Origin of the sequence: Citrobacter sp. Cb031, from assembly GCF_030336725.1 — a bacterium.
Lineage (GTDB): Bacteria > Pseudomonadota > Gammaproteobacteria > Enterobacterales > Enterobacteriaceae > Citrobacter > Citrobacter braakii.
Genome location: NZ_JAOWDA010000027.1, coordinates 1 through 57,671, shown reverse-complemented (window position 1 = coordinate 57,671; position 57,671 = coordinate 1). Strand labels below are relative to the sequence as shown.

The window sequence follows — 57,671 nt, the reverse complement described above, 5'->3', positions numbered from 1 at the left end:
ACTATATCCCGCTGCATGATTGCCCGGCTGGCGATAAATTCGGCATGTTTGCCGGTGTTGATCGTTACACCACCAAAGAGAGCGAACGCCTGCTGCGTTTACCGCTGTTCTACAATCTGTCGCCGGTGAACCAGCGAACAGTCATTACGACCTTACTCAACTACTTCGCCTGATATGTCGCTTGCAAAAGCGTCCTTATGGACGGCGGCCAGTACGCTGGTAAAAATTGGTGCAGGTTTGCTGGTTGTGAAGTTGCTGGCGGTGTCGTTTGGACCGGCAGGCGTGGGGCAGGCGGGTAACTTCCGCCAGATGGTCACTGTGCTTGGCGTGTTGGCGGGGGCCGGCATTTTCAATGGCGTCACGAAATACGTTGCGCAGCATCATGACGATCCGGCCCGGCTCCGTAAGGTGGTCGGTACATCTTCCGCGATGGTGCTGGGATTCTCTACGCTGATGGCGGTGATTTTTTTGCTGGCGGCCGCACCTATCAGTCAGGGATTATTTGGTCATACTCATTATCAGGGGCTGGTTCGACTGGTTGCGCTGGTGCAGATGGGCATAGCCTGGGCGAACCTGCTGCTGGCGCTGATGAAGGGCTTCCGCGATGCGGCGGGTAACGCGCTGTCGTTGATTGTGGGGAGCCTGGTGGGCGTAGCGGCTTATTATGGCTGTTATCGCTTGGGAGGGTATGAAGGCGCCTTGCTGGGCCTGGCGCTGGTACCTGCGCTGGTCGTTATCCCTGCCGCTATAATACTGATTAAGCGTGGGACTATCCCCCTGCATTACCTGAAACCCTCGTGGGATAACGGTCTGGCAGGGCAGTTAAGCAAGTTTACGCTGATGGCGCTGATTACCTCCGTAACGCTGCCAGTGGCATACGTGATGATGCGAAACCTGTTGGCGGCGCAGTACAGCTGGGATGATGTGGGGATCTGGCAGGGGGTGAGCAGTATCTCCGATGCTTATCTGCAATTCATCACCGCCTCATTCAGCGTTTACTTGCTGCCGACGTTGTCGCGTTTGACTGAAAAGCGCGACATTACACGCGAAGTGATCAAGTCGTTGAAATTCGTGCTGCCGGCGGTTGCTGCCGCAAGCTTTACCGTCTGGCTACTGCGCGATTTTGCTATCTGGCTGCTTTTCTCCGCTAAATTCACCGCCATGCGCGACCTGTTCGCCTGGCAACTGGTCGGTGATGTGCTGAAAGTCGGCGCCTATGTTTTCGGTTATCTGGTGATCGCGAAAGCGTCGCTGCGGTTTTATATCTTGGCAGAAATTAGCCAGTTCATGTTATTGACGGCGTTTGCACATTGGCTGATCCCTGCACATGGTGCGCTGGGCGCGGCACAGGCTTACATGGCAACGTACATTGTCTATTTCTCTCTTTGTTGTGGCGTGTTTTTACTCTGGCGTAGGCGGGTATGACTGTACTGATTCACGTTCTGGGATCGGATATCCCTCACCATAACCAAACCGTGCTGCGGTTTTTCAACGACTCGCTGGCCGCGACGAGCGAGCACGCGCGCACGTTTATGGTTGCAGGTCAGGATGCCGGATTCAGTGAGAACTGCCCGGCGTTATCGCTAAGCTTCTATGGTGGGAAAAAGGCGCTGGCTGAAGCGGTTATCGCGAAAGCAAAAGCGGATCGCCAACAGCGTTTTTTCTTCCACGGTCAGTTCAACACCAGCCTGTGGTTAGCGCTGCTGAGCGGGGGAATTAAACCGGAGCAGTTTTACTGGCATATCTGGGGCGCGGATTTATATGAAGTCTCCAGCGGACTGAAATTTCGCCTGTTTTACCCCATTCGCCGTATGGCGCAGAACCGCGTGGGCTGCGTATTTGCCACGCGGGGTGATTTGAGCTATTTCGCCGAACAGCATCCGCGCGTGCGTGGCGAGTTGCTCTATTTCCCAACGCGGATGGATCCCTCGCTCAATAATATGAGCAACGCGTGTCAGCGCAGCGGCAAGATGACGGTGCTGGTTGGCAACTCTGGCGATCGCAGCAATGAGCATATTGCCGCGCTACGCGCCGTCCATCAGCAGTTCGGCGACACGGTGAATGTGATTGTACCGATGGGGTACCCCGCCAATAATGTGGCTTATATCGACGAGGTTCGTCAGGCCGGCCTGGCATTGTTTAGCGCTGAGAATCTGCAAATTTTAAGTGAAAAGCTGGAATTTGATGCCTATCTGACATTATTACGTCAGTGTGATTTGGGTTACTTTATTTTTGCCCGTCAGCAGGGGATCGGTACCCTGTGTTTACTGATTCAGGCCGGTATCCCGTGCGTGCTCAACCGTGAAAATCCCTTCTGGCAGGATATGGTGGAACAGAATCTCCCGGTGTTATTTACCACTGATGAGCTCAATGAAGGCGTCGTACGCGAAGCGCAGCGCCAGTTGGCATCGGTAGATAAAAATTCAATCACCTTCTTTAGCCCGAATTATCTGCAGCCGTGGCACAACGCGCTGCGCATTGCTTCAGGAGAAACCATATGAGCCTGATGCAATTTAGCGGTTTGCTGGTGGTATGGCTGCTCTCCACCTTGTTTATCGCCACGCTGACCTGGTTTGAATTCCGCCGCGTGCGTTTTAACTTCAATGTTTTCTTCTCACTGCTGTTTTTGCTGACGTTCTTCTTCGGGTTCCCGTTGACCAGCATACTGGTGTTCCGTTTTGATGTGGCAGTTGCTCCGCCGGAGATCCTGCTGCAGGCCTTGCTGTCAGCCGCCTGTTTCTATGCCGTCTACTACGTGACGTATAAAACACGCCTTCGCAAGCGAGTCGAGGATAAGCCACGCAGGCCGCTATTTACCATCAATCGCGTTGAAGCGCATTTGACCTGGGTTATCCTGATGGCGATTGCATTGGTGAGCGTGGGCGTCTTCTTTATGCACAACGGATTCCTGCTGTTCAGACTGCAATCCTACAGCCAAATTTTTTCCAGCGAAGTCTCTGGCGTCGCTCTGAAGCGTTTCTTCTACTTCTTCATTCCGGCAATGTTGGTGGTCTATTTCCTGCGTCAGGACAGCAAAGCGTGGTTGTTCTTCCTGGTGAGTACCGTCGCGTTTGGTTTGCTGACCTATATGATTGTTGGCGGGACGCGCGCCAATATCATCATTGCGTTTGCCATCTTCTTGTTTATCGGCATCATTCGCGGCTGGATTTCGCTGTGGATGTTGGCCGCCGCGGGCGTGCTGGGTATCGTCGGGATGTTCTGGCTGGCGCTGAAGCGTTATGGGATGAACGTTAGCGGCGACGAGGCGTTCTATACCTTCCTGTACCTCACGCGGGATACCTTCTCGCCGTGGGAGAATCTGGCGCTGTTGCTGCAAAATTACCACAATATTGAGTTTCAGGGGCTGGCGCCGATTGTCCGTGACTTCTACGTCTTTATCCCCTCCTGGCTGTGGCCTGGGCGGCCGAGTATTGTCCTCAACTCAGCGAACTACTTTACCTGGGAAGTGTTGAACAACCACTCAGGTCTGGCGATTTCGCCGACGTTAATTGGTTCACTGGTGGTGATGGGCGGGGCGCTGTTTATCCCGTTAGGCGCGATTGTCGTTGGACTCATCATCAAGTGGTTTGACTGGCTGTATGAGTTAGGCAACCGCGAAACCAATCGCTACAAGGCGGCGATTCTGCACAGTTTCTGTTTTGGCGCTATTTTCAATATGATCGTGTTGGCACGTGAAGGGCTGGATTCGTTTGTCTCGCGAGTGGTCTTTTTCCTCGTGATTTTCGGCGTTTGTCTGCTGGTGGCAAAACTGCTGTTTTGGCTATTCGATAGTGCGGGACTCATCCATAAACGAATCAAATCGCTGCCCCGGACACAGATTGAAGGATCGTAATGACAGATAACACAACTGCGCCACTCTACTCGCTGCGCGGGCTACAATTGATTGGCTGGCGCGATATGCAGCATGCGCTAAATTACCTGTTTGCCGAGGGACATCTCAGGTCAGGAACGCTGGTGGCAATCAACGCTGAGAAGATGCTGACGGCAGAAGATAACCCTGAAGTGCGGGATCTGATCAACGCCGCTGAGTTCAAATATGCGGATGGGATTAGCGTGGTGCGCTCAGTGCGCAAAAAATTTCCGCAGGCGCAGGTTTCACGCGTGGCAGGGGCTGATCTTTGGGAAGCGCTTATGGCGCGAGCCGGGCAGGAAGGAACGCCTGTCTTCCTGATTGGTGGCAAGCCTGAAGTTCTGGCGCAAACGGAAGCCAAACTGCGTGCCCAGTGGCGCGTGAACATTGTAGGCAGTCAGGACGGTTATTTTACCCCGGACCAGCGGCAGGCGTTGTTTGAACGTATCCACGCCAGCGGTGCGCAGATTGTGACGGTGGCGATGGGCTCGCCGAAACAAGAGATCTTTATGCGTGACTGCCGGAAGATTCACCCTGAAGCGCTGTATATGGGCGTCGGTGGTACCTACGACGTCTTTACCGGTCACGTTAAGCGTGCGCCGCGAATCTGGCAGACTCTGGGGCTGGAGTGGCTGTATCGCTTATTGTCGCAGCCAAGCCGTATCACTCGTCAACTTCGCTTATTACGCTATCTCCGCTGGCACTATACCGGCAACCTCTGACGCCCTCCCTCCTTTGATAAGTAGCGTGATCTGCTAATTACGCTACTTATTCACAACATAATCGCTGCTTTCTCGCACAATCTATTTATTTTTTGAATGCTTTAATTGCCATTTAAGCGATTTTAGGAAACCATTCGCAACAATCATTGCAGTGCCGTGGTGTTTTTGACGCCAACCGTTAAGCGGTCGGTGCCGTATGGCCTGTTATGGCATAACAAGATGTACCCATAACGAGAACCGGTAATACCGGACAGTATGCAAACACAACAAGAGGATTTATGGCCGAGAACAAACCTGAGCTACAGCGTGGGCTGGAGGCTCGTCACATCGAATTAATTGCCCTTGGGGGGACAATTGGCGTCGGGCTATTTATGGGGGCCGCCAGTACCCTGAAATGGGCGGGACCTTCGGTTCTGCTGGCATACATTGTCGCCGGGCTGTTCGTCTTTTTCATTATGCGTTCTATGGGGGAGATGTTATTCCTCGAGCCGGTTGCCGGTTCATTTGCTGTTTACGCCCATCGTTATATGAGCCCCTTCTTTGGTTATCTCACCGCCTGGTCATACTGGTTTATGTGGATGGCGGTGGGGATATCAGAGATTACCGCCATCGGGGTGTACGTCCAGTTCTGGTTCCCGGAAATGGCACAATGGATACCCGCACTGATAGCTGTCGGACTGGTTGCGTTGGCAAATCTCGCCGCGGTTCGCCTGTATGGTGAAATTGAGTTCTGGTTTGCCATGATTAAAGTGACCACCATCATTGTGATGATCGTCATTGGATTAGGGGTGATTTTCTTCGGTTTTGGCAATGGCGGTCAGGCGATCGGCTTTGGCAACCTGACTGAGCATGGCGGCTTCTTTGCTGGTGGTTGGAAGGGCTTCCTGACGGCATTGTGTATTGTCGTGGCTTCTTACCAGGGTGTGGAGCTGATCGGCATTACTGCGGGTGAAGCGAAGAATCCGCAGGTCACGCTGCGTAGTGCAGTAGGGAAAGTGCTGTGGCGTATTCTGATTTTCTACGTCGGTGCGATTTTTGTTATCGTCACTATTTTCCCGTGGAATGAGATTGGCAGTAACGGTAGCCCGTTTGTTTTGACCTTTGCCAAGATTGGTATTACCGCCGCGGCAGGGATTATTAACTTTGTGGTCCTGACGGCGGCGCTGTCGGGCTGTAACAGTGGGATGTACAGCTGTGGGCGTATGCTTTACACGCTGGCAAAGAATCGCCAGTTACCTGCCGCCGTTGGAAAAGTTTCGCGCCAGGGCGTGCCGGTTGCCGGCGTGGCTATTTCTATCGCGATCCTGCTGGTTGGTTCGTGCCTGAACTACATCATTCCCAACCCGCAGCGTGTGTTCGTTTATGTCTATAGCGCCAGCGTGCTGCCGGGGATGGTACCGTGGTTTGTGATCCTGATAAGCCAGATACGTTTCCGTCAGGCGCATAAAGCGGCGATCGCCAGTCATCCTTTCCGCTCGATTCTTTTCCCGTGGGCGAACTATTTGACGATGGCGTTCCTGATTTGCGTATTAATCGGCATGTACTTTAATGAAGATACCCGAATGTCGCTGTTTGTTGGCATTATCTTCTTACTGGCCGTGACGCTCATTTATAAGGTTTTTGGCCTGAATCGTCATGGCACAGCCCAAAAATTGCAGGAATAAGCGACAAAACGCACAAACCATGACCAAACGATAATTTATTTTAAAAAAGCACTAGACAGCAGACCGAGACCTCCGTAATATCCAGCCCCGCAACGGCGCTAAGCGCCCGTAGCTCAGCTGGATAGAGCGCTGCCCTCCGGAGGCAGAGGTCTCAGGTTCGAATCCTGTCGGGCGCACCATTTAGTAAGGTGCCGGAGCTGCGGTGGTTTTAATACCGCGTAAAAGATTTGCAGTGGTGGCTATAGCTCAGTTGGTAGAGCCCTGGATTGTGATTCCAGTTGTCGTGGGTTCGAATCCCATTAGCCACCCCATTAATTTAAAGTTGTGAAATGCGAAGGTGGCGGAATTGGTAGACGCGCTAGCTTCAGGTGTTAGTGTCCTTAGGATGTGGGGGTTCGAGTCCCCCCCCTCGCACCACGACTTAAAGAATTGAACTAAAAATTCAAAAAGCAGTAAAACGGCGAGTAGCGCAGCTTGGTAGCGCAACTGGTTTGGGACCAGTGGGTCGGAGGTTCGAATCCTCTCTCGCCGACCAATTTTGAACCCCGCTTCGGCGGGGTTTTTTGTTTTCTGATTTTCCCTTCTCAGCCTTTATTTCCCCGAATTTCCTGATGTCTTAAAAAGTCCGGTTCCATTGTTTTTGCAGTGCAATCGTGGCATGCCTTGTGCAATAATATACGGGTAGATGCTCATTCCATCTCTTATGTTCGCCATCTGGCCTCATAAACTCAGGAATGATGCAGAGCCGTTTACGGTGCTTATCGTCCACAGACAGATGTCGCTCTGGCCTCATCAAACACCATGGACATAACGTTGAGTGAAGCACCCATTTATGTTGTCATACAGACCTGTTTAGCGCCTGCTCCAAAAGAGCGGGCGTTTTTTTATGCATATACACCTCATCCTTCAAGTCGCCTCGAAGCATCTCGAATGATTTGGTGTATATGAAATAACGGTAGGCCCGGTAAGCGAAGCGTCACCGGGCAAGAGGGAATTACTGCGGGGGATTGTTGTTCTGCAGCGTCAACATCAGGCCATCACGACGCATGGTGGCGGCTTCTTCCGGCTGATGCAGTCTGTCCAGCGCGTCAGCAAGCCAGGCGTAGTCATAGGCATCTGGACGCTGTTTGAGAGCGGCACGGAAGGCGAACGTGGCTTCCTGCCATTCGCCGTGCTTCATTAGCGACTGGCCCAGCGTGCTCCACAGTAATGGGCGATCGCCGACGGCTTTAATCTGCTGGCGCAACACTTTTTCTATCTGTTCCGGGTTGTTGGTTTTCAGACGCGGGATCGGCAGCACCAGGCGGTCGTCATACTGGCGTTTAAGACCATCAATGATGACCTGCTGTGCCGTATCGTGATCGTCACACTCAATCAGATGTTCAGCCATTGCCACCTGCAGGGCAACCTGGTGACGGGTTTTACGGTTCTGGTTTTTCCACCATGCACGTAGCCCCTCGCTGCCCTGATCGGCGCGAACCTGATCCATCAGACCAACCCATGCCTGCTGTTCCAGCATCGCGCGGTGCTCGTCATCACCCACGTGCGCTTTTGCCATGGATGGAATGATATCCAGTAACGAACTCCATGCACCGGTACGAATGTAGGCCTGTTCAGCCAGACGCAGCACTTCCGGATGACGTGGCGTCACTTCCAGCAGTTTATCTACGCTGTGGCGTGCGGCGTGATTTTCATTACGTGCCAGCTGCAGGCGAACGCGAGTGATTTCTACCGGGATCGTATCATTTCCGGCCAGTTCGGCAGCACGCTCAAGGTGTTGGTTGGCACGAGCTTCGTCACCGCGCTGTTGAGCAGCTTCTGCCGCCAGCAGGTAATTCACTACCGGCTGTTCTGCATGATCGGCGTTTTTCGACATCAGCTTTTCAACCTGCTGATAATCGCCTTCTGCCAGCTTGAGCAGCGCCTGCTCGGTCTGCTTACGGGCGCGACGACGCTTCCGACCGACAAACCATCCGCGGGTATGCGCGCCAGTGCGGAAAATTCGGCGCAGCAGCCATTCAATCGCAAACAAGACGACCATTGCGACGATCAGAATGATCACCAGACCCGTCACGCTGGTTTCGATATTGTAATTATCCGTCTGGATCAGCACGTAGCCCTGATGACCGGCAATCATTGGACCGACAACGATCCCGGCGATCAATAGCACAAAGAGCAATAATACTTTTAGCATCATTATTCTCCTTGCGGCGCAGTTGCCGGAGTTTCAGCTGAAGGCGCAGGAGCTGCTGCAACCGGCGCTGTGGCAGGCTGTGCCAGTAAATTACGTACGCGGGTCTGCATGAGCTTGTCGAGAAGCGCCTGGCTCTGCAGCGTTTCCGGTACGTCCATGCTGATGCTTTGTTGGCTCAGTTGGTCTACCTCTTCAAGGAAAGCTTTGGTGGCTGCATCGTCGGTGTCGTAGTAGGCGCGCACCCAGGTCGAGACGTTTTCCAGCGCCTGGCGATATGTTTCCTCCTGATGACGCGGCACGGCCTGGGCGGCCACTAACAGGCGAGAACGGATATTTTCACGTAAGTAAACGTCCTGGTTCGGTGCCAGCAGCGGGACGGCGGTTTCATCACGACGGCGAACGGTGATAAAGCTGTCCATAAAGTTCTGCCAGCTTTTTTGCAGATTGACGCGCCATTCGCTGATCGAGCTGGAAAGCTCGCTGCTGTCGGAATCCATCGGCGAATCGTCGGTATCGTTGTCGGCCAGACGCAGGTTATCAATCTGGTTAGAGAGTTGATTCACTTTCAGGATAATGCCGTCATAGTCGACCTGAGTCACCGCAGAGAGGCTCGCGATATCGTCGGTAATCGCGCGACGGGCGGTAATCAGGCTTGGGTCATTCATATCCGCCAGGCTGGCGTCAGCGCTTTTCAGCAGCGCCGCGGCGGTAGTAACGTCCTGATCGCTCCATAATTTGCGACCGGCCAGTTTCACCAGAAAATCAGCCTGCGCCAGCAGCCATGTCCCGGCATCGCTGCCGGAGATAGTGGCGACTTTTTGCTGGACTTCGTCAAGCTGTTTGACCAGCGCGGCCTGCTGGCGAGCGGCTTCATCCAGCTGCGTTGCCTGCTGCTTAATAATGCCTTCCAGCTCAGCTTTTTGGCTTTCTTGCGCTTTTTGCAACGCCGTAAGCTGGTTCGCCAGCGCATCGCTGGTAGCTGTCTGCGTTGTTGCCTGCTGTTTCCCCCAACCGTACAGCCCAACGCCTGCAGCCAGCGCAATAGCAATCGCCACAGCGCTCAGAATCAGCGCCGTGCTGTTCTTACTCTTTTTTTCAGTATTGACTGGCTGTGACGTGGTTTCCACGGCCTCCCTGGTCTCTTCAACCACGGCGGAGGATTTTTCTTGTTCCGTCATTATGGCATCCCATTATGAGAGTTATTGTAATGCGCGTAGTAGCGCATCGTTGTCGGCGTTATCAGCGACCTTAATATCTTGCCAGCCCAGTTCCCGGGCGAGGTGCGCCAGACGCTCACTGACGACCAGCAGCCGACAGCGTAGTAACCAGTGCTCACGATACCACTGCGGAATGAGCGACCAGAGCTGTTGTAGCATCTCTCCGCTGGTGACAACCACCGTGGTCACACCACGAGATTGCCAGCGCATCGCTTCTTCTGCACCATCGTAATATTTTGCACTGCGTTGATAACATTCACAAAAATTGACATCAGCTCCGCGTGCTGTCAGGGTTTCACCTATCAGCTCACGGCCACCATTGCCGCGTAATATTAGCGCGCGTTTTCCCGCAATATTTTGTAATTCAGGTAATTGTAGCAAGACTTCGCTAATTTCCCGATCCAGAGGGTAGTGAATATTGAAACCGCTAACGGTATGCAGCGCCAGCGCCGTTGTGCGACCAATGGCAAAATAACGCGGAAGGGAGGGCCAGCTTTTCCCCTGTTGCTGAAGCTCGGCATCTGCAAAGGTGACGGCGTGCTGCGAGAGGGCGAAGACCAGATCGTTTTCCGTTAGCGCCGACAGCCGGGAAGCAAGCGTTGCCAGTTCCCGACCGGGCGAAAACTCGATGAGCGGAAAGCTCCAGGCCACCCGCCCCAGTGTGCGCAGACGGCTCACTAACTCTTCCCCTGCGGGAGACGGGCGGGTGACCAGAATACTCATGCGGGGGCTTCTCCGTTGTAAACTTCAGCCAGAATGGTGCGCGCACCGTTCTCCAGCAGCTCTTCAGCCAGAGAGATGCCCATCTGTTCAGCTTCCTGCGCGGCGCCGCGACGTTCTCCGCATACCATCTGCGAACCGTCAGGCGCGCCGACCAGCGCCCGCAGCCAAATCTCACCGTTAATGAGTTCTGCATAACTGCCGATAGGGACCTGACATCCCCCTTCCAGGCGAGTATTCATGGCGCGTTCGGCTTTGACGCGCAGCGCAGTCTCTTCATGGTTGAGCGGCGCTAACAGCGCCTGAGTGCGCATATCATCCAGTCGACATTCTATGCCAACTGCGCCTTGCCCGACAGCGGGCAGGGAGACTTCCGGCGGCAGAGCGGTGCGGACTCGCGACTCAAGACCTAAACGTTTTAATCCGGCGACCGCCAGAATAATGGCGTCATAATCGCCGTTATCCAGTTTGCTCAGACGCGTACCTACGTTGCCGCGCAGCGAACGGATGACGAGATCCGGACGACGCTTTGCCAACTGGCACTGGCGACGCAAACTGGATGTCCCGACGATACTGCCTGCCGGGAGTTCATCCAGCGTGTTGTACTTATTTGAGACGAAAGCATCACGCGGATCCTCTCGCTCGCAAATGGTGACCAGTCCAAGACCGTCAGGGAACTCAACCGGCACATCCTTCATGGAATGCACGGCGATATCGGCGCGTTTTTCCAGCAGCGCGACTTCCAGCTCTTTAACAAACAACCCTTTCCCCCCGACTTTCGCCAGCGGGGTATCAAGGATCACATCGCCACGGGTTACCATCGGAACCAGTTCCACGATCAGACCGGGGTGGTTTGCCATTAAGGCGTCTTTGACATAATGTGCCTGCCAGAGCGCAAGGGGGCTTTGGCGTGTGGCAATTCTCAAAACATTGTCTAACATGCTTGTTACCGTCATTATCAATCATTGACCATCCTAACATCCTTATCAAAGGGATGTCAGCGTTACGCTCAAACGTGAGTGAGAGGAAAAGGCGCTGCATCATCACTGGCAGTGAATAATGACGAGAAACCTCCCGACCGTATGAAGGAATTTACACGTAACGAACGGTGCTACACTTGTATGTAGCGCATCTTTCTTTACGGTCAATGAGCAAGGTGTTAAATTGATCACGTTTTAGACCATTTTTTCGGCTGTACAGCATAAAAAAATATGGGCGAAAAAACAGGTAACGGTTATTTTTGACATACGGTTTATCCGAATTGATGACGATTATTGTGAGCGCTTGTGCCGCAGCAATCGACAACATGACGGATAGCAACATCAGGCGATACGTCTTGTACCTCTATATTGAGACTCTGAAACAGAGACTGGATGCCATAAATCAACTGCGTGTGGATCGCGCGCTTGCTGCCATGGGACCTGCCTTCCAGCAGGTATACAGTCTGCTGCCGACATTATTGCACTACCACCATCCGCTGATGCCGGGTTACCTTGATGGTAACGTTCCCAAAGGCATATGCCTTTACACGCCTGATGAAACCCAACGCCACTACCTGAACGAACTGGAACTGTACCGCGGTATGTCACCGCAGGATCCTCCCAAGGGCGAACTGCCTATCACCGGCGTTTACTCAATGGGCAGCACCTCTTCGGTAGGGCAAAGCTGTTCCTCTGACCTTGATATTTGGGTCTGCCATCAATCCTGGCTGGATAGCGAAGAGCGCCAGCTGCTGCAGCGTAAATGTAGCCTGCTGGAAAGCTGGGCCGCCTCGCTGGGCGTGGAAGTCAGCTTCTTCCTGATTGATGAAAACCGTTTCCGCCACAATGAAAGCGGCAGTTTGGGTGGTGAAGACTGTGGCTCGACGCAGCATATCCTGTTGCTTGATGAATTCTATCGCACCGCTGTGCGTCTCGCGGGTAAACGTATTCTGTGGAATATGGTGCCGGGCGACGAAGAAGAGCATTACGACGATTACGTCATGACGCTTTACGCACAGGGGGTGTTAACGCCAAACGAATGGCTGGATCTCGGCGGACTCAGTTCGCTCTCCGCCGAAGAGTACTTTGGCGCCAGCCTCTGGCAGCTGTACAAGAGTATCGACTCCCCGTACAAAGCGGTATTGAAAACGCTGCTGCTGGAAGCTTATTCCTGGGAATACCCCAATCCACGCCTGTTGGCGAAAGATATTAAACAGCGCCTGCACGATGGCGAGATCGTCTCTTTTGGTCTCGACCCTTACTGCATGATGCTGGAGCGCGTTACCGAGTACCTCACGGCGATCGAAGACCCGACTCGTCTGGATTTAGTGCGTCGATGTTTCTACTTAAAAGTGTGTGAGAAACTGAGCCGCGAGCGCGCCTGCGTGGGCTGGCGTCGTGAAGTATTAAGTCAGTTAGTGAAAGAGTGGGGCTGGGATGACGCCCGTCTGACCATGCTGGATAACCGCGCTAACTGGAAGATTGACCAGGTACGCGAAGCGCATAATGAACTGCTCGATGCGATGATGCAGAGCTATCGTAATCTGATCCGTTTTGCCCGCCGAAATAACCTCAGCGTGAGCGCCAGCCCGCAGGATATCGGCGTGCTGACCCGTAAGCTGTATGCCGCGTTTGAAGCATTACCAGGTAAAGTAACGCTGGTGAACCCGCAGATATCTCCGGATCTCTCGGAACCGAATCTGACCTTTATCCATGTGCCGCCGGGCCGTGCCAACCGTTCGGGTTGGTATCTCTATAACCGCGCGCCTAACATGGACTCGATCATCAGCCATCAGCCGCTGGAATATAACCGCTACCTCAATAAACTGGTGGCGTGGGCCTGGTTCAACGGCCTGCTGACCTCGCGTACGCATTTATTTATTAAGGGCAACGGCATTGTTGATTTGCCGAAGCTGCAAGAAATGGTCGCCGACGTGTCGCATCACTTCCCGCTGCGACTGCCAGCGCCAACGCCGAAAGCGCTCTATAGCCCGTGCGAGATTCGCCACCTGGCGATTATCGTTAACCTTGAATATGACCCGACGGCAGCATTTCGCAATCAGGTGGTACATTTTGATTTCCGTAAGCTGGACGTCTTCAGCTTTGGTGAAGAACAAAATTGCCTGGTGGGTAGCGTCGACCTGCTGTACCGCAACTCGTGGAATGAAGTGCGTACGCTGCACTTCAACGGTGAGCAGGCGATGATTGAAGCGTTAAAAACGATTCTCGGCAAAATGCACCAGGATGCCGCGCCGCCGGATAGCGTCGAGGTCTTCTGCTATAGCCAGCATCTGCGCGGTTTAATTCGCACCCGCGTGCAGCAACTGGTGTCTGAGTGCATCGAGTTGCGCCTCTCCAGCACCCGTCAGGAAACCGGACGCTTCAAAGCGCTGCGCGTTTCCGGTCAGACTTGGGGTCTGTTCTTCGAGCGCCTGAATGTCTCGGTACAGAAGCTGGAAAACGCGATTGAATTTTATGGCGCGATTTCACATAACAAACTGCACGGGCTTTCCGTTCAGGTTGAGACCAATCATGTGAAACTCCCGTCAGTGGTTGACGGTTTTGCCAGCGAAGGGATCATTCAGTTCTTTTTCGAAGAAACGGGTGATGAGCAGGGCTTTAATATCTACATTCTGGATGAGAGTAATCGGGCTGAGGTGTATCACCACTGCGAAGGTAGCAAAGAGGAGCTGGTACGCGATGTCAGCCGTTTCTACTCGTCGTCGCACGATCGCTTTACCTACGGCTCCAGCTTCATCAACTTTAACCTGCCGCAGTTCTATCAGATTGTGAAAACCGACGGGCGCGCGCAGGTGATCCCGTTCCGTACCCAGCCGATTAGCGCCGTGCCGCCCGTCAGTCAGGAAAACGACACTCCGCTGTTGCAGCAGTATTTCTCGTGAGCATGATGCCGGATAAGCGAAGCGTATCCGGCAATAAAACTTAACGGAAGCTCACCTCTTCACCCGCCTGCTGTGTCGCCGCCTGTTCTAGCAGATCCCAGAACGTTTCGCCGCTACGATCGCAGATCCACTCGTCGTCTTTCAGGTCAAAGTGGTAGCCGCCCTGTTTGGTCGCCAGCCACACCTGATGCAGCGGCTCCTGACGGTTAATAATAATTTTGCTGCCGTTTTCGAAGCTGATGGTCAGCACGCCGCCGTTGATCTCACAATCGATATCGCTGTCGCCGTCCCAGTCGTCCAGACGCTCTTCAATGGTCATCCACAGGGTGTCAGCAAGGCGATGAAATTCACTGTCGTTCATTTTCTTATCCTGTTTTTCGTGATGACGGCAGTATAACCTGAAACAAAACGCGTTGCAGATTACAGGCTAACTCTTGCTTTTACGCCTTCTCCTGCGATGATAGAAAACAGAAAGCATGAACTTTACAGGCAATCGATAATGAAAAACGTGTTAAAGCCACTCGCTGTCATTTTTACTCTGTTCAGCCTGACGGGCTGTGGGCTAAAAGGCCCGCTCTATTTCCCGCCAGCAGATAAAACCGCGCCGCCTCCGACCAAGAGCGTTCAGCCGCAATCACAATCCACCACGCCAGAGAAAAACGATCGTGGGATTAGTGACGGGCCTTCTCAGGTGAATTACTGACGGCAGGAATAGATGTATATTTCTGTACCCGCGTGAACGGAGTGAATGATGCAATTCTCTAAAATGCATGGCCTTGGCAACGATTTTATGGTCGTCGACGCGGTAACGCAGAATGTCTTTTTCTCACCAGAGCTGATCCGCCGCTTGTCCGACAGGCATCTCGGCGTTGGATTTGATCAACTGCTGGTGGTTGAACCTCCGTATGATCCGGAGCTGGATTTCCACTACCGTATTTTTAATGCTGACGGTAGTGAAGTGTCACAGTGTGGCAATGGCGCCCGCTGTTTTGCCCGCTTTGTTCGCCTGAAAGGGCTGACCAATAAGCGTGATATTCGCGTCAGTACCGCTAATGGTCGTATGGTATTAACCGTAACCGACGACGAGCTGGTACGGGTGAATATGGGTGAACCCAATTTTGAACCCGCGCAGGTTCCGTTTCGCGCCAACAAAGCAGAGAAGACCTATATTATGCGCGTGGCTGAACAGACAGTATTGTGCGGCGTGGTTTCAATGGGGAACCCGCACTGCGTAATTCAGGTTGATGATGTTGATACGGCCACGGTAGAAACGTTGGGGCCGGTTCTGGAAAGTCACGAACGCTTTCCTGAACGCGCCAATATCGGATTTATGCAGGTGGTAAAGCGCGAGCATATCCGGCTGCGCGTCTATGAGCGCGGCGCGGGTGAAACGCAGGCCTGCGGCAGCGGTGCGTGCGCCGCTGTTGCGGTTGGTATCCAGCAGGGCCTGCTGGCAGAAGAAGTGAGGGTGGAATTACCGGGCGGTCGACTTGATATCGCCTGGAAAGGTCCGGGTCATCCGCTGTATATGACTGGCCCGGCGGCACATGTCTACGACGGATTTATTCACTTATGAAGCAACCAGGGGAAGAACTACAGGAAACGCTCATGGAGCTGGACGACCGGGCGGTCGTCGATTACCTGCAACGTAATCCTGAGTTTTTTATCCGTAATGCCCAGGCAGTTGAAGCGATGCGTGTTCCGCACCCGGTGCGGGGCACGGTTTCTTTAGTGGAATGGCATATGGCGCGGGCACGTAATCATATTAACGTGCTGGAAGAGAATATGGCGTTGTTGATGGAACAAGCCAACGCCAATGAAAGCCTGTTCTATCGTCTGTTAAATCTGCAAGCCCGGCTGGTATCGGCCAGCAGTCTTGACGACATGCTGATGCGATTTCATCGCTGGGCGCGTGAGTTAGGGCTGGCTGGGGCGACGGTTCGTCTGTTCCCGGATCGCTGGCGACTTGGTGCGCCATCAAAATTCACTCATCTGGCATTAAGCCGTCAGGCTTTTGAACCGCTGCGTATTCAGCGTCTGGGCCAGTCACTACACTATCTTGGACCGCTCAATGGCCCGGAACTTCTGGTCATGATGCCCGAGGCGAAAGCGATAGGCTCGGTGGCGATGTCGATGTTGGGGCAAGATGGATCCCTGGGCGTGATGCTGTTCAGCAGTCGCGACGTTAATCATTACCAGCAGGGGCAAGGTACGCAATTACTGCAGGAAATCTCGCTGATGTTGCCGGAGCTGCTGGAGCGCTGGATTGAACGCGTATGACCGATTCACCCCTTTCTCAGGATGTGGCGCGCTTTTTACGCTATCTGGGCGTTGAGCGCCAGCTTAGCCCGATCACATTGCTGAATTATCAGCGTCAGCTTGATGCCATCATTGCGTTAGCCGGAGAGACCGGTCTGCAAAGCTGGCAACAATGTGACGCTTCGATGGTACGCAGTTTTGCCGTGCGCAGCCGTCGTAAAGGGCTAGGGCCGGCGAGCCTGGCGCTGCGTCTCTCCGCATTGCGCAGTTTCTTTGACTGGCTGGTTAATCAGGGCGAGCTGAAAGCCAATCCCGCAAAAAGTGTTTCCGCGCCGAAAGCACCGCGTCATCTACCTAAAAATATCGATGTCGACGACGTTAATCGTCTGCTGGATATCGACCTCAACGATCCCCTCGCCGTGCGCGATCGGGCAATGTTAGAAGTGATGTACGGCGCAGGGCTGCGTTTGTCTGAACTGGTTGGGCTGGATATTAAACATCTCGATCTCGACACCGGCGAAGTATGGGTGATGGGGAAGGGCAGTAAAGAACGTCGCCTGCCAATTGGCCGCAATGCAGTGGCGTGGATTGAGCACTGGCTGGACCTGCGGGGGCTATTTGGCTGCGATGACGATGCGTTATTCCTGTCAAAACTGGGCAAACGCATTTCTGCGCGTAATGTACAAAAACGCTTTGCGGAATGGGGGATCAAACAGGGGCTGAACAGCCACGTACATCCCCACAAATTGCGCCACTCTTTTGCGACGCATATGCTGGAGTCGAGCGGCGATCTGCGCGGGGTACAGGAGTTATTGGGTCATGCTAATCTCTCCACTACCCAAATCTATACCCATCTTGATTTTCAACACTTGGCTTCAGTGTACGATGCGGCGCATCCGCGCGCCAAACGGGGGAAATAATGCGTTTTTACCGGCCTTTGGGGCGCATTTCTGCGCTCACCTTTGACCTTGATGACACCCTTTACGATAACCGTCCCGTTATCACACGCACCGAGCAGGAAGCGCTCGCGTTTGTACAGAATTACCATCCGGCTCTGAATTCGCTGCAAAATAGCGACCTACAGCGCTTACGTCAGGCCGTTCGCGACGCCGAGCCGGAAATCTACCACGACGTTACCCAATGGCGTCACCGCGCCGTAGAGCGCGCTATGCTGGAGGCGGGATTGTCAGAAGCAGAAGCCAGAATGGGGGCAAATGCGGCGATGATGAATTTCGCCAAATGGCGTAGCCGCATTGACGTCCCGCAGGCGACGCATGACACGCTGAAGGCGCTGGCCCGCAAATGGCCGCTGGTGGCGATCACCAACGGTAACGCACAGCCAGAACTGTTCGGCCTGGGCGATTACTTTGAGTTTGTGCTGCGCGCCGGTCCCGACGGGCGATCAAAACCGTTCAGCGACATGTACGCGCTGGCGGCAGATAAACTGAAAATGCCTGTGGCTGAGATTCTGCATGTGGGCGATGACCTGACGACAGACGTGGCGGGGGCCATCCGTTGCGGTATGCAGGCCTGCTGGATCAAACCGGAAAATGCCGACCTGATGCAAACCGCAGACAGCCGTTTGCTGCCGCATATCGAAATTTCACAGTTGGCATCTCTGACCTCGCTGATATAATCACCAGCAGAACTCTGTATATATACCCAGCTTTTTGGCGGATGGCGCTACGCTTATCCGCCTTACCTACTTTTACGCGGCGGTGCCAATGGACGTTTCTTACCTGCTCGACAGCCTTAATGATAAACAGCGTGAAGCGGTGGCCGCGCCACGCAGCAACATGCTGGTTTTGGCCGGCGCGGGGAGTGGTAAAACTCGCGTGCTGGTGCACCGTATCGCCTGGTTACTGACGGTAGAGAACAACTCGCCATACTCCATTATGGCGGTGACCTTTACCAACAAAGCAGCGGCGGAAATGCGCCACCGTATTGGCCAGATCATGGGAACCAGCCAGGGCGGTATGTGGGTGGGTACATTCCACGGTCTGGCGCACCGTCTGCTGCGCGCGCACCATATGGATGCGAACCTGCCGCAGGATTTCCAGATCCTCGACAGCGAAGACCAATTGCGTTTGCTCAAGCGTTTGATCAAGGCGATGAATCTTGATGAGAAGCAGTGGCCGCCGCGTCAGGCGATGTGGTTTATCAATAGCCAGAAAGACGAAGGACTGCGCCCGCACCATCTGCAGAGCTATGGCAACCCGGTTGAGCAAACCTGGCAAAAGGTGTATCAGGCCTATCAGGAAGCGTGTGACCGCGCGGGGCTGGTGGATTTTGCCGAGCTGTTGCTGCGCGCCCATGAACTGTGGCTCAACAAGCCGCATATCCTGCAGCACTACCGCGAACGCTTTACCAATATCCTGGTGGACGAATTCCAGGATACCAACAACATTCAGTACGCCTGGATCCGCCTGCTGGCGGGCGATACCGGCAAAGTGATGATCGTTGGCGATGATGACCAGTCGATCTACGGCTGGCGCGGGGCGCAGGTGGAAAACATCCAGCGTTTCCTCACGGATTTCCCGGGCGCAGAAACTATTCGCCTGGAGCAGAACTACCGCTCGACCAACAACATCCTCAGTGCGGCCAACGCCCTGATTGAAAACAACAACGGGCGTTTGGGTAAAAAGCTGTGGACCGATGGCATCGACGGCGAACCAATTTCACTGTACTGCGCGTTCAACGAACTCGATGAAGCGCGTTTTGTGGTCAATCGTATCAAAACCTGGCAGGACAATGGCGGTGCGCTGGAACAGTGCGCCATTCTGTATCGCAGCAACGCCCAGTCGCGCGTGCTGGAAGAGGCGTTGTTACAAGCCAGCATGCCGTACCGTATCTATGGTGGGATGCGCTTCTTCGAACGCCAGGAAATCAAAGATGCGCTCTCCTACCTGCGCCTGATCGCTAACCGCAATGACGACGCTGCATTCGAACGTGTGGTGAATACGCCAACCCGCGGGATTGGCGATCGTACATTAGATGTCGTGCGTCAGACCTCCCGTGACCGCCAGCTTACGTTGTGGCAGGCCTGTCGTGAGCTGTTGCAGGAAAAAGCCCTCGCGGGTCGCGCCGCCAGCGCCTTACAGCGTTTTATGGAGCTGATCGATGCGCTGGCGCAGGAGACCGCCGATATGCCGCTGCACGTGCAGACTGACCGGGTGATTAAAGACTCCGGCCTGCGCATGATGTACGAGCAGGAAAAAGGCGAGAAGGGTCAGACGCGTATCGAAAACTTAGACGAACTGGTGACGGCAACGCGCCAGTTCAGCTACAACGAAGAAGACGAAGACTTAATGCCGCTACAGGCGTTCCTGTCTCACGCCGCGCTGGAAGCAGGCGAAGGGCAGGCGGATACATGGCAGGATGCGGTACAACTGATGACGCTGCACTCGGCGAAAGGTCTGGAGTTCCCCCAGGTATTTATCGTGGGTATGGAAGAAGGCATGTTCCCCAGCCAGATGTCGCTGGACGAAGGTGGGCGCCTCGAAGAAGAGCGCCGCCTGGCTTACGTAGGCGTGACCCGCGCGATGCAAAAGCTGACGCTGACCTACGCCGAAACGCGTCGTCTGTACGGCAAAGAGGTTTACCACCGTCCGTCGCGCTTTATCGGCGAACTGCCGGAAGCGTGCGTTGAAGAGGTTCGCCTGCGCGCCACGGTTAGCCGCCCGGTGAGCCATCAGCGAATGGGCACGCCAATGGCGGAAAATGATACCGGCTACAAGCTCGGCCAGCGCGTGCGCCACGCTAAGTTTGGTGAGGGCACCATCGTTAATCTGGAAGGAAGCGGTGAGCACAGTCGTTTGCAGGTCGCGTTCCAGGGGCAAGGGATCAAATGGCTGGTGGCAGCCTACGCCAGACTGGAAACGGTTTGATCGGTTTGGCTTTGCCGGATGGCGACGCTGGCGCGTCTTATCCGGCCTACAGACCGGGTAACATTTTGATTTCCAGGCCGGACAAGGCGAAGCCGCCATCCCGCTATCTGTCGGTTAATATTCTGAAATCATAGATAAATAATTCCCCTCTGCTAACCTTTTTGTATAAGGGGAAATTATTACTTTTTCGCCATCTGTTGCGTGTTGACGTCAAAATTTTGCTGGCGTAACATGCGCGCACGATTACGCTAAGAGGACATTCGCCTTGGACACACCCAGTAGATACTGGCTCATTATCCTGTCATCCAGGATCAACTCCTAAGGCTATCCCTTTTTGCTGATAGCCTTCGCGGTTGTCAGCGACCTTCTGTTTTTTCCCGTCGCGCTGAGTCAGGCTGTTTAATGGTCTGAAACCCAATTTGTTTCTGTGTGCCCTCCGAACTGTCCGATAATTTTTTGCATTGGGAGTCCCGGTCATGCTGAGCGCATTTCAACTGGAAAACAATCGTTTAACTCGCCTTGAGGCAGACGAAATCGAGCACCTGGCCAGTTCGGTTTGGGTCGATTTAGTCGAGCCGGATGACGAAGAACGAAACCGTGTGCAAAAGGACTTGGGCCAGAATCTGGCTACGCGCCCTGAACTGGAAGACATCGAAGCATCTGCGCGTTTTTTTGAAGACGAAGACGGTCTGCACATTCACTCCTTCTTCTTCTATGAAGATGCCGACGATCACGCGGGTAACTCAACCGTCGCATTTACCATTCGCGAAGGTCGCCTGTTTACTCTGCGCGAGCGCGAGCTGCCGGCATTTCGCCTGTACCGCATGCGTGCGCGTAATCAGGCGATGGTGGATGGCAACGCTTACGAGCTGCTGCTCGACCTGTTCGAAACTAAAATTGAACAGTTGGCGGATGAGATCGAAAATATCTACAGCGACCTGGAAAAACTCAGCCGTGTGATCATGGAAGGGCGTCAGGGTGATGAATATGACGAAGCGCTTTCGACGCTGGCGGAACTGGAAGATATTGGCTGGAAGGTCCGCCTGTGTCTGATGGATACCCAGCGCGCACTGAACTTCCTGGTGCGTAAAGCGCGTTTGCCGGGGAGTCAGCTGGAACAGGCGCGCGAGATTCTGCGCGATATCGAATCCCTGCTGCCGCACAACGAATCACTGTTCCAGAAAGTTAACTTCCTGATGCAGGCGGCGATGGGCTTTATCAATATCGAGCAAAACCGCATCATCAAGATCTTCTCGGTGGTCTCTGTGGTGTTCCTGCCGCCGACGCTGGTGGCTTCCAGCTACGGGATGAACTTTGAGTTCATGCCGGAACTGCACTGGAGCTTCGGTTACCCAGGGGCGATTGTCTTTATGATGCTCGCGGGTCTGGCACCGTATCTGTACTTTAAGCGCAAGAACTGGCTGTAATGGCTGTGCCGGATGGCGGTTACGCCTTATCCGGCACTTCTTCAGCTCCGACGTACCCGTCGTTGCGTATAAATCGCATCCATCACGAAAACTGCCAGCGCCACCCAGATAAACGCAAACGTGACCATTTTATCCGCTCCCGGAACTTCACCGTAGAAAGTGACGGCCAGCAGGAACATTAGCGTGGGTCCGATATACTGGAAGAAACCCAGCGTGGACAGACGCAGGCGGGTCGCTGCGCCGGTAAAGCACAGCAGCGGAATGGTGGTCACGACACCTGCAGCAATCAGCAGCAGATTGAGCGACATGGGGTTTTGCCCCATATGGCTGGTTGGGCTGTCCGCGATGCCAAACAGATAGATAGCCGCAACAGGTAAAAGCCACAGGGTTTCGATCAGCATGCCGGTTTGTGCTTCGACGGCAATCTTCTTGCGTACCAGACCATAGAAAGCAAAGCTGAACGCCAGGCCCAACGCGATGATTGGCAGCGATCCGAAGGTCCACAGCTGTACCAGTACGCCGCAGGCGGCTAACAGTACCGCCAGCCACTGCATGCGACGAAAGCGCTCGCCGAGGAAAAGCATTCCCAGCACAATATTCACCAGTGGGTTAATAAAATAGCCCAGGCTGGCTTCCAGCATATGATGATTATTGACCGCCCAAATGAACAGCAGCCAGTTTCCACCGATGAGCACTGCAGAGAGCGCCAGCAGGAAGATCTTCTTTGGCGTTTGTAGCAGCGTTTTGATGCCCGACCACTGGCGGCTGATGCTCATCAGTACCACCATAAAGAAAAATGACCAGATGACGCGATGCGTCAGGATCTCATCCGCCGGGACATAGTAAATCAGCTTGAAGTAGGCAGGAGCGATACCCCAAATAAAATAAGCAGCAAGAGCGAGTAACACGCCCTGCCGCGTTTGTTTAGCATCCATCGGGAAAACTCATTTCAGAAATGTAACAGCAGTTTACCTTTTTTTGAGCACTTACCCCACCATATAAGTGGCGGTTGCGCTGGCAATATAAAGCTGTTCTTCGTTATGCAGTTCCACGCGCGCAACGGCGACTTTATTCCCCGCCCGCAGCAGGCTACTGGTGGCGGTAAAGCGATTTCCTCTCCCCGGGCGCAGGTAATCAACGCGCAAATCGATTGTCCCCATACGTGACATTCGCTGACGCAGTTCGTCCTCGCTGATCGTCTCATGGCGGGTCAGCGTACTGCCAACGCACACCAGCCCGGCGGCAACGTCCAGCGCCGACGCGATCACGCCGCCATGCAGAATGCTTTGCGCCCAGTTGCCGACCATCATCGGTTGATTATTAAAGGCTAATTGAGCAAATTCTTTCTCATAGCGTTCAAGCTCCAGACCCAGCGCCCGGTTAAAGGGCATATGATAGACAAACATTTCACCCACTAACTTCAGCGCTTCCTCAGCAGTAAGTACGGCAGACATACGATCCCTACATCTCAATGGTTAATGAAATGTTGATATTATGCTTATTATTTGTTGTTTTCTACTTTAGGACGGGATAACTAACGAGGAGCTCGCTAAGTATGTAGAATACTTGCCAGATAATTATACAATTCATCAATATTTTGGTTCAGGAGAACATTACCGATGCGGGCGATTCTGGGATGGTTACTACCAGCAGTCATGCTGCCGTTGACCGCGTATGCGCAGGAAGCGACAGTGAAAGAGATTCATGATGCACCGGCGGTTCGCGGCAGTATTATCGCCAACATGCTGCAGGAGCATGACAACCCTTTCACGCTTTATCCTTATGAGACCAACTATCTCATCTACACCAATACCAGCGACATGAATAAAGAGGCGATCAGCAGCTATAGCTGGTCCGAAAATGCGCGCAAAGATGAGGTTAAGTTTCAGCTAAGCCTGGCGTTTCCGCTCTGGCGAGGAATATTAGGCCCGAACTCGGTACTCGGCGGTTCCTATACCCAGAAGTCCTGGTGGCAGCTTTCGAACAGTGAAGAGTCTGCACCGTTTCGCGAAACCAACTATGAACCGCAATTGTTCCTCGGTTTCGCCACCGACTATCGCTTTGCCGGTTGGACGCTCCGCGATGTCGAAATGGGCTATAACCATGACTCCAATGGTCGATCCGACCCCACCTCACGTAGCTGGAACCGCCTTTACACCCGGCTGATGGCTGAAAACGGTAACTGGCTGGTGGAAGTTAAGCCGTGGTACGTTATCGGCAGCACTGACGATAACCCTGATATCACCAAATATATGGGCTACTATCAGTTGAAAATGGGTTATCACCTGGGTGACGCGGTGATCAGTGTGAAAGGCCAGTACAACTGGAATACCGGCTACGGCGGCGCAGAGCTGGGGGCTAGTTATCCCATTACGAAGCATGTGCGTCTTTATACCCAGGTCTACAGCGGCTACGGCGAATCACTGATTGACTACAACTTCAATCAGACCCGTGTTGGCGTGGGTGTAATGCTTAACGATATCTTCTGACAGGTATTGAGAGTATTTTAATCATTGCAGTTTCTCTCTCAGGCGCTGAAAATAGCGCCTGTTTTTATTTCAGGCTAATGGGGTTAATGTGGCGCAGGCGGAAGTGTTGAATCTGGAAATGGGCGCTAAACAGGTTTTGCAGGAAACCTTTGGCTACCAACAGTTTCGCCCTGGTCAGGAAGAAATCATTGATACCGTGATCGCTGGTCGCGACTGCCTGGTCGTTATGCCGACCGGTGGCGGAAAATCCCTGTGCTATCAAATTCCCGCATTATTGCTTAACGGCCTCACCGTTGTTGTTTCTCCGCTGATTTCTCTGATGAAAGATCAGGTCGATCAACTGCTTGCCAACGGCGTGGCGGCCGCGTGTCTGAACTCCACCCAAAGTCGTGAGCAGCAGCTTGAGGTGATGGCAGGCTGTCGTAGCGGGCAGATTCGCTTACTGTACATTGCGCCCGAACGCCTGATGCTGGATAACTTCCTTGAAAATCTGGCGCACTGGAACCCGGTGCTGCTGGCGGTTGATGAAGCGCACTGTATTTCGCAGTGGGGGCATGATTTCCGCCCGGAATACGCCGCGCTGGGGCAGTTGCGTCAGCGTTTCCCAACTCTGCCGTTTGTCGCGCTGACCGCGACCGCGGACGAGACAACCCGGCTGGATATTGTGCGTCTGCTGGGGCTCAACGACCCGTTAATTCAGATCAGCAGCTTTGATCGCCCGAATATTCGCTACATGTTGATGGAGAAGTTTAAGCCGCTCGATCAACTGATGCGCTACGTGCAAGAGCAGCGCGGTAAGTCCGGTATTATCTACTGTAACAGTCGCGCTAAAGTAGAAGATACCGCCGCGCGTCTGCAAAGCCGAGGCATTAGCGCCGGGGCTTATCATGCCGGGCTGGAAAACGCTGTACGTGCAGAAGTGCAGGAGAAATTCCAGCGTGATGACCTGCAAATCGTCGTAGCGACCGTGGCGTTTGGCATGGGAATCAACAAACCCAACGTACGCTTCGTGGTGCATTTCGATATTCCGCGCAACATCGAGTCCTATTATCAGGAAACCGGCCGCGCCGGGCGTGACGGCCTGCCTGCGGAAGCAATGCTGTTTTACGATCCGGCTGATATGGCATGGCTGCGCCGTTGCCTCGAAGAGAAACCCGCCGGGCAACTGCTGGATATCGAACGGCATAAGCTCAATGCGATGGGGGCGTTTGCCGAGGCGCAAACCTGTCGTCGTCTGGTGCTGTTGAACTATTTTGGCGAGGGGCGTCAGGAGCCGTGTGGTAACTGCGACATCTGTCTCGACCCGCCAAAACAGTACGACGGACTCATGGATGCGCGCAAAGCGCTGTCGACTATCTACCGTGTTAATCAACGCTTTGGTATGGGTTATGTCGTGGAGGTTTTGCGCGGAGCGAATAACCAGCGAATTCGCGAGCTGGCCCATGACAAGCTGCCTGTCTATGGCATTGGTCGTGAGCAAAGCCACGAACATTGGGTAAGCGTTATCCGCCAGCTTATTCATCTTGGGCTGGTGACGCAGAATATTGCTCATCACTCCGCGTTACAGCTAACCGAAGCCGCGCGTCCGGTACTGCGTGGTGATGTTGCGCTACAGCTTGCGGTACCGCGTATTGTGGCGCTGAAACCGCGAGCGATGCAGAAATCCTTCGGTGGCAATTACGATCGCAAACTGTTCGCCAAATTGCGGAAGCTGCGTAAAGCCATTGCTGATGAAGAAAATATCCCGCCGTATGTGGTGTTCAACGACGCCACGCTGATTGAAATGGCTGAGCAGATGCCAGTTTCACCGAGCGAAATGCTGAGCGTTAATGGCGTGGGGATGCGTAAACTTGAGCGTTTTGGCAAAGAGTTTATGGCGCTTATTCGCGCGCACGTTGATGGTGACGACGAAGAGTAGTCAGCCAGGCAAAAAAGTGCCAGGATGGTGACTCACTGAACTATTTCCCCCGCGAGTCATTTTTATGTTAACGCTATTTTTCACCGTTGCGTTGGTGCATATCGTTGCGCTGATGAGCCCTGGTCCCGACTTTTTCTTTGTTTCTCAAACAGCGGTTAGCCGTTCGCGCAAAGAAGCTATGATGGGCGTGCTGGGTATTACCTGTGGCGTCATGGTCTGGGCTGGCGTAGCGCTGCTCGGCCTACATCTGATTATCGAAAAAATGGCCTGGCTGCACACCATTATTATGGTGGGCGGGGGGCTGTATCTGTGCTGGATGGGTTATCAGATGCTACGCGGCGCGTTTAAAAAACAGGATGTTGCGACTCCCACTCCGCAAGTTGAGCTGGCGCAGAGCGGACGCAGCTTTTTGAAGGGGCTGCTGACCAACCTGGCGAACCCTAAAGCCATTATCTATTTTGGCTCCGTGTTCTCATTGTTCGTTGGCGATAACGTGGGAACGGGCGCACGCTGGGGGATCTTTGCCCTGATCATCGTGGAAACGTTGGCGTGGTTTACCGTAGTCGCCAGCCTGTTTGCACTGCCGAAAATGCGTCGTGGCTATCAGCGTCTGGCGAAGTGGATTGATGGTTTTGCCGGTGCGCTGTTTGCGGGCTTCGGTATCCACCTGATTATTTCGCGTTAAGTTCCTTCCGGGCCGGATAAGCGCAAGCGCCTCCGGCGCCTTCATCAGGCATGCCGTGCCGAGGCTAACAAGGCGCCTATCAGCATAAACAGCGAGCCAAACACTTTGTTTAACGCTTTCATTTGCTTTGGCCCTTTAATCCAGCCAGCAATGCGCGTGGCCAGCGTCGCGTAACCGATCATCACAATGATATCGACCACGATGGTCGTGACGCCAAGCACCACATACTGCATTAACTGCGGTTCCTGCGGCAGGATAAACTGCGGGAACAGGGCGGCAAGGAAAACAATGCTCTTGGGGTTGGTCAGATTAACAAAGACAGCGCGTTTAAACAGGCGGCTGCGCGATTGCGTATTCGCCATGGTGTTCAGATCGATAGCACCCGCCGCCCGCCATTGCTGAATACCCAGCCAAATCAGATAGGCCGCCCCCGCCCATTTCAGCACCTCAAATGCGATAACCGAACGTGAAAATAGCGTTCCCAGTCCTACGCCAACCAGAACGATATGAATGCCAAGTCCTGTCTGCAAACCAGCAATCGACGCGCTGGCGCCGCGATAACCGTGACTGATGGCGGTGGTCATGGTGTTGATTGCGCCAGAGCCTGGAGACAAGCTCAAAATAATAGAGGTCAACAGGTAGGCGAACCACCATTCAAAGGTCATGAGAAACTCCCGGATTGTCTATTTTTATGCCACAATACGCTACTGCCGTTAGGTTGTGTCAGCGACGGCGAAAAAAACGATTTTACTTGGTCAGCGAGGCTGGATACCCGATGTTTCAGCAGCAAAAAGACTGGGAAACAAGAGAAAACGCGTTTGCTGCTTTTTCCATGGGGCCACTGACAGATTTCTGGCGTCAGCGGGAAGAAGCGGAATTTACGGGCGTGGATGATATCCCCGTCCATTTTGTGCGTTTTCACGCAGAAAAAAACGATCGCGTCATCGTCGTCTGTCCTGGACGCATTGAAAGCTACGTGAAATACGCTGAACTGGCGTATGACCTGTTTCATTCTGGTTTTGACGTCCTCATTATCGATCACCGTGGACAGGGGCGTTCCGGGCGTATGCTTTCGGACCCGCATCGCGGTCATGTCGATAACTTTAATGACTATGTCGACGATTTAACCGCCTTCTGGCAGCAGGAAGTGCTACCCGGTCCGTGGAGAAAGCGCTATATACTGGCGCATTCAATGGGCGGTGCGATAGCCACGTTATTCTTGCAGCGCCACCCGAATCAGTGTGATGCCATCGCGCTTTGCGCGCCGATGTTTGGTATTGTGATGCGCTTTCCCGACTGGATGGTACGCCACATTCTGGACTGGGCTGAAGGGCATCCGCGGATCCGCGAAGGTTATGCGATGGGGACCGGGCGCTGGCGGGCGCTGCCATTCGGTATGAATGCGTTAACCCATAGTCGACAGCGCTATCGGCGCAATCTACGCTTCTATGCGGATGAGCCACGGCTGCGCGTTGGCGGCCCCACCTACCACTGGGTACGTGAAGGTATTCTGGCAGGCGAACAGGTTCTGGCTGGAGCAGGAGACGACGCGACGCCGACGCTGCTGATTCAGGCCGAAGAAGAGCGTGTGGTAGATAACCGCATGCACGATCGTTTTTGTGAACTCCGCGCCGCAGCGGGCCATCCCGTAGAAGGGGGGCAGCCGCTGGTCATCAAAGGCGCGTACCATGAGATCCTTTTTGAAAAGGACGCAATGCGCTCAGTCGCGCTTAACGCTATTGTCGAATTTTTCGACAAGCATAACTCATCCAGCGGAACCCGCTTTGCCTAGAGGTTGAATTTTCTTATGTATCAGGTTGTTGCGTCTGATTTAGACGGTACGCTGCTTTCTCCCGACCATACTCTGTCCCCTTATGCCAAAGAGACGCTGAAGTTATTGACCGCTCGTGGCGTTAACTTCGTGTTTGCGACTGGCCGTCATCATGTTGATGTGGGGCAAATTCGCGATAACCTCGGCATTAAAACCTACATGATCACGTCCAACGGTGCGCGGGTGCATGATTCTGACGGAAATCTGGTGTTTTCGCATAACCTGGATCGCGACATTGCCAGCGACCTGTTTGGCGTAGTGAATGCAAACCCGGACATCGTGACCAACGTTTATCGTGATGATGAGTGGTTTATGAACCGCCATCGCCCGGACGAAATGCGCTTCTTCAAAGAAGCAGTGTTTAACTATTCACTGTTTGAACCTGCGTTACTGGAGCCGGAAGGCGTGAGTAAGGTGTTTTTCACCACCGATTCTCACGAAAGGCTGCTGCCGCTGGAGCAGGCGATTAACGCCCGCTGGGGCGACCGCGTCAACGTCAGTTTCTCTACGCTTACCTGCCTGGAAGTCATGGCTGGCGGCGTATCGAAAGGTCATGCGCTTGAAGCGGTAGCGAAAGCGATGGGCTACAGCCTGAAAGATTGCATCGCTTTTGGCGACGGAATGAACGATGCGGAAATGCTCTCCATGGCGGGCAAAGGCTGCATTATGGGCAACGCTCACCAGCGCCTGAAGGATCTGCATCCGGAACTGGAAGTCATTGGTCTTAATGCCGACGATGCCGTGCCGCATTATCTGCGTGAGCTGTTTTTGCAGTAATGTTTTTGTTCGTTAGTTGACCAGATGTCAACTTAAAACTTCGCTACAATGGGCGTACCTTTTGTTAAGAGACATCCATTGTGGCGTTACTCATCATTACCACAATTCTGTGGGCCTTTTCCTTTAGCCTGTTTGGCGAGTACCTTGCCGGTCATGTCGATAGCTATTTTGCGGTGCTGGTGCGCGTTGGGCTGGCGGCGCTGGTGTTCCTGCCGTTTTTACGTACCCGTGGGCATAGCGTAAAAACCATCGCGCTGTATATGCTGGTGGGCGCCATGCAGCTTGGCATTATGTATATGCTGAGTTTTCACGCCTATCTGTACCTGACGGTTTCAGAACTGCTGCTCTTTACCGTGCTGACGCCGCTCTACATTACGCTGATTTATGACCTGATGAGCGGACGTCGTCTGCGCTGGAGCTACGCCTTCAGTGCGTTGCTGGCGGTGATTGGTGCGGGGATCATTCGTTACGATCAGGTGACCAGCCACTTCTGGACCGGCCTGCTGCTGGTGCAGTTGTCCAATATCAGCTTTGCTATTGGCATGGTGGGCTACAAGCGTCTGATGGAAACGCGGCCAATGCCGCAGCACAACGCCTTTGCCTGGTTTTACATGGGGGCCTTTATGGTGGCGGTCGTGGCCTGGTTCATGCTGGGGAATGCGCAGAAAATGCCTGCAACCACGCTACAGTGGGGAATTCTGGTCTTTCTTGGCGTGGCAGCGTCCGGCATTGGTTACTTTATGTGGAACTACGGCGCAACCCAGGTGGATGCGGGGACGCTGGGCATCATGAACAATATGCATGTGCCGGCCGGGCTGCTGGTTAACCTGGCTATCTGGCATCAACAGCCTCACTGGCCAAGCTTCATCATTGGTGCGGCTGTGATAGTGGCTTCACTGTGGGTACATCGAAAGTGGGTCGTTCCGCACTCCGTACAAACGGCAGGTGATCGCAGGCGTGATTCCGCGCTGAGCGAATAAACGCTTCCGTGACCGGCTGTCGCTGCTCGCCATCGCGCACGGCGGCGTACAGCCGGCTCCACAATCCATCACCCAGGGTTTTGGTCACCACCAGGCCCTGGCGTTCAAAACTCTCCACCACCCAGTGCGGTAAAGCTGCAATACCCATTCTGGCTGCAACCATCTGAATCAGCAGCAGGGTGTTATCCACGCTCTTCAGCGACGGACTAACGCCCGCAGGCTGCAAGAAATGCCGCCAGACATCCAGTCGACTCCGTTGCACCGGGTAAATAAGCAGCGTCTCACTGGCTAAATCCTCCGGCGTGATCTGCGTCTTGCTGGCCAGCGGATGGTCCGGCGCCAGTACCAGGCGGACTTCAAAATCGAACATCGGCGAGTAGTGCAGTCCGCTACGCGGCAGAATGTCGGATGTCAGCACCAGATCCAGCTCATCCTGCTGTAGCGCTGGTTGCGGATCGAACGTCACGCCGGATTTAAAGTCCATCTCCACCTGCGGCCAGTTGGCACGAAAATTCTCCAGCGCGGGCGTCAGCCATTGAATACAGCTATGGCATTCAATAGCGATCCGCAGCCGGGTTTGCTGCGGTTCGTTGCAGGCCTGCAGCGCACGACCAATTTGCGGCAACACCTGATTTGCTAACTGCAGCAAAATTTCGCCTTGCGGCGTAAAGCGCAGAGGCTGGCTTTTACGGATAAAAAGTCGAAAGCCAAGGCGCTGTTCCAGATCGCTGAACTGGTGAGAGAGGGCGGATTGGGTCTGATGCAACGTCGCCGCTGCGGCCGCCAGCGAACCACTATTCCGCAACGCCTGGAGCGTTTTCAGGTGTTTAATCTCGATCATGAAAGTCCTTCACTTCGGCATGAACAAATTGCGCTTGAGGAATATACAGTAACTGTCAATTATGGATGTGTAAACATCTGGATGGCTAAAATCCTTCGTCTTTTAAATTTATGGTGCGTTGGCTGCGTTTTTCCACCCCGGTCACTTACTTCAGTAAGCTCCTGGGATGAATAAACTTGCCACCTTCCTTAAATTAAAAATCAATAGGGTTTACATATAATTAGAGGAAGAAAAATGACAATACTTAATCACACCCTCGGTTTCCCTCGCGTTGGCCTGCGTCGCGAGCTGAAAAAAGCGCAAGAAAGCTACTGGGCGGGAAATTCTTCCCGTGAAGATTTGCTAACCGTTGGCCGCGAGCTGCGTGCCCGTCACTGGGATCAGCAGAAGCAGGCGGGCGTTGACCTGCTGCCGGTGGGCGATTTTGCCTGGTACGATCACGTGCTGACCACCAGCCTGCTGCTCGGCAACGTTCCGGCTCGTCATCAAAATAAAGACGGCTCGGTCGATATCGATACCTTATTCCGCATTGGCCGTGGCCGCGCACCAACCGGGGAGCCCGCGGCGGCGGCAGAAATGACCAAATGGTTTAACACCAACTATCACTACATGGTGCCAGAGTTCACCAAAGGTCAGCAGTTCAAACTGACCTGGACCCAACTGTTGGATGAAGTGGATGAAGCGTTGGCGCTCGGTCACAAGGTGAAACCTGTGCTGCTGGGACCGGTAACTTACCTGTGGCTGGGGAAAGTAAAGGGCGAACAGTTTGACCGCCTGAGCCTGTTGAACGATATTCTGCCGGTTTACCAGCAGGTGCTGGCTGAGCTGGCGAAACGCGGTATTGAGTGGGTGCAGATTGATGAACCGGCTCTGGTGCTGGAGCTGCCTCAGGTTTGGCTGAACGCCTTCAAACCGGCGTATGACGCGCTGACGGGTCAGGTGAAGCTGCTGCTGACCACCTACTTCGAAGGCGTAACGCCAAACCTGGATACCATTACCGCGCTGCCGGTGCAGGGGCTGCACGTTGACTTCGTGCACGGTAAAGATGATGTGGCCGAGCTGCACAAGCGTCTGCCTGCCGACTGGTTGCTGTCAGCGGGGCTGGTGAACGGTCGCAACGTCTGGCGTGCCGATCTCAGCGAAAAATACGCGCAAATTAAAGATATCGTCGGGAAACGTGACCTGTGGGTAGCTTCTTCCTGCTCCTTGCTGCACAGCCCAATCGATCTCAGCGTGGAAACCCGCCTTGATGCAGAAGTGAAGAGCTGGTTTGCCTTCGCCCTACAAAAATGCGGCGAGCTGGCGCTGCTGCGTGATGCGTTGAACAGCGGTGATACGGCGGCAATTGTGGCGTGGAGCGCACCGATCCAGGCTCGTCGTCACTCTACCCGCGTACACAACGCCGCAGTGGAAAAACGTCTGGCGGCGATCACCGCCCAGGACAGCCAACGTGCCAACGCTTACCCGGTTCGCGCCGAAGCGCAGCGTGCCCGCTTTAATCTGCCGGCATGGCCGACTACCACTATCGGTTCATTCCCGCAAACCACGGAAATTCGCGGCCTGCGTCTGGACTTCAAAAAGGGCAATCTGGATGCCGGTAACTACCGCACCGGTATCGCGGAACATATCAAACAGGCGATTGTTGAACAGGAACGTCTGGGGCTCGACGTGCTGGTGCACGGTGAAGCCGAACGTAACGACATGGTGGAATATTTTGGCGAGCACCTGGACGGATTCGTCTTTACCCAGAATGGTTGGGTGCAGAGCTACGGCTCTCGCTGCGTGAAGCCGCCGGTGGTTATTGGCGATGTCAGCCGCCCGGAAGCGATTACCGTGGAGTGGGCGAAGTATGCCCAGTCGCTGACCGACAAACCGGTAAAAGGCATGTTGACCGGTCCGGTGACCATTCTCTGCTGGTCATTCCCGCGTGAAGACGTGACGCGTGAAACCATCGCTAAGCAGATTGCGCTGGCGCTGCGTGATGAGGTAGCGGATCTGGAAGCGGCGGGTATTGGCATCATCCAGATTGACGAACCGGCACTCCGCGAAGGTCTGCCACTGCGCCGCAGCGACTGGGCGGCGTATCTGGAGTGGGGCGTGGAAGCCTTCCGCATTAACGCGGCGGTGGCGAAGGATGAAACCCAGATCCACACCCACATGTGTTACTGCGAGTTCAACGACATTATGGACTCCATTGCGGCGCTGGACGCGGACGTGATCACCATTGAGACTTCACGCTCTGATATGGAGTTGCTGGAATCGTTTGAAGAGTTCGACTATCCGAACGAAATCGGGCCGGGCGTATACGATATTCACTCGCCGAACGTCCCGAGCGTGGAGTGGATTGAATCCCTGCTGAAGAAAGCCGAGCAGCGTATTCCTGCCGAGCGTCTGTGGGTCAACCCGGACTGCGGCCTGAAAACGCGCGGTTGGCCGGAAACCCGCGCCGCGCTGGCGAACATGGTCAAAGCTGCGCAGAACCTGCGTCAGGCGTAATTCAGAGCCGGTGGCCGGGAAGCGCAAGCGCTTACCCGGCTTACAGGAAATAGCAAGAGTTGTAGGCCCGGTAAGGTGTAGTCGCCGCCGGGCAATTAACGTTTATTTCTTCCCGCCGTATTGTGTGAACCACTCCAGCATTCTCAGCCAGCCATCTTTTGCGGACTCTTCGTGATAGCTCGGACGATAATCGGCGTTAAACGCATGTCCGGCATCGGGATAGACCACGATTTCCGCTTTTGCATTGGCGGCACGCAGCGCCTGACGCATTGTTTCAACGGTATCTTGCGGAATACTGGTGTCCTGGCCGCCATAAAGTCCCAGAACGGGGGCGTTAAGATCGGTCGCGATATCAACAGGATGTTTCGGTGAGTTGAGGGTTTTATCGCCCACCAGTTTGCCATACCACGCTACCGCCGCTTTTAACTGCGGATTATGAGCTGCATACAGCCAGGTGATGCGTCCACCCCAGCAAAATCCGGTGATCATCAACTGGTGGGCATCTCCTCCGTTACGAGAAGCCCAACTGGCGACGTGATCCAGATCGGCCAATACCTGAGAGTCAGGCACTTTGGCGACAAGGCTGCTGAGCAACGTAGGGATATCGGCAAAGTCATTGGGATCGCCTTCTCGAAAATAGAGCTCTGGTGCGATAGCCAGATACCCTTCCAGAGCCAGACGGCGGCAAACGTCACGAATGTGTTCATGAATGCCAAAAATCTCCTGCACGACAATGACCACAGGCAGCGGGCCATCGGACTGTTTTGGTCGGGCGTGATACGCTGGCATATCATCGCCTTGTGAAGGTATGGACGTTACACCGGCGATAATGGCGTTATCCGGAGTGTGAACCGTGGTAGACGTCGGTGGAGATACAGCAGGTGCAAAGCCAGATTGTCGTGTTGTCATGGTATTCTCCGTACCCTTAAATATTCAGCCAAAAAGCGCATTGTTAACTATAGACACATGCAACGAACCACATTGCCTTAAACGGTCTATCTTTTGTGCAGGGCTTCCTTACATCGCATCATTTATGTGATTCAAGTCACTATTTTATGGTAATGGAATGCAATTGATTTACATCATAGTGATGACTGTCACGAAAATATGTTCATGCCTTCGGTAAAGTGTGTTTTTGCTTCTTCTGACAAAACCGATTCACAGAGGAGTTTTTATGTCTAAGTCTGATGTTTTTCATCTCGGCCTCACTAAGAACGATTTACAAGGGGCTCAGCTCGCTATCGTCCCTGGCGACCCGGAGCGTGTGGAAAAGATCGCCGCGCTGATGGATAAGCCGGTTAAGCTGGCATCTCATCGCGAGTTCACTACCTGGCGTGCTGAGCTGGATGGTAAAGCCGTGATCGTTTGCTCTACCGGTATCGGCGGTCCGTCAACCTCTATTGCCGTAGAAGAACTGGCACAGCTGGGCATTCGTACCTTCCTGCGTATCGGTACGACTGGCGCCATCCAGCCACATATCAACGTAGGTGATGTACTGGTCACCACAGCATCTGTCCGTCTGGACGGTGCAAGCCTGCACTTCGCGCCAATGGAATTCCCGGCCGTCGCGGACTTCGAGTGCACCACCGCGCTGGTGGAAGCGGCGAAATCTATCGGCGCCACCACCCACGTAGGCGTTACCGCGTCTTCTGATACCTTCTATCCGGGCCAGGAGCGTTATGACACCTTCTCTGGTCGCGTAGTGAGCCGTTTCAAAGGCTCAATGGAAGAGTGGCAGTCTATGGGCGTCATGAACTACGAAATGGAATCTGCTACGCTGCTCACCATGTGCGCAAGCCAGGGTCTGCGTGCCGGTATGGTCGCGGGTGTTATTGTGAACCGTACTCAGCAAGAGATCCCTAATGCGGAAACGATGAAACAAACAGAAAGCCACGCGGTGAAAATCGTGGTGGAAGCTGCGCGTCGTTTACTGTAATTCTCCCGTCTATTCAAAAAGGCCGACGCGTTCGGCCTTTTTATTTTGCGTAGTGCCTCGCAGGAAATTCCTTTTAAACTGGACGTTTATACAGCACAATTCTATTTTGTGCGGGTAAGTCGTTGCTGTAAGGGGGCGTTGTGGATATTTCAATTATGATGAGTGCCGTGCTGGCGTTAGCCGCAGGGCTGCTGGTGGGATGGCTGGCAACAAAAGCGCACGCCGATCGGATCCGTGCTGACCTCATCGAAGAACGACGCGAACTGGATATTGCGCTAAGCGCCGCCCGCCAGCAGCTCTCACAGGAAGCCCACTGGCGCGATGAGTGCGAACTACTCAATAACGAATTGCGCAGCCTGCACAGCATCAACACCTCTCTGGAAGCCGATCTTCGAGAAGTCACTACCCGACTGGAAGCGACGCAGCAGCATGCGGAAGATAAAATCCGCCAGATGATCAACAGCGAACAGCGTCTGAGCGAACAGTTTGAAAATCTGGCGAACCGTATTTTCGAGCACAGCAACCGTCGTGTAGACGAGCAAAATCGCCAAAGCCTGAACAGTCTGCTTACACCGCTTCGCGAACAACTGGACGGTTTTCGACGCCAGGTACAGGATAGCTTTGGTAAAGAGGCGCAAGAACGCCATACTCTGGCGCACGAAATTCGTAATCTGCAGCAACTGAACGCGCAGATGGCGCAGGAAGCGGTAAACCTGACGCGGGCATTAAAAGGCGATAACAAAACGCAGGGCAACTGGGGCGAGGTCGTACTCACGCGGGTGCTTGAGGCTTCCGGTCTGCGCGAAGGCTATGAATACGAAACCCAGGTCAGCATTGAGAACGACGCCCGTTCGCGGATGCAGCCAGATGTCATCGTCCGGTTACCGCAGGGCAAAGATGTGGTGATCGACGCGAAAATGACGCTGGTCGCCTATGAACGCTATTTTAATGCTGAAGATGAATACACCCGCGAGAGCGCGTTGCAGGAGCACATCGCCTCGGTACGAAACCATATCCGTCTGCTGGGGCGCAAAGACTATCAGCAGCTTCCTGGGCTGCGCACACTTGACTATGTGCTGATGTTTATCCCCGTTGAGCCTGCTTTTTTACTGGCGCTCGATAGACAGCCTGAACTGATTACCGAAGCCCTTAAAAATAACATTATGCTGGTTAGCCCTACCACGTTGTTGGTGGCATTGCGCACGATTGCCAACTTGTGGCGCTACGAGCATCAGAGTCGTAATGCGCAACAGATTGCCGATCGGGCCAGCAAACTTTATGACAAGATGCGGTTGTTTGTGGATGATATGTCGGCAATTGGCCAAAGCCTGGATAAAGCTCAGGATAACTACCGACAGGCGATGAAAAAACTCTCTTCAGGCCGTGGAAACGTCCTGTCACAGGCAGAAGCGTTTCGCAGTTTAGGCGTGGAAATTAAGCGCGAGATTAATCCTGAACTGGCTGAAGAAGCCACTACGCAGGATGAAGAGTACCGCTTGCGTTCGGTCCCTGAGACGCAGCAGGATGAAGCTTACCCTGATGATGAAGCGGTAAACCAGCAATCAAACTAGTCCGTTTGGGGTAGTTGAACCGGGCAGAAGGGTAGGGCAAATTGGCCCAATCTGTTACACTTCTTGAACATTTTTTGGATGAGCAGGCACTGAGATGGTGGATAATTCACAAGAAACGACGCACTTTGGCTTTCAGACCGTCGCTAAAGAGCAGAAAGCTGACATGGTGGCCCACGTTTTTCATTCTGTGGCGTCTAAATATGACGTTATGAATGACTTAATGTCATTTGGCATTCATCGTTTGTGGAAGCGCTTCACCATTGACTGCAGTGGCGTGCGTCGCGGGCAAACCGTTCTCGATTTAGCGGGCGGTACGGGCGATCTGACGGCGAAATTCTCTCGCATGGTAGGCGAAACTGGCAAAGTTGTGCTGGCGGATATCAACGACTCAATGCTCAAAATGGGTCGCGAAAAGCTGCGTAATATCGGCGTCGTGGGTAACGTTGAGTACGTTCAGGCGAATGCGGAAGCATTACCTTTCCCAGACAACACGTTTGACTGCATCACCATCTCTTTCGGTCTGCGCAACGTAACGGATAAAGATAAAGCATTACGATCTATGTATCGCGTGTTGAAGCCGGGCGGACGTCTACTGGTGCTGGAGTTCTCCAAGCCGATTATCGAACCGCTGAGTAAAGCCTACGACGCATACTCTTTCCACGTTTTGCCGCGCATTGGTTCTATGGTGGCAAGCGATGCAGACAGTTATCGCTATTTGGCGGAGTCCATCCGCATGCATCCCGATCAGGACACCTTAAAAGCAATGATGCAAGATGCCGGGTTCGAAAGCGTTGATTACTACAACCTGACGGCAGGTGTCGTTGCGCTGCATCGTGGTTACAAGTTCTGACAGGAGATTGGGGATGCCTTTAAAACCCTTAGTGACCGCCGGCGTTGAAAATTTGCTTAACACCTTTCTGTATCGTTCTCCTGCGCTCAAGTCAGCCAGAACGCGTTTACAGGGCAAAGTGCTGCGTGTTGAGCTAAAAGGATTTTCAACACCGTTAGTGCTGGTGTTTAGTGAGCGCCAGGTCGATGTGCTGGGGGCATGGGAAGGCGAAGCCGATTGCACCGTAATCACACATGCCAGCGTGTTACCGAAATTACGCGACCGGCAGCAACTCACCACGCTTATCCGCAGTGGTGAGCTGGAGGTTCAGGGCGATATCCAGGTGGTACAGAATTTTGTCGCGTTGGCCGATCTGGCGGAGTTTGATCCCGCAGAACTGTTAGCACCTTATACCGGCGATATCGTCGCGGAAGGGGTCAGCAAAGTTTTGCGTGGTGGAGCGAAGTTCCTGTGCCACAACATTCAACGCCAGCAGCGCTATGTTGCCGAAGCGATCACCGAAGAGTGGCGTATGGCTCCAGGTCCGCTTGAGGTTGCATGGTTTGCAGAAGAAACGGCAGCCGTTGAGCGTGCGGTCGAATCTCTGGCCAAACGGCTGGAAAAACTGGAGGCCAAATGACGCCAGGTGAAGTACGGCGCCTTTATTTCATCATTCGCACTTTTTTAAGCTACGGTCTTGATGAACTCATCCCCAAAATGCGTATCACGCTGCCGCTCCGGCTGTGGCGTTACACGCTGTTCTGGATGCCCAACCGACATAAAGACAAACCGCTGGGAGAACGGCTGAGACTGGCTTTACAGGAGCTCGGCCCGGTGTGGATCAAGTTCGGGCAAATGCTCTCTACCCGTCGTGATCTTTTCCCTCCGCACATCGCCGATCAGCTAGCGCTATTGCAGGATCGGGTAGCCCCATTCGATGGGCAAAGAGCGAAAGAACAAATCGAAGAGGCGATGGGTGGGCTGCCCGTCGAGGAATGGTTTGATGATTTTGAGATCACGCCGCTGGCATCTGCGTCTATTGCTCAGGTTCACACCGCGCGACTGAAATCGAATGGGAAAGAGGTGGTGATCAAAGTTATCCGCCCGGACATACTGCCGGTAATCAAAGCGGATTTAAAACTAATCTACCGCCTTGCTCGCTGGGTACCTCGCCTGATGCCAGACGGCCGCCGCCTGCGACCAACAGAAGTGGTCCGTGAATATGAAAAAACGTTGATTGATGAGCTGAATCTGCTGCGCGAGTCGGCGAACGCGATTCAGCTGCGACGTAATTTTGAAGACAGCCCAATGCTGTACATCCCGGAAGTGTACTCTGACTATTGCAGTCAGAACATGATGGTGATGGAGCGCATTTACGGTATTCCCGTTTCAGATGTCACCTCGCTTGAGAAGAACGGCACCAATATGAAGCTGCTGGCTGAACGGGGTGTTCAGGTCTTCTTTACTCAGGTATTCCGCGACAGCTTTTTCCATGCGGATATGCACCCTGGGAACATTTTCGTGAGTTATGAGCATCCTGAAAACCCGAAATACATTGGTATTGATTGTGGGATTGTGGGTTCTTTAAACAAAGAAGATAAGCGTTATCTGGCTGAAAACTTCATCGCGTTCTTTAACCGCGACTACCGTAAAGTTGCTGAACTGCATGTGGATTCTGGCTGGGTTCCGCCGGATACCAACGTAGAAGAGTTTGAATTTGCCATTCGTACCGTGTGCGAGCCGATTTTCGAAAAACCGCTGGCGGAGATTTCCTTTGGCCATGTGCTGTTAAATCTGTTCAACACAGCGCGCCGATTCAATATGGAAGTTCAGCCTCAACTGGTATTGCTACAGAAGACTCTGCTGTACGTTGAAGGTGTCGGACGACAGCTCTACCCGCAGTTAGATTTGTGGAAAACGGCCAAGCCTTTCCTCGAATCCTGGATCAAAGATCAGGTCGGTATTCCGGCGCTTGTTAGGGCATTTAAAGAAAAAGCACCGTTCTGGGTCGAAAAAATGCCAGAAATACCTGAACTGGTGTATGACAGTTTGCGCCAGGGCAAATATTTACAGCACAGTGTTGATAAGATTGCCCGCGAGCTTCACGCGAATCATGTACGTCAGGGACAATCCCGTTATTTATTGGGCATTGGTGCAACATTGTTGCTCAGTGGAACATTCCTGCTGGTAAGCCGTCCTGAGTGGGGGCTTATGCCGGGCTGGTTAATGGCCGGCGGTGTCTTAGCCTGGTTGATCGGCTGGCGCAAAATGCGCTGAATTTTTCATCGCCCTAGGCAGGTCGTGTAACGTATACTACGGCCTTATTAATTCATCATCTATGACAGAGGAACATGTATGGGTGGTATCAGTATTTGGCAGTTGTTGATCATTGCCGTCATCGTTGTACTGCTATTTGGCACCAAGAAACTCGGCTCCATCGGTTCCGATCTTGGCGCGTCGATTAAAGGCTTCAAAAAAGCAATGGGTGATGATGAGCCAAAGCAAGATAAAACCAGCCAGGACGCTGATTTTACTGCTAAATCCATTACCGATAAGCAGGGCGAAGTGAAAAAAGAAGACGCCAAAAGCCAAGATAAAGAGCAGGTATAATCCGTGTTTGATATCGGTTTTAGCGAACTGTTATTGGTGTTCGTGATCGGCCTCATCGTCCTGGGGCCGCAACGTTTACCTGTAGCGGTAAAAACGGTTGCTGGCTGGGTTCGTGCTTTGCGTTCCCTGGCAACTACTGTTCAGAATGAACTGACCCAGGAGCTTAAGCTTCAGGAGTTTCAGGACAGCCTGAAGAAAGTAGAGAAAGCGAGCCTGACAAATCTGACCCCGGAGTTGAAAGCCTCAATGGATGAGCTGCGTGAAGCGGCAGAGTCGATGAAGCGTTCTTACAGTGTGCACGATCCTGAGAAAGAGAGCGATGAAGCGCACACTATCCATAATCCGGTGGTGAAAGAAGCTGAAGCGCAGCGAGAAGGGGTCACCCCTGCTGCCGCTGAAAACCAGGCCAGTTCGCCGGAGCAAAAACCGGAATCCACGGGTGCTAAAACGCCAGAGCCAACGGAAAACACTTCCGCTACGTTAATGGATGCAGAAAAGAAAGCTGTCGCACCTGTTGCCGAATCCTCCCCCTCGTCGAGTGATAAACCGTAAACATGGCTGTAGAAGATACCCAACCGCTCATCACGCATCTTATTGAGCTGCGTAAGCGACTCCTGAACTGCATCATTGCGGTAATCGTGATCTTTCTGGCGTTGGTTTACTTTGCCAACGACATTTACCATATGGTCGCGGCGCCGTTGATTAAACAGATGCCGCAGGGTGCAACGATGATCGCCACCGATGTGGCTTCGCCGTTCTTTACCCCAATCAAGTTGACCTTCATGGTATCGCTGATCCTGTCAGCGCCAGTGATCCTCTACCAGGTGTGGGCATTTATTGCGCCAGCGTTGTATAAACATGAACGCCGTCTGGTTGTTCCGCTGCTGGTCTCCAGTTCGTTGTTGTTCTACATCGGCATGGCATTCGCCTATTTTGTTGTCTTCCCGTTAGCGTTTGGTTTTCTGGCCAACACGGCTCCGCAAGGCGTGCAGGTATCAACGGACATTGCCAGCTATCTCAGCTTTGTAATGGCGCTATTTATGGCTTTCGGTGTCTCTTTTGAGGTGCCTGTCGCCATCGTGCTGCTATGCTGGATGGGCATTACGACGCCAGATGATTTACGCAAAAAGCGTCCTTATGTTGTGGTGGGTGCCTTTGTCGTCGGGATGCTACTGACTCCGCCAGATGTCTTCTCGCAAACGTTGTTGGCGATACCGATGTACTGCCTGTTCGAGGTGGGTGTTTTCTTCTCTCGTTTCTATGTCGGTAAGCGACGTACGCGGGATGAGGACAACGAGGCTGAAGAAGCAAAAGAAGCCGAAGCCACCGAGAAAACTGAAGAATAAATTCAACCGCCCGTCAGGGCGGTTGTCATATGGGAGGAAGCATGTTTGATATTGGCGTTAATTTAACCAGTTCACAATTTGCGAAAGACCGGGATGAGGTCGTGGCGCGCGCCTTTGCTGCGGGCGTAAACGGTATGCTTCTGACCGGAACAAACCTTCACGAAAGCCAGCAGGCGTTAAAGCTGGCGCAGCATTATCCGCAGTGCTGGTCCACGGCTGGCGTGCACCCGCATGACAGCAGCCAATGGCAATCCTCAACGGAAGACGAGATTATCACGCTGGCAAACCAGTCGAAGGTAGTCGCTATTGGTGAGTGCGGCCTGGATTTCAATCGCAATTTCTCCACGCCGCAGGAGCAGGAACGTGCTTTTGAAGCGCAACTGCGCATTGCTGCTGAACTGCAGATGCCGATTTTCATGCATTGTCGGGATGCGCATGAGCGTTTTCTGACGTTGCTGGAGCCGTGGCTGGACAGCCTCCCAGGCGCGGTGCTGCACTGTTTCACCGGTTCGCGCCAGGAGATGCAGGACTGTGTGGACCGAGGGCTTTATATCGGTATCACCGGGTGGGTCTGTGATGAACGCCGGGGGATGGAACTGCGGGAGCTGCTGCCGTTTATTCCGGTGGAAAGACTGCTGATAGAAACCGATGCACCTTATCTACTCCCTCGCGACTTAACGCCTAAACCGACGTCACGTCGCAATGAACCGGCGCACCTGCCGCATATTCTTGAGCGAATTGCTCACTGGCGTGGGGAAGATCCTCAATGGCTGTCAGCAACCATTGATGCCAACGTCAGAACGCTGTTCGAAGTGACCTTCTAAACGGCTTATATTTTTCGAAAACCGGTATTTTTCACGCTCTGCTTAATCTCTTTATTCAAGAGGTTAAGTAGTAGCATGGAACGCGCTTCGCCATCCGGTTCGGTGAAGATCGCTTTCAGTCCCTCAAACGCCCCTTCAGTAATAATCACGCTGTCCCCTGGCTGAGGGGTTTGCGGGTCAACAATACCTTCAGGCTTGTAGATAGAAAGCTGGTGAATTACGGGGGATGGGACGGTCGCAGGCGTCGCTCCAAAACGAACGAAATGGCTGACACCACGCGTGGCGTTGATCGTGGTGGTGTGGATCACTTCCGGGTCGAACTCGACAAACATGTAATTAGGGAATAGTGGTTCACAGACTGTGGTACGTTTACCGCGCACCATTTTTTCCAGGGTGATCATAGGCGTCAGGCAGTTCACCGCCTGTCTTTCCAGGTGTTCCTGGGCTCGCTGAAGTTGCCCACGTTTGCAGTACAGTAAATACCAGGATTGCATAATAACTCTTATTCGCTTGTTCTGAGCGCTAGCATAGCAAAAGCCATGAGTTAAGTTAATTATACCCGCCTCAAAGCAGGCTGAAACCCAACGGGTATATACTCCCAGGGCTTATATGTATCGCCAGAGTTCACGCTAATTTAACAAAAATACAGCATCACAATGATGAACGCCGTATAATGAAGCGCTTACGAAGAGGCCACAATGGACGCCATGAAATATCACGATTTACGCGACTTCCTGACGCTGCTTGAACAGCAGGGCGAGCTCAAACGCATTTCGCTTGAGGTGGATCCCCACCTGGAAATTACTGAAATTGCCGATCGCACTCTGCGTGCTGGCGGGCCTGCGTTACTGTTTGAGAATCCTAAAGGCTATTCCATGCCGGTGCTGTGTAACCTGTTTGGCACACCGAAGCGTGTTGCGATGGGGATGGGGCAGGAAGATGTCTCGGCACTACGGGAAGTCGGTAAACTGTTGGCGTTTTTGAAAGAGCCGGAGCCACCGAAAGGATTCCGCGATCTGTTTGATAAGCTGCCGCAGTTTAAGCAGGTGCTGAACATGCCGACTAAGCGGTTGCGCGGTGCGCCTTGTCAGCAAAAAATCTACTCCGGTGATGACGTCGATTTAAACCGTATTCCGATTATGACCTGTTGGCCGGAAGATGCCGCACCGCTGATTACCTGGGGGCTAACCGTAACGCGTGGTCCGCATAAAGAGCGGCAGAATCTGGGCATTTATCGCCAGCAGCTGATTGGCAAAAACAAGCTTATTATGCGCTGGTTGTCCCACCGCGGCGGCGCGCTCGATTACCAGGAGTGGTGTGCGGCGCATCCTGGCGAACGCTTCCCTGTTTCGGTGGCGTTGGGGGCAGATCCTGCGACCATTCTGGGGGCCGTGACGCCCGTCCCTGATACATTATCCGAGTACGCATTTGCCGGGCTGTTACGTGGCACCAAGACCGAAGTGGTCAAATGTATTTCCAACGATCTGGAAGTGCCCGCCAGTGCTGAAATCGTGCTGGAAGGGTATATCGAACCGGGTGAGCTGGCCCCGGAAGGACCGTATGGCGATCATACCGGCTACTACAACGAAGTAGATAGCTTTCCGGTCTTTACCGTCACGCACATTACCCAGCGTGAAGAGGCGATCTATCACTCTACTTATACCGGACGTCCGCCTGATGAGCCCGCGGTGCTTGGCGTGGCGCTGAACGAAGTTTTCGTTCCTATTCTGCAAAAGCAGTTCCCGGAAATTGTCGATTTTTACCTGCCTCCGGAAGGCTGTTCATATCGTCTGGCCGTGGTGACGATGAAAAAACAGTACGCTGGTCATGCCAAACGCGTCATGATGGGTGTTTGGTCGTTTTTGCGCCAGTTTATGTACACCAAATTTGTTATTGTCTGCGATGATGATGTCAATGCACGCGACTGGAATGATGTGATTTGGGCAATTACTACCCGTATGGACCCGGCTCGGGACACGGTACTGGTAGAGAATACGCCAATTGATTACCTGGACTTTGCCTCGCCGGTTTCCGGCCTGGGTTCAAAAATGGGGCTGGATGCCACAAATAAATGGCCGGGCGAAACCCAACGCGAATGGGGACGCCCGATTAAAAAAGATCCTGAAGTAACTGCGCGTATTGACGCAATTTGGGATGAACTGGCCATCTTTAATGACGGCAAAAGCGCCTGAGGCGCGATCGTTTTGCCTATTGATCCGACAGAGAGAGCGCATGACAACCTTAAGCTGTAAAGTGACCTCGGTAGAAGCTATCACTGATACCGTATATCGCGTTCGTTTAGTGCCAGACGCGGCGTTTTCCTTTCGTGCTGGCCAGTATTTAATGGTCGTGATGGACGAAAGGGATAAGCGTCCGTTCTCCATGGCATCCACGCCGGACGAGCAAGGATTCATTGAGCTGCACGTTGGCGCCTCTGAGCTAAATCTTTATGCCATGGCTGTGATGGACCGAATTCTGAAAGACCGGGAAATCAAGGTCGACATTCCGCATGGCGAAGCCTGGCTGCGTGATGAAGACGAGCGCCCGCTGATCCTGATTGCCGGTGGTACAGGGTTCTCTTACGTGCGTTCCATTCTGCTTACTGCGCTGGCGCGTAATCCAAACCGCGATATCACCATTTACTGGGGTGGGCGCGAAGAGAAGCATCTCTACGATCTCTCCGAACTGGAAGCGTTGTCTGTTAATCACCCGAATCTGCGCGTTGAGCCAGTGGTGGAACAGCCAGAAGACGGCTGGCGTGGTCGTACGGGAACCGTGTTAACGGCGGTATTGCAGGATTACGGTACCCTGGCTGAGCACGATATCTACATTGCCGGTCGTTTTGAAATGGCCAAAATCGCGCGCGATCTGTTCTGTAATGAACGCAGTGCGCGTGAAGATCGCCTGTTTGGCGACGCTTTCGCGTTCATTTAAGCGCTGTGCGCCGGAGCCCTTCCGGCGCATCCATCAATCATCTGTCTTCCAACTAGCAGGGCGCAGGCCCGGCGTCATTGCCTCTCTTTCTCATCATAATTATTTTTTAGTAAACATAATATGTCCGTCACTCAAACATAAATTGAGTTTTTGTGACAGCTCTCCATGTGTTTAGTAAACAAAATAGGCAAGCTAAACCGCATCACATTGTGAGATGCAAACGAGGAAAAACCATGAGGCTCGGACTGGATATCGGCGGGACTAAAATCGAAGCGGTGGTGATTGATAACGCGGGTGAAATTGTTTACCGCGAACGATGTGCGACACCAAAGCAGCGTTACGGTGATTTTTTCCAGGCCGTGACGGAGATGATAGCCAGGGCTATGCAGGCCATTAATCAGCCTTTATCGGTTGGCGTCGGGGTGCCAGGTGCGGTGGATAGCGAAGGTTTGATTAAGAATTCCAACATTCTGGTGCTGAATCAGCAGGCCTTTGCGCAAGATCTCGAGCGTGCATTAGGAATGCCAGTGCCCGTTACCAATGATGCCAACTGCTTTACCCTGTCAGAAGCGATAGACGGTAGTGGGCGTGGGCATAGCGTGGTATTTGGCGTGATCCTCGGCACCGGATGCGGCGGTGGTCTGTGCATTGAGAACCGGTTGATCTCCGGCCCTAACGCCTGTGCCGGAGAGTGGGGGCATAATGCATTGCCGCGCTACCACGGATCTCAGGACGGGGCTGAAGTGACATGCTATTGCGGACAGTTGAACTGTATTGAGAGCTTTATTTCGGGTAGTGGCCTGGAGCGCCAGTATATGAATCACACCGCGCAACATATGGGTGTGCCACAAATTATGCAACGGGTAGCATCGGGTGATGCAGACGCCTGTTTGTTATGGGAACGCTATTGCGATCAACTGGCTCGCGCGTTGGCGAGTGTGGTAAATATGCTCGATCCCGATGTTATCGTGCTGGGGGGCGGGGTATCCAATATCGATTTACTGTACTCAGGCTTACAGGCGCGAGTGGCGCAGTACGTGTTTGGTAAACAGTGCCGCACACCGATCGTTCAGGCCCGCCACGGCGACAGCAGCGGCGTACGCGGCGCAGCCTGGCTGGGGGCACAACAAGCCACAGTAAATCCATGAGAGTGAAATGACGAAACCTGTACGTATCAGAGACATTGCCGACGCTTGTGGCGTCTCGGTTGGCGCTGTTTCCCGCGCGCTAAAAGGGCAACCGGGGCTGCGGGAAGAGACCCGACAGCGCATTATTTCAGTGGCGCAGCAGCAGGGTTATGATTTTTCACGCCTGCGCGCAGACAAAATCAAACGTGTCCTGTTTTTACTGCATCGTCAGCACAATATCAGCCGGGCTTTACCGTTTTACTCTCAACTGCTGCTGGGGATAGAAGATCTGTGTCGCGAAAAGGGGGTTGCGCTAAGCTTTCTCTCTATAGGTCCAGGCGATGCAGTGAGTGAGCAGGTGATGCTGCACCAGCCTGATGCGCTGATCTGCGCGGGATTTTTTGAACCTGAGTTGCTTGGGCTGCTACAACAGATGAAATTGCCGCTGGTGCTGGTGGATCTCTGGGCGCCAGGACTGCCTTGCGTGAATCCTGACAATACTCTGGGCGGCTATCTGGCTACGCAACATCTGATTGCACAAGGCCGCAGCCGCATTGCTTTTCTTGCCAGTACGCTCGCGCACTACAGCATCCGTCAGCGTGAAAAGGGCTACCGTCAGGCATTGTATGAAGCCCGTTTGCTAATGCCGCCAGAGTACGATGTCGTTGCGCCGCCGCTGCTGGATACCGAGCAATCTCTGGTGGATGCGGTTAATGAGCTACTCAGACTGCCAGAGCCGCCCGATGCCATTTTTGCCTATAACGACGCGGCAGCGATGGTTGTTCAGCAGGTGTGTGCGCAGCAGGGTATACGTATCCCGGAAGATCTTGCGCTGGTGGGATTTGATGATATCGATGCTGCGTCCTGGTCACATCCGCCGCTGACTACCATTGCGGTTGATAAAAAACAGCTGGGGCGTGAAGCGCTGCGTTTACTGCTGGAAGAAAATCAGGAAGAGAATCTGCTGCTGCCGGTGCAGTTAGTGGTGCGTGGTAGTTCAGGGAAATAAAAAACCCGCCCCTGACAGGCGGGAAGAACGGCAACTAAACCTTTCCCCGTCATAATACACACTGCCTCTTTGTGGGCTGCCTGCGCTCACCCCGGTCACATAGTTATCTATGCTCCCGGGGATTCGCTTAGTGGCTGCCGCGATGCAGCGCGAATTATTTGGGAATTTATCTTTGATTAAACTCGCTCAAATACCGTTGCGATACCCTGACCTAACCCGATACACATCGTCGCCAGACCAAACTGCACGTCTTTGCGTTCCATCAGGTTGAGCAGGGTGGTGCTGATACGCGCCCCAGAACAGCCCAGCGGGTGACCCAAGGCGATCGCCCCACCATTGAGGTTGATCTTCTCATCGATCTGCTCCATTAGCCCCAGATCTTTAATACACGGCAGGATCTGAGCGGCAAAGGCTTCGTTCATCTCAAACAAGCCGATGTCGCTGGTGGAGAGTCCCGCTTTTTTCAGCGCCAGCTTTGAGGCCGGAACCGGGCCGTAACCCATGATTGACGGATCGCAGCCGACAACAGCCATCGAACGAATACGGGCACGCGGCGTCAGACCCAGTTGACGGGCGCGGCTTTCGCTCATTACCAGCATCGCCGCTGCGCCGTCGGAGAGCGCAGAAGAGGTACCGGCAGTCACCGTTCCGTTCACCGGATCGAACGCCGGGCGCAGGGTGGAGAGCGCTTCAACGGTCGTTTCCGGACGGATAACCTCATCGTAGTTAAACTGCTTCAGCACGCCGTCGGCATCATGACCGCCGGTCGGGATGATTTCGTTTTTAAAAGCGCCAGACTGTGTTGCAGCCCAGGCGCGAGCGTGTGAACGTGCGGCGAAAGCGTCCTGCATTTCACGGCTGATGCCGTGCATGCGGGAGAGCATTTCCGCGGTCAGGCCCATCATCCCTGCGGCTTTCGCCACGTTGCGGCTCATACCCGGGTGGAAATCAACGCCGTGGCTCATTGGCACATGGCCCATATGCTCAACGCCGCCAATCAGGCACGCCTGAGCATCACCAGTCATGATCATGCGTGCCGCATCGTGCAGCGCCTGCATGGACGAACCGCACAGGCGATTGACCGTGACGGCCGGAACGGAGTGCGGAACTTCCGCTAGCAGCGCGGCATTACGGGCGATATTGAAACCCTGCTCCAGCGTTTGTTGCACACAGCCCCAGTAAATGTCATCAAGCGCGGTTGGCTCCAGCGCCGGATTACGCGCCAGCAGGCTACGCATTAAATGTGCAGAGAGATCTTCTGCACGCACGTTCCGAAACGCGCCCCCTTTCGAACGGCCCATCGGGGTACGGATCGCATCAACAATTACAACCTGTTCCATTGTGACTCCTTAAGCCGTTTTCAGGCTGCCAACCGGGCGGGCTGGCTCAACCTGGGGATAATACGGTTCGTTATGGCGCGCTTTATCACGCAGACCGACCGGAACTTCATACAGCGGACCAAGGTGCTGATACTGCTGAGCCATATCGAGATACTTCGCGCTGCCGAGCGTATCCAGCCAGCGGAACGCACCGCCGTGGAACGGAGGGAAGCCCAGACCGTATACCAGCGCCATATCGGCTTCTGCCGGGCTGGCGATAATGCCTTCTTCCAGGCAACGCACTACTTCGTTGACCATAGGGATCATCATGCGGGCGATAATCTCTTCATCGCTGAAGTCGCGTTTCGGCTGGCTGACCTCTGCCAGCAGATCGTCAACGGTGGCATCTTCTTCTTTCTTCGGCTTGCCCTTGTTGTCTTCTTTATAACGCCAGAATCCGAGACCGTTTTTCTGCCCGAAACGGTTAGCATCAAACAGGGCGTCTATCGCATCGCGATAATCTTTCTGCATACGCTGAGGGAAGCCTGCGGACATCACCGCCTGCGCGTGGTGCGCGGTATCAATACCTACCACGTCCAGCAGATAAGCCGGGCCCATCGGCCAACCAAACTGTTTTTCCATCACTTTGTCGACTTTGCGGAAATCCGCCCCGTCGCGCAGTAACTGACTGAAACCGGCAAAATAGGGGAACAGCACGCGGTTAACGAAGAAACCAGGGCAGTCATTAACCACAATCGGCGTTTTGCCCATCTGGCTTGCCCAGGCGACAACCTTAGCGATGGTTTCATCCGAGCTTTTCTCGCCGCGAATGATCTCAACCAGCGGCATACGGTGCACCGGGTTAAAGAAGTGCATCCCACAGAAGTTTTCCGGACGCTTAAGCGCGCTGGCCAGTTCGTTGATTGGGATGGTGGAAGTATTCGAAGCCAGTACAGTGTCCGGGCGAACCTGATCTTCGGTTTCCGCCAGTACCGCTTTTTTCACTTTTGGGTTTTCTACGACCGCTTCAACTACCACGTCCACGCGTTCGAAACCGCTATAGTCGAGGGTGGGATGAATGGTGGAAATAACGCCCGCCATTTTCAGACCGTCAATTTTGCCGCGCTCAAGCTGTTTGTTCAGTAGCTTGGCCGCTTCGGTCATGCCCAGCGTTAATGATTTGTCGTTGATATCTTTCATGACAACCGGCACGCCTTTCCAGGCCGACTGGTAAGCGATGCCGCCGCCCATAATGCCTGCGCCCAGCACTGCCGCTTGCTTTGGCGCTTCAACATTTTTGGTGAGCTTTTTGGCTTTGGCTTTCACGAATTGATCGTTAAGGAAAATTCCAACCAGTGCGCGGGCTTCATTGGTGTGCGCCAGTGGAACAAAGCTTTTATTTTCCAGATTCAGCGCTTCTTCACGACCAAAACGGGCCGCTGCTTCAATGGTTTTTACCGCGGTAATCGGTGCGGGATAATGCTTACCTGCCGTCTGCGCCACCATACCTTTGGCGATGGTAAAGCTCATTGCCGCTTCAATTTTACTGAGTTTCAACGGCTCCAGCTTCGGTTGACGTTTGGCTTTCCAGTCGAGGTCGCCGTTAATCGCCTGACGTAATACCGCGATCGCGCCATCAAGCAGTTTGTCTTGCTTCACTACGCCATCGACCAGACCGATTTTTAGCGCCTGCTCAGCACCCACATCTTTACCCGCAGCAATAATTTCCAGCGCGCTGTCCGCACCCAGCATACGTGGCATACGCACGGAGCCGCCAAAGCCTGGCATAATGCCCAGCTTGGTTTCCGGCAGGCCGATGCGCAGGTCCGGCGTAGCCAGACGATAATCGGTCGCCAGGACACACTCACAGCCGCCGCCCAGCACATAGCCGTTAACCGCTGAGAGAGTCGGAACAGGCAGATCTTCCAGGCGATTAAACACGCTGTTGGCAAAATGCAGCCACTGGCTCAGTTGCTCTTCAGGCACGAGGAACAGTGAAAGGAATTCGGTGATGTCGGCACCAACAATAAAGGCTGCTTTGTTAGAACGCAGCAGCAGCCCTTTTAAATTCGGTTGTTTTTCCAGCACGTCAAGCGCATGGCCCAGGCTGGCAACGGTGGCCGTGTCGAGTTTATTGACTGAGCCTGGGGCATCGAACACCAGTTCGGCGATGCCATCTTCCAGCCAGTCGAGGTACAGGGTGTCGCCTTTGTAAAGCATGTCAGTCTCCTGAATCCGCAAGGTGATCTGGTCATACCAGATGAATCGAAGTGTGTGTTTTATGTTAATAAAATGCAAATGAATGATTAAAGAAATGACGATTTGATCACGCTCGGCAGAAATCACGCACTCACAAACCGATGTGCTAAGATGCGGACACTTGAGGTCAAAAAAACAGAAGGATAGAAAATGGAATCACTGGCCGCACTCTATAAAAATCATATCGTTACCCTACAAGAACGGACGCGCGACGCGCTGGAGCGCTTCAAGCTGGATGCGTTACTTATTCACTCAGGAGAACTTGTTAACGTCTTTCTCGACGATCATCCCTACCCGTTTAAGGTCAATCCGCAATTCAAAGCCTGGGTGCCTGTAACGCAGGTTCCTAACTGCTGGTTGCTGGTGGATGGCGTGAATAAGCCGAAATTGTGGTTCTACCTGCCGGTCGATTACTGGCACAACGTTGAGCCGCTGCCGACCTCCTTCTGGACGGAAGAAATTGAGATCATCGCGCTGCCAAAAGCTGATGGTATCGGTAGCCAACTGCCTGCTGCTCGCGGCAATATCGGTTACATCGGTCCGGTTCCGGAACGCGCGCTGCAGCTGGACATCGCGGCCAGCAATATCAACCCGAAAGGGGTTATCGACTACCTGCATTATTATCGTGCTTACAAAACAGATTACGAACTGGCCTGTATGCGCGAAGCACAGAAAATGGCGGTGAATGGACACCGTGCCGCGGAAGAAGCGTTCCGTTCCGGGATGAGCGAGTTTGACATCAACCTCGCTTACCTGACTGCTACCGGTCATCGCGACACCGACGTGCCGTACAGCAACATCGTGGCGCTTAACGAGCATGCTTCGGTTCTGCATTACACCAGGCTGGATCATCAGGCTCCGTCTGAAATCCGCAGTTTCCTGCTGGATGCCGGTGCGGAATACAACGGCTATGCAGCAGACCTGACGCGTACGTGGTCGGCGAAAAGCGACAACGACTATGCGCATCTGGTGAAGGATGTGAATGACGAGCAACTGGCGCTGATTGCCACTATGAAAGCGGGCACCAGCTATGTGGATTATCACATTCAGTTCCATCAGCGCATCGCGAAGCTGCTGCGTAAGCATCAAATCGTCACTGATATGAGTGAAGAGGCGATGGTGGAAAACGATCTTACCGGGCCGTTTATGCCGCATGGCATTGGTCACCCGCTGGGTCTGCAGGTACACGATGTCGCTGGTTTTATGCAGGATGACAGCGGTACGCATCTGGCCGCGCCGTCGAAGTATCCTTACCTGCGTTGCACCCGCGTTCTGCAACCGGGCATGGTCCTGACCATCGAACCGGGCGTCTACTTCATTGAATCGCTGTTGGCGCCGTGGCGTGAAGGGCAGTTCAGCAAACACTTCAACTGGCAGAAAATTGAAGCCCTGAAACCGTTCGGCGGTATTCGTATTGAAGATAACGTGGTGGTCCACGAGAACAATATCGAAAACATGACACGGGATTTAAAACTGGCGTAATGGACAGTTGGTTAATCCCTGCGGCGCCGGTAAGCGTCGTTGAAGAGATCAAAAAAAGCCGCTTCATTACGCTGCTCGCCCATACGGACGGCGTAGACGCGGCGAAAGCGTTTGTTGAGTCAGTCAAAATGGAACACCCGGACGCCCGCCACCACTGTGTGGCGTGGGTGGCGGGCGCGCCCAATGACTCGCAGCAGCTGGGATTTTCAGACGATGGCGAACCGGCTGGTACGGCAGGCAAACCGATGCTCGCGCAGCTGATGGGGAGTGGCATCGGTGAGATTACCGCGGTGGTGGTGCGCTACTACGGCGGTATCCTTCTGGGTACGGGTGGGCTAGTGAAAGCCTACGGTGGCGGCGTGAATCAGGCGTTGCGTCAGTTAACGACGCAGCGCAAGACGCCATTAACCGAATATACTTTGCAGTGTGAGTACGGTCAGCTGGCAGGCATTGAAGCTTTGCTGGGGCAGTTTGACGGTAAAGTTGTTGCCAGTGATTACCAGGCTTTTGTTCGGCTCAGGGTGGCGCTTCCTTATGCCAAAGTGGATGAATTTTCGGCAAAACTGGCGGATTTTAGTCGTGGTTCATTGCAATTGTTAGCGATTGAAGAATAATCCCCACCTCATTTTAAAGAACTAAGGAAGCGGCAGAGATGCATTTTCGCGCCATCACCCGAATCGTTGGACTACTGGTCATCTTATTCTCGGGGACAATGATTATCCCCGGACTGGTAGCGCTCATCTACCGCGATGGGGCAGGGCGTGCGTTTACCCAAACTTTCTTCGTTGCTCTGGCGATCGGTTCCATGCTGTGGTGGCCAAACCGTAAAGAGAAGGGCGAGCTGAAATCGCGCGAAGGGTTTCTGATTGTCGTTTTGTTCTGGACCGTGCTGGGTAGCGTGGGTGCGCTACCGTTCATCTTTGCGGAAAGCCCTAACCTCACGATAACCGACGCTTTTTTTGAATCCTTCTCCGGATTAACCACCACGGGGGCGACAACGCTGGTGGGGCTGGATTCATTGCCACACGCTATCCTCTTTTATCGACAGATGCTGCAATGGTTCGGCGGGATGGGGATCATCGTGCTGGCGGTGGCTATTCTGCCTATTCTTGGCGTCGGTGGGATGCAGCTCTACCGGGCAGAAATGCCGGGCCCGCTGAAAGATAACAAAATGCGTCCGCGTATTGCCGAAACGGCGAAAACGCTGTGGCTTATCTATGTATTACTGACGGTGGCGTGTGCGCTGGCGCTATGGTTTGCCGGGATGCCCGCGTTTGACGCTATTGGGCACAGCTTTGCTACGATAGCCATCGGCGGCTTTTCCACACACGATGCCAGCGTGGGGTATTTCGACAGTCCCACGATTAACACCATTATTGCTATCTTCTTGCTGATCTCTGGTTGTAACTATGGTCTGCACTTCTCTTTACTCAGCGGTCGCAGCCTGAAGGTCTACTGGCGCGATCCAGAATTCCGCATGTTCATTGGGGTGCAGCTGACGCTGGTGGCTGTCTGTACGCTGGTGCTGTGGATACACAATACCTACGGTTCGGCACTCACGACCATCAACCAGGCTTTTTTTCAGGTGGTATCGATGGCGACGACCGCCGGATTTACTACGGACAGTATTGCCCGCTGGCCGTTGTTCCTGCCGGTGCTGTTGCTGTGTTCTGCTTTTATTGGCGGCTGTGCCGGGTCGACGGGCGGTGGCTTGAAGGTGATTCGAATCCTGTTGCTGTTTAAGCAGGGTAACCGCGAATTGAAACGACTGGTCCACCCGAATGCGGTTTACAGTATCAAGCTGGGTAACCGTGCTTTGCCGGAGCGAATCCTTGAAGCTGTTTGGGGATTCTTCTCTGCCTATGCGCTGGTCTTTATTATCAGTATGCTGGCGATTATTGCGACCGGTGTTGATGACTTCTCCGCGTTTGCCTCTGTTGTGGCGACGCTGAATAACCTGGGGCCAGGGCTGGGGGTTGTCGCCGACAACTTTGCCAGTATGAACCCCGTGGCGAAGTGGATCCTGATTGCCAATATGCTGTTTGGTCGTCTGGAGGTCTTTACCCTGCTGGTGCTCTTTACCCCTACTTTCTGGCGTGAATAATGGAGTAACACGTGAAAACACTGATTCTTTTTTCTTCCCGGGACGGACAAACGCGTGAAATCGCCGAGTATCTGGCTTCTGAACTGAAAGAGCTGGGCGTTTGGGCGGATGTCGTTAATTTGCATCGTACCGCGGAGCCTGACTGGCAAAATTATGACAGCGTGGTGATTGGCGCCTCGATTCGTTATGGTCATTACCATGCAGCTTTTCAGGAGTTTGTGAAAAAGCATGCCACGCGGCTGAACGCGATGCCGAGTGCCTTCTACTCCGTAAACCTGGTTGCCCGTAAACCGGAGAAACGCACGCCGCAAACTAACAGCTATGCGCGTAAGTTCCTGATGAGTTCGCCGTGGCGGCCTGATCGCAGTGCGGTTATTGCTGGCGCTTTGCTGTATCCCCGCTATCGCTGGTATGACCGCGTTATGATCCAACTGATAATGAAGATGTCAGGCGGTGAAACTGATACCAATAAAGAAGTGGTGTATACCGATTGGGAACAGGTCGCGGATTTCGCGCGGGAAATCGCCCAATTAACCCACAAAACGTTGTCAAAATAAGCACAAAGAATAAAAAATACGCACTCGGAAGATTATTTTAAATTTCCCCTTGTCAGCCTGAAATAACTCCCTATAATGCGCCTCCACTGACACGGAACAACGGATTACAAACCGCCGGGTCAGCGGAGAAAAGCGAAAATAAACGCTTGACTCTGTAGCGGGATGGCGTAATATGCACACCCCGCGCCGCTGAGAAAAAGCGAAGCGGCACTGCTCTTTAACAATTTATCAGACAATCTGTGTGGGCACTCGAAGATACGGATTCTTAACGTCGCAAGACGAAAAATGAATACCAAGTCTCTGAGTGAACACGTAATTCATTACGAAGTTTAATTCACGAGCATCAAACTTAAATTGAAGAGTTTGATCATGGCTCAGATTGAACGCTGGCGGCAGGCCTAACACATGCAAGTCGAACGGTAGCACAGAGGAGCTTGCTCCTTGGGTGACGAGTGGCGGACGGGTGAGTAATGTCTGGGAAACTGCCCGATGGAGGGGGATAACTACTGGAAACGGTAGCTAATACCGCATAACGTCGCAAGACCAAAGAGGGGGACCTTCGGGCCTCTTGCCATCGGATGTGCCCAGATGGGATTAGCTAGTAGGTGGGGTAACGGCTCACCTAGGCGACGATCCCTAGCTGGTCTGAGAGGATGACCAGCCACACTGGAACTGAGACACGGTCCAGACTCCTACGGGAGGCAGCAGTGGGGAATATTGCACAATGGGCGCAAGCCTGATGCAGCCATGCCGCGTGTATGAAGAAGGCCTTCGGGTTGTAAAGTACTTTCAGCGAGGAGGAAGGTGTTGTGGTTAATAACCACAGCAATTGACGTTACTCGCAGAAGAAGCACCGGCTAACTCCGTGCCAGCAGCCGCGGTAATACGGAGGGTGCAAGCGTTAATCGGAATTACTGGGCGTAAAGCGCACGCAGGCGGTCTGTCAAGTCGGATGTGAAATCCCCGGGCTCAACCTGGGAACTGCATCCGAAACTGGCAGGCTAGAGTCTTGTAGAGGGGGGTAGAATTCCAGGTGTAGCGGTGAAATGCGTAGAGATCTGGAGGAATACCGGTGGCGAAGGCGGCCCCCTGGACAAAGACTGACGCTCAGGTGCGAAAGCGTGGGGAGCAAACAGGATTAGATACCCTGGTAGTCCACGCCGTAAACGATGTCGACTTGGAGGTTGTGCCCTTGAGGCGTGGCTTCCGGAGCTAACGCGTTAAGTCGACCGCCTGGGGAGTACGGCCGCAAGGTTAAAACTCAAATGAATTGACGGGGGCCCGCACAAGCGGTGGAGCATGTGGTTTAATTCGATGCAACGCGAAGAACCTTACCTACTCTTGACATCCAGAGAACTTAGCAGAGATGCTTTGGTGCCTTCGGGAACTCTGAGACAGGTGCTGCATGGCTGTCGTCAGCTCGTGTTGTGAAATGTTGGGTTAAGTCCCGCAACGAGCGCAACCCTTATCCTTTGTTGCCAGCGGTCCGGCCGGGAACTCAAAGGAGACTGCCAGTGATAAACTGGAGGAAGGTGGGGATGACGTCAAGTCATCATGGCCCTTACGAGTAGGGCTACACACGTGCTACAATGGCATATACAAAGAGAAGCGACCTCGCGAGAGCAAGCGGACCTCATAAAGTATGTCGTAGTCCGGATTGGAGTCTGCAACTCGACTCCATGAAGTCGGAATCGCTAGTAATCGTGGATCAGAATGCCACGGTGAATACGTTCCCGGGCCTTGTACACACCGCCCGTCACACCATGGGAGTGGGTTGCAAAAGAAGTAGGTAGCTTAACCTTCGGGAGGGCGCTTACCACTTTGTGATTCATGACTGGGGTGAAGTCGTAACAAGGTAACCGTAGGGGAACCTGCGGTTGGATCACCTCCTTACCTTAAAGAA

The 57,671-nt window shown here is 53.6% G+C and carries 52 protein-coding genes, 4 tRNA genes and 1 rRNA gene (1 of these 57 running past the window's edge); 44 read left to right on the top strand and 13 right to left on the bottom strand.

Translation table 11 applies throughout. The features are described from left to right. The 10 genes from rffA to OGV93_RS12705 all read left to right on the top strand — a co-directional run. On the top strand, nt 1-173 hold the 3' portion of the coding sequence (gene rffA, locus OGV93_RS12750; RefSeq protein ID WP_101701050.1) for a dTDP-4-amino-4,6-dideoxygalactose transaminase. It extends 958 nt beyond the left edge of the window; 173 of the gene's 1,131 nt are visible here — the last part of the coding sequence; its start codon lies beyond the left edge, outside the window; it ends in the stop codon at nt 171-173. Between the two features lies 1 nt (nt 174). Next, the gene (gene wzxE, locus OGV93_RS12745; protein ID WP_101701051.1) at nt 175-1,425 is read left to right on the top strand and encodes a lipid III flippase WzxE; all 1,251 of its coding nucleotides are present in this window, start codon (nt 175-177) and stop codon (nt 1,423-1,425) included. After that, nucleotides 1,422-2,501 (top strand): TDP-N-acetylfucosamine:lipid II N-acetylfucosaminyltransferase, encoded by a 1,080-nt coding sequence (locus tag OGV93_RS12740; protein WP_049270486.1) that lies wholly within the window; start codon nt 1,422-1,424, stop codon nt 2,499-2,501. The genes wzxE and OGV93_RS12740 overlap by 4 nt, the downstream gene beginning before the upstream one ends. Further along, nucleotides 2,498-3,853: an ECA oligosaccharide polymerase gene (wzyE, locus tag OGV93_RS12735; RefSeq protein WP_016155117.1), complete on the top strand. Its 1,356-nt coding sequence runs from the start codon at nt 2,498-2,500 to the stop codon at nt 3,851-3,853. The genes OGV93_RS12740 and wzyE overlap by 4 nt, the downstream gene beginning before the upstream one ends. Further along, the gene (wecG, locus tag OGV93_RS12730) at nt 3,853-4,593 is read left to right on the top strand and encodes a lipopolysaccharide N-acetylmannosaminouronosyltransferase (protein ID WP_047358750.1); all 741 of its coding nucleotides are present in this window, start codon (nt 3,853-3,855) and stop codon (nt 4,591-4,593) included. Before wzyE ends, wecG begins: the two co-directional genes overlap by 1 nt. Nucleotides 4,594-4,871: 278 nt before the next feature. Further along, complete coding sequence (gene thrP, locus OGV93_RS12725; RefSeq protein ID WP_047358749.1) at nt 4,872-6,257, top strand: bifunctional threonine/serine APC transporter ThrP; 1,386 nt, start codon at nt 4,872-4,874, stop codon at nt 6,255-6,257. 102 nt (nt 6,258-6,359) lie between these two features. Further along, a tRNA-Arg gene (locus tag OGV93_RS12720) sits at nt 6,360-6,436 on the top strand. Between the two features lie 56 nt (nt 6,437-6,492). Beyond that, nucleotides 6,493-6,568 (top strand) — tRNA-His (locus OGV93_RS12715). A 20-nt stretch (nt 6,569-6,588) separates the two neighbouring features. Beyond that, nucleotides 6,589-6,674 (top strand) — tRNA-Leu (locus OGV93_RS12710). Nucleotides 6,675-6,715: 41 nt separating this feature from the next. Next, nucleotides 6,716-6,792, top strand: a tRNA-Pro gene (locus OGV93_RS12705). 459 nt (nt 6,793-7,251) lie between these two features. On the opposite strand, the gene hemY is transcribed toward OGV93_RS12705, so the two are convergent. The 4 genes from hemY to hemC are packed head-to-tail and all read right to left on the bottom strand — an operon-like array spanning nt 7,252 to nt 11,329. Next, on the bottom strand, nt 7,252-8,451 hold the full coding sequence (gene hemY, locus OGV93_RS12700; protein WP_016155120.1) for a protoheme IX biogenesis protein HemY: 1,200 nt from the start codon (nt 8,449-8,451) through the stop codon (nt 7,252-7,254). Nucleotides 8,452-8,453: 2 nt separating this feature from the next. Then, complete coding sequence (hemX, locus tag OGV93_RS12695) at nt 8,454-9,629, bottom strand: uroporphyrinogen-III C-methyltransferase (RefSeq protein ID WP_019078439.1); 1,176 nt, start codon at nt 9,627-9,629, stop codon at nt 8,454-8,456. A gap of 21 nt (nt 9,630-9,650) precedes the next feature. Continuing rightward, complete coding sequence (gene hemD, locus OGV93_RS12690) at nt 9,651-10,391, bottom strand: uroporphyrinogen-III synthase (RefSeq protein WP_101701054.1); 741 nt, start codon at nt 10,389-10,391, stop codon at nt 9,651-9,653. Next, nucleotides 10,388-11,329, bottom strand: a complete 942-nt coding sequence (hemC, locus tag OGV93_RS12685; RefSeq protein WP_016157846.1) for a hydroxymethylbilane synthase — start codon at nt 11,327-11,329, stop codon at nt 10,388-10,390. Before hemC ends, hemD begins: the two co-directional genes overlap by 4 nt. A 395-nt stretch (nt 11,330-11,724) precedes the next feature. Here hemC and cyaA point away from each other — a divergent pair, with 395 nt between their 5' ends. After that, nucleotides 11,725-14,271: a class I adenylate cyclase gene (gene cyaA, locus OGV93_RS12680; protein ID WP_019078435.1), complete on the top strand. Its 2,547-nt coding sequence runs from the start codon at nt 11,725-11,727 to the stop codon at nt 14,269-14,271. A gap of 40 nt (nt 14,272-14,311) precedes the next feature. On the opposite strand, the gene cyaY is transcribed toward cyaA, so the two are convergent. After that, entirely contained in the window at nt 14,312-14,632 is a 321-nt protein-coding gene (gene cyaY / locus OGV93_RS12675; RefSeq protein WP_080860388.1) for an iron donor protein CyaY, read from the bottom strand. Between the two features lie 138 nt (nt 14,633-14,770). Here cyaY and lptM point away from each other — a divergent pair, with 138 nt between their 5' ends. From lptM to corA, 8 genes are all read left to right on the top strand, one after another. Further along, on the top strand, nt 14,771-14,974 hold the full coding sequence (gene lptM / locus OGV93_RS12670; protein ID WP_003017937.1) for an LPS translocon maturation chaperone LptM: 204 nt from the start codon (nt 14,771-14,773) through the stop codon (nt 14,972-14,974). Between the two features lie 48 nt (nt 14,975-15,022). Continuing rightward, on the top strand, nt 15,023-15,847 hold the full coding sequence (gene dapF / locus OGV93_RS12665; RefSeq protein ID WP_016155126.1) for a diaminopimelate epimerase: 825 nt from the start codon (nt 15,023-15,025) through the stop codon (nt 15,845-15,847). Then, nucleotides 15,844-16,551: a DUF484 domain-containing protein gene (locus OGV93_RS12660; protein ID WP_047358746.1), complete on the top strand. Its 708-nt coding sequence runs from the start codon at nt 15,844-15,846 to the stop codon at nt 16,549-16,551. The genes dapF and OGV93_RS12660 overlap by 4 nt, the downstream gene beginning before the upstream one ends. Then, entirely contained in the window at nt 16,548-17,450 is a 903-nt protein-coding gene (xerC, locus tag OGV93_RS12655) for a tyrosine recombinase XerC (RefSeq protein ID WP_049040600.1), read from the top strand. Before OGV93_RS12660 ends, xerC begins: the two co-directional genes overlap by 4 nt. Next, nucleotides 17,450-18,166: a 5-amino-6-(5-phospho-D-ribitylamino)uracil phosphatase YigB gene (gene yigB, locus OGV93_RS12650; RefSeq protein ID WP_016155129.1), complete on the top strand. Its 717-nt coding sequence runs from the start codon at nt 17,450-17,452 to the stop codon at nt 18,164-18,166. The genes xerC and yigB overlap by 1 nt, the downstream gene beginning before the upstream one ends. 88 nt (nt 18,167-18,254) lie before the next feature. Then, the gene (gene uvrD, locus OGV93_RS12645; RefSeq protein WP_016155130.1) at nt 18,255-20,417 is read left to right on the top strand and encodes a DNA helicase II; all 2,163 of its coding nucleotides are present in this window, start codon (nt 18,255-18,257) and stop codon (nt 20,415-20,417) included. Nucleotides 20,418-20,682: 265 nt separating this feature from the next. Continuing rightward, a complete protein-coding gene (gene ysgD, locus OGV93_RS12640) occupies nt 20,683-20,739 on the top strand; it encodes a YsgD/CorL family protein (protein WP_212723238.1) in 57 nt (18 codons plus the stop codon). A gap of 154 nt (nt 20,740-20,893) precedes the next feature. Next, nucleotides 20,894-21,844: a magnesium/cobalt transporter CorA gene (corA, locus tag OGV93_RS12635; RefSeq protein ID WP_003017920.1), complete on the top strand. Its 951-nt coding sequence runs from the start codon at nt 20,894-20,896 to the stop codon at nt 21,842-21,844. A gap of 41 nt (nt 21,845-21,885) precedes the next feature. Here the strand turns inward: corA and rarD are convergent, their stop codons facing one another. Together rarD and yigI are read right to left on the bottom strand one after the other, a co-directional pair. Then, nucleotides 21,886-22,779, bottom strand: coding sequence for an EamA family transporter RarD (gene rarD, locus OGV93_RS12630; RefSeq protein ID WP_016155131.1), 894 nt, complete (start codon nt 22,777-22,779; stop codon nt 21,886-21,888). Between the two features lie 51 nt (nt 22,780-22,830). After that, nucleotides 22,831-23,298, bottom strand: a complete 468-nt coding sequence (gene yigI, locus OGV93_RS12625; protein ID WP_003017917.1) for an acyl-CoA thioesterase YigI — start codon at nt 23,296-23,298, stop codon at nt 22,831-22,833. A 165-nt stretch (nt 23,299-23,463) separates the two neighbouring features. On the opposite strand from yigI, the gene pldA reads away from it, so the two are divergent. The 3 genes from pldA to rhtC all read left to right on the top strand — a co-directional run bounded on the left by pldA (nt 23,464) and on the right by rhtC (nt 26,936). Then, a complete protein-coding gene (pldA, locus tag OGV93_RS12620; protein ID WP_016157849.1) occupies nt 23,464-24,333 on the top strand; it encodes a phospholipase A in 870 nt (289 codons plus the stop codon). A gap of 88 nt (nt 24,334-24,421) precedes the next feature. Continuing rightward, entirely contained in the window at nt 24,422-26,251 is a 1,830-nt protein-coding gene (gene recQ, locus OGV93_RS12615; protein WP_019078429.1) for an ATP-dependent DNA helicase RecQ, read from the top strand. Nucleotides 26,252-26,315: 64 nt separating this feature from the next. Next, complete coding sequence (gene rhtC / locus OGV93_RS12610) at nt 26,316-26,936, top strand: threonine export protein RhtC (protein ID WP_016155134.1); 621 nt, start codon at nt 26,316-26,318, stop codon at nt 26,934-26,936. A gap of 44 nt (nt 26,937-26,980) precedes the next feature. Here rhtC and rhtB read toward each other — a convergent pair whose 3' ends face one another. Beyond that, entirely contained in the window at nt 26,981-27,601 is a 621-nt protein-coding gene (gene rhtB / locus OGV93_RS12605) for a homoserine/homoserine lactone efflux protein (protein WP_003828938.1), read from the bottom strand. Nucleotides 27,602-27,711: 110 nt separating this feature from the next. Here rhtB and pldB point away from each other — a divergent pair, with 110 nt between their 5' ends. From pldB to OGV93_RS12590, 3 genes are all read left to right on the top strand, one after another. Continuing rightward, nucleotides 27,712-28,728 (top strand): lysophospholipase L2, encoded by a 1,017-nt coding sequence (gene pldB / locus OGV93_RS12600; RefSeq protein WP_003017911.1) that lies wholly within the window; start codon nt 27,712-27,714, stop codon nt 28,726-28,728. A gap of 15 nt (nt 28,729-28,743) precedes the next feature. Beyond that, on the top strand, nt 28,744-29,544 hold the full coding sequence (yigL, locus tag OGV93_RS12595; protein ID WP_008787091.1) for a sugar/pyridoxal phosphate phosphatase YigL: 801 nt from the start codon (nt 28,744-28,746) through the stop codon (nt 29,542-29,544). 80 nt (nt 29,545-29,624) lie between these two features. Further along, nucleotides 29,625-30,524, top strand: a complete 900-nt coding sequence (locus tag OGV93_RS12590) for a carboxylate/amino acid/amine transporter (protein WP_016157852.1) — start codon at nt 29,625-29,627, stop codon at nt 30,522-30,524. Here OGV93_RS12590 and metR read toward each other — a convergent pair. Continuing rightward, nucleotides 30,412-31,365 (bottom strand): HTH-type transcriptional regulator MetR, encoded by a 954-nt coding sequence (gene metR / locus OGV93_RS12585; protein WP_003017908.1) that lies wholly within the window; start codon nt 31,363-31,365, stop codon nt 30,412-30,414. The two genes, OGV93_RS12590 and metR, sit on opposite strands and share 113 nt — an antisense overlap. 234 nt (nt 31,366-31,599) lie before the next feature. Here metR and metE point away from each other — a divergent pair, with 234 nt between their 5' ends. Continuing rightward, the gene (gene metE, locus OGV93_RS12580; RefSeq protein ID WP_284201839.1) at nt 31,600-33,861 is read left to right on the top strand and encodes a 5-methyltetrahydropteroyltriglutamate--homocysteine S-methyltransferase; all 2,262 of its coding nucleotides are present in this window, start codon (nt 31,600-31,602) and stop codon (nt 33,859-33,861) included. A 102-nt stretch (nt 33,862-33,963) separates the two neighbouring features. Here metE and OGV93_RS12575 read toward each other — a convergent pair whose 3' ends face one another. Continuing rightward, nucleotides 33,964-34,770 (bottom strand): dienelactone hydrolase family protein, encoded by an 807-nt coding sequence (locus OGV93_RS12575; protein WP_016155137.1) that lies wholly within the window; start codon nt 34,768-34,770, stop codon nt 33,964-33,966. Between the two features lie 265 nt (nt 34,771-35,035). Here OGV93_RS12575 and udp point away from each other — a divergent pair, with 265 nt between their 5' ends. From udp to tatD, 9 genes are all read left to right on the top strand, one after another. Further along, nucleotides 35,036-35,797: a uridine phosphorylase gene (gene udp / locus OGV93_RS12570; RefSeq protein WP_006686084.1), complete on the top strand. Its 762-nt coding sequence runs from the start codon at nt 35,036-35,038 to the stop codon at nt 35,795-35,797. 140 nt (nt 35,798-35,937) lie between these two features. Next, entirely contained in the window at nt 35,938-37,368 is a 1,431-nt protein-coding gene (rmuC, locus tag OGV93_RS12565) for a DNA recombination protein RmuC (protein WP_131380409.1), read from the top strand. A gap of 94 nt (nt 37,369-37,462) precedes the next feature. Further along, nucleotides 37,463-38,218, top strand: a complete 756-nt coding sequence (gene ubiE, locus OGV93_RS12560; RefSeq protein WP_003017897.1) for a bifunctional demethylmenaquinone methyltransferase/2-methoxy-6-polyprenyl-1,4-benzoquinol methylase UbiE — start codon at nt 37,463-37,465, stop codon at nt 38,216-38,218. Between the two features lie 13 nt (nt 38,219-38,231). Continuing rightward, nucleotides 38,232-38,837, top strand: coding sequence for a ubiquinone biosynthesis protein UbiJ (gene ubiJ / locus OGV93_RS12555; RefSeq protein ID WP_016155139.1), 606 nt, complete (start codon nt 38,232-38,234; stop codon nt 38,835-38,837). Beyond that, on the top strand, nt 38,834-40,474 hold the full coding sequence (ubiB, locus tag OGV93_RS12550; RefSeq protein WP_016155140.1) for a ubiquinone biosynthesis regulatory protein kinase UbiB: 1,641 nt from the start codon (nt 38,834-38,836) through the stop codon (nt 40,472-40,474). Before ubiJ ends, ubiB begins: the two co-directional genes overlap by 4 nt. A 78-nt stretch (nt 40,475-40,552) precedes the next feature. Continuing rightward, a complete protein-coding gene (gene tatA, locus OGV93_RS12545; protein ID WP_003017888.1) occupies nt 40,553-40,807 on the top strand; it encodes a Sec-independent protein translocase subunit TatA in 255 nt (84 codons plus the stop codon). A 3-nt stretch (nt 40,808-40,810) separates the two neighbouring features. Next, on the top strand, nt 40,811-41,359 hold the full coding sequence (tatB, locus tag OGV93_RS12540; protein ID WP_016155141.1) for a Sec-independent protein translocase protein TatB: 549 nt from the start codon (nt 40,811-40,813) through the stop codon (nt 41,357-41,359). A gap of 2 nt (nt 41,360-41,361) precedes the next feature. Next, nucleotides 41,362-42,153: a Sec-independent protein translocase subunit TatC gene (gene tatC / locus OGV93_RS12535; protein WP_016155142.1), complete on the top strand. Its 792-nt coding sequence runs from the start codon at nt 41,362-41,364 to the stop codon at nt 42,151-42,153. Nucleotides 42,154-42,194: 41 nt separating this feature from the next. Beyond that, nucleotides 42,195-42,977 (top strand): 3'-5' ssDNA/RNA exonuclease TatD, encoded by a 783-nt coding sequence (gene tatD / locus OGV93_RS12530; RefSeq protein WP_185655127.1) that lies wholly within the window; start codon nt 42,195-42,197, stop codon nt 42,975-42,977. Between the two features lie 5 nt (nt 42,978-42,982). Here the strand turns inward: tatD and rfaH are convergent, their stop codons facing one another. Continuing rightward, nucleotides 42,983-43,471 (bottom strand): transcription/translation regulatory transformer protein RfaH, encoded by a 489-nt coding sequence (gene rfaH, locus OGV93_RS12525; protein WP_016155144.1) that lies wholly within the window; start codon nt 43,469-43,471, stop codon nt 42,983-42,985. A 204-nt stretch (nt 43,472-43,675) separates the two neighbouring features. Between rfaH and ubiD the strand changes: the two genes are divergently transcribed. The 4 genes from ubiD to OGV93_RS12505 all read left to right on the top strand — a co-directional run bounded on the left by ubiD (nt 43,676) and on the right by OGV93_RS12505 (nt 48,047). Then, on the top strand, nt 43,676-45,169 hold the full coding sequence (gene ubiD, locus OGV93_RS12520) for a 4-hydroxy-3-polyprenylbenzoate decarboxylase (RefSeq protein WP_016155145.1): 1,494 nt from the start codon (nt 43,676-43,678) through the stop codon (nt 45,167-45,169). A gap of 40 nt (nt 45,170-45,209) precedes the next feature. Then, a complete protein-coding gene (gene fre / locus OGV93_RS12515; protein ID WP_003828903.1) occupies nt 45,210-45,911 on the top strand; it encodes an NAD(P)H-flavin reductase in 702 nt (233 codons plus the stop codon). Between the two features lie 233 nt (nt 45,912-46,144). Next, nucleotides 46,145-47,059 (top strand): ROK family protein, encoded by a 915-nt coding sequence (locus OGV93_RS12510; protein ID WP_131380414.1) that lies wholly within the window; start codon nt 46,145-46,147, stop codon nt 47,057-47,059. 7 nt (nt 47,060-47,066) lie between these two features. After that, nucleotides 47,067-48,047 (top strand): LacI family DNA-binding transcriptional regulator, encoded by a 981-nt coding sequence (locus OGV93_RS12505; protein WP_047416482.1) that lies wholly within the window; start codon nt 47,067-47,069, stop codon nt 48,045-48,047. 176 nt (nt 48,048-48,223) lie between these two features. Here OGV93_RS12505 and fadA read toward each other — a convergent pair whose 3' ends face one another. Further along, a complete protein-coding gene (gene fadA / locus OGV93_RS12500) occupies nt 48,224-49,387 on the bottom strand; it encodes an acetyl-CoA C-acyltransferase FadA (RefSeq protein WP_016155148.1) in 1,164 nt (387 codons plus the stop codon). Nucleotides 49,388-49,396: 9 nt separating this feature from the next. Beyond that, nucleotides 49,397-51,586, bottom strand: coding sequence for a fatty acid oxidation complex subunit alpha FadB (gene fadB / locus OGV93_RS12495; RefSeq protein ID WP_287109608.1), 2,190 nt, complete (start codon nt 51,584-51,586; stop codon nt 49,397-49,399). Nucleotides 51,587-51,775: 189 nt separating this feature from the next. Here fadB and pepQ point away from each other — a divergent pair, with 189 nt between their 5' ends. The 5 genes from pepQ to OGV93_RS12470 all read left to right on the top strand — a co-directional run bounded on the left by pepQ (nt 51,776) and on the right by OGV93_RS12470 (nt 57,661). After that, nucleotides 51,776-53,107, top strand: coding sequence for a Xaa-Pro dipeptidase (gene pepQ / locus OGV93_RS12490; protein WP_287109607.1), 1,332 nt, complete (start codon nt 51,776-51,778; stop codon nt 53,105-53,107). After that, complete coding sequence (locus OGV93_RS12485) at nt 53,107-53,721, top strand: IMPACT family protein (RefSeq protein ID WP_047358737.1); 615 nt, start codon at nt 53,107-53,109, stop codon at nt 53,719-53,721. The genes pepQ and OGV93_RS12485 overlap by 1 nt, the downstream gene beginning before the upstream one ends. Before the next feature lie 38 nt (nt 53,722-53,759). Then, nucleotides 53,760-55,211, top strand: a complete 1,452-nt coding sequence (gene trkH / locus OGV93_RS12480) for a Trk system potassium transporter TrkH (protein ID WP_003017848.1) — start codon at nt 53,760-53,762, stop codon at nt 55,209-55,211. An 11-nt stretch (nt 55,212-55,222) separates the two neighbouring features. Beyond that, the gene (hemG, locus tag OGV93_RS12475; protein ID WP_016155152.1) at nt 55,223-55,768 is read left to right on the top strand and encodes a menaquinone-dependent protoporphyrinogen IX dehydrogenase; all 546 of its coding nucleotides are present in this window, start codon (nt 55,223-55,225) and stop codon (nt 55,766-55,768) included. A 351-nt stretch (nt 55,769-56,119) separates the two neighbouring features. Beyond that, nucleotides 56,120-57,661 (top strand): 16S ribosomal RNA (locus tag OGV93_RS12470). Nucleotides 57,662-57,671 lie beyond the last annotated feature (10 nt).

Coding starts and splice junctions, on each gene's coding strand:
- wzxE (WP_101701051.1), top strand. CDS start 175: ATGTCGCTTGCAAAAGCGTCCTTATGGACGGCGGCCAGTACGCTGGTA.
- OGV93_RS12740 (WP_049270486.1), top strand. CDS start 1,422: ATGACTGTACTGATTCACGTTCTGGGATCGGATATCCCTCACCATAAC.
- wzyE (WP_016155117.1), top strand. CDS start 2,498: ATGAGCCTGATGCAATTTAGCGGTTTGCTGGTGGTATGGCTGCTCTCC.
- wecG (WP_047358750.1), top strand. CDS start 3,853: ATGACAGATAACACAACTGCGCCACTCTACTCGCTGCGCGGGCTACAA.
- thrP (WP_047358749.1), top strand. CDS start 4,872: ATGGCCGAGAACAAACCTGAGCTACAGCGTGGGCTGGAGGCTCGTCAC.
- hemY (WP_016155120.1), bottom strand. CDS start 8,451: ATGCTAAAAGTATTATTGCTCTTTGTGCTATTGATCGCCGGGATCGTT.
- hemX (WP_019078439.1), bottom strand. CDS start 9,629: ATGACGGAACAAGAAAAATCCTCCGCCGTGGTTGAAGAGACCAGGGAG.
- hemD (WP_101701054.1), bottom strand. CDS start 10,391: ATGAGTATTCTGGTCACCCGCCCGTCTCCCGCAGGGGAAGAGTTAGTG.
- hemC (WP_016157846.1), bottom strand. CDS start 11,329: ATGTTAGACAATGTTTTGAGAATTGCCACACGCCAAAGCCCCCTTGCG.
- cyaY (WP_080860388.1), bottom strand. CDS start 14,632: ATGAACGACAGTGAATTTCATCGCCTTGCTGACACCCTGTGGATGACC.
- lptM (WP_003017937.1), top strand. CDS start 14,771: ATGAAAAACGTGTTAAAGCCACTCGCTGTCATTTTTACTCTGTTCAGC.
- dapF (WP_016155126.1), top strand. CDS start 15,023: ATGCAATTCTCTAAAATGCATGGCCTTGGCAACGATTTTATGGTCGTC.
- OGV93_RS12660 (WP_047358746.1), top strand. CDS start 15,844: ATGAAGCAACCAGGGGAAGAACTACAGGAAACGCTCATGGAGCTGGAC.
- xerC (WP_049040600.1), top strand. CDS start 16,548: ATGACCGATTCACCCCTTTCTCAGGATGTGGCGCGCTTTTTACGCTAT.
- yigB (WP_016155129.1), top strand. CDS start 17,450: ATGCGTTTTTACCGGCCTTTGGGGCGCATTTCTGCGCTCACCTTTGAC.
- uvrD (WP_016155130.1), top strand. CDS start 18,255: ATGGACGTTTCTTACCTGCTCGACAGCCTTAATGATAAACAGCGTGAA.
- corA (WP_003017920.1), top strand. CDS start 20,894: ATGCTGAGCGCATTTCAACTGGAAAACAATCGTTTAACTCGCCTTGAG.
- rarD (WP_016155131.1), bottom strand. CDS start 22,779: ATGGATGCTAAACAAACGCGGCAGGGCGTGTTACTCGCTCTTGCTGCT.
- yigI (WP_003017917.1), bottom strand. CDS start 23,298: ATGTCTGCCGTACTTACTGCTGAGGAAGCGCTGAAGTTAGTGGGTGAA.
- pldA (WP_016157849.1), top strand. CDS start 23,464: ATGCGGGCGATTCTGGGATGGTTACTACCAGCAGTCATGCTGCCGTTG.
- rhtC (WP_016155134.1), top strand. CDS start 26,316: ATGTTAACGCTATTTTTCACCGTTGCGTTGGTGCATATCGTTGCGCTG.
- rhtB (WP_003828938.1), bottom strand. CDS start 27,601: ATGACCTTTGAATGGTGGTTCGCCTACCTGTTGACCTCTATTATTTTG.
- pldB (WP_003017911.1), top strand. CDS start 27,712: ATGTTTCAGCAGCAAAAAGACTGGGAAACAAGAGAAAACGCGTTTGCT.
- yigL (WP_008787091.1), top strand. CDS start 28,744: ATGTATCAGGTTGTTGCGTCTGATTTAGACGGTACGCTGCTTTCTCCC.
- metR (WP_003017908.1), bottom strand. CDS start 31,365: ATGATCGAGATTAAACACCTGAAAACGCTCCAGGCGTTGCGGAATAGT.
- metE (WP_284201839.1), top strand. CDS start 31,600: ATGACAATACTTAATCACACCCTCGGTTTCCCTCGCGTTGGCCTGCGT.
- OGV93_RS12575 (WP_016155137.1), bottom strand. CDS start 34,770: ATGACAACACGACAATCTGGCTTTGCACCTGCTGTATCTCCACCGACG.
- udp (WP_006686084.1), top strand. CDS start 35,036: ATGTCTAAGTCTGATGTTTTTCATCTCGGCCTCACTAAGAACGATTTA.
- ubiE (WP_003017897.1), top strand. CDS start 37,463: ATGGTGGATAATTCACAAGAAACGACGCACTTTGGCTTTCAGACCGTC.
- ubiJ (WP_016155139.1), top strand. CDS start 38,232: ATGCCTTTAAAACCCTTAGTGACCGCCGGCGTTGAAAATTTGCTTAAC.
- ubiB (WP_016155140.1), top strand. CDS start 38,834: ATGACGCCAGGTGAAGTACGGCGCCTTTATTTCATCATTCGCACTTTT.
- tatA (WP_003017888.1), top strand. CDS start 40,553: ATGGGTGGTATCAGTATTTGGCAGTTGTTGATCATTGCCGTCATCGTT.
- tatC (WP_016155142.1), top strand. CDS start 41,362: ATGGCTGTAGAAGATACCCAACCGCTCATCACGCATCTTATTGAGCTG.
- tatD (WP_185655127.1), top strand. CDS start 42,195: ATGTTTGATATTGGCGTTAATTTAACCAGTTCACAATTTGCGAAAGAC.
- rfaH (WP_016155144.1), bottom strand. CDS start 43,471: ATGCAATCCTGGTATTTACTGTACTGCAAACGTGGGCAACTTCAGCGA.
- ubiD (WP_016155145.1), top strand. CDS start 43,676: ATGGACGCCATGAAATATCACGATTTACGCGACTTCCTGACGCTGCTT.
- fre (WP_003828903.1), top strand. CDS start 45,210: ATGACAACCTTAAGCTGTAAAGTGACCTCGGTAGAAGCTATCACTGAT.
- OGV93_RS12510 (WP_131380414.1), top strand. CDS start 46,145: ATGAGGCTCGGACTGGATATCGGCGGGACTAAAATCGAAGCGGTGGTG.
- OGV93_RS12505 (WP_047416482.1), top strand. CDS start 47,067: ATGACGAAACCTGTACGTATCAGAGACATTGCCGACGCTTGTGGCGTC.
- fadA (WP_016155148.1), bottom strand. CDS start 49,387: ATGGAACAGGTTGTAATTGTTGATGCGATCCGTACCCCGATGGGCCGT.
- fadB (WP_287109608.1), bottom strand. CDS start 51,586: ATGCTTTACAAAGGCGACACCCTGTACCTCGACTGGCTGGAAGATGGC.
- pepQ (WP_287109607.1), top strand. CDS start 51,776: ATGGAATCACTGGCCGCACTCTATAAAAATCATATCGTTACCCTACAA.
- OGV93_RS12485 (WP_047358737.1), top strand. CDS start 53,107: ATGGACAGTTGGTTAATCCCTGCGGCGCCGGTAAGCGTCGTTGAAGAG.
- trkH (WP_003017848.1), top strand. CDS start 53,760: ATGCATTTTCGCGCCATCACCCGAATCGTTGGACTACTGGTCATCTTA.